Genomic DNA, 49,972 nt, shown 5'->3' on the forward strand with positions numbered 1-49,972 from the left:
GGGGAAAAACAACTGGCCGCCACCGGGGAGAACCCGTGGCCACCAGCGGGGAGAACTACTGGCCGCCTACGGGGAGAACTTCGTGGCCATTGACAGTGAATCGCCCAGAAGGCAAGAAACTCGTAACCGGGGAAGTCGGGCCCGGCCAGAGCCGGTGAAATCAACGCCTGCGTACTCAATACAAGCCCCCAGTAGTAGGTGAGGGCGAACGGCCAATGTCGGTGCGACCACAATGCGTAGATCGCGGACACTGTCGCGAGATCGGTGAGTTGTAAGGGTACGGATCCTCCTAGCGTGGGTGAGGACAGCGAGTAGAGCACCGCCGAGCCGTATATCACCGCCAGTATTCCGCCGAGGGCGCGGCTGAGGTGGCGAGCTTGCGCTTCGGTCTGTCTACGTCCCGCCCAGATCAGAAACACCGAACCCGCGACAAACAGAGCGATGGCTGCCCAATGCGATGGGCCGTACGCCGAGAACTCGGGTTGTGCAGAATACACATCTCTCACTTCCTCAGCGCCGCCGAACGCACTGTTCCATAACAACCTTCGCAGATAGCTGTCCCAGTTCGGAAGTGCCGTTCTCCGGCTTAGTTGACGATGATCGTGTCCGCGGTGCGAGAAAGGGCGTAGCTGTGCAGTGGCTTCTGAGCAGGTCGTTGCACGACCGAGCCATCGACGATGGAGTATCGGCTGCCATGACATGGGCAGTTGATCGTTCCATCGCTGACCTCGGAGACTACGCATCCCTGGTGGGTACATACCGCAGAGAAGGCTTGGAACACGCCTTCCTGCGGCTGGGTGATCACGACTTGCTCGTCCGCCAGAATGACTCCGCCGCCGACAGGAACCGCTGATATCGGAACCTCGGCACTGCCCAGGGTTACGCCGGGTGCATTGCTGTTGTTCTGGGTGCTACATCCGGCAACGGCGAGACAAGTTGTCGCGCAGGCTGTGAGGAGGACCGTTCTGCGCCCGACCTTGATGTCGGATGGATCGATCGTGCTCATGCGGGGACCACCAAACCAGTGAGAAACATCAGGAGTATTCCGACACCGACGCCGACGAGAACCATCGGATCCAGATCCGAGCGGCCTTGTGTGCGCAAGGACGGTGCAATTTGGATGACGACCTGGATGATTGCGCCGACCCCGACTCCGAGCAGCAACGCAGATACTTCACGGTTGTCGACGCCCGCCCCGATAACAGCACCGAGAATTGCCGGCGCACCCGCGATCAATCCCAACCCCAACAAGGTCAACAGGGGGGTACGTCGCCGAGCCAACGGTGCGATGATCGCGAGTCCCTCTGTTGTGTTGTGCAGGGTGAATCCGATAACGAGGAACGCGCCGAGCGCAAGCTCACCTACCGCATACGCGGATCCGATCGCGAGGCCTTCTCCGAGATTGTGCAATCCGATGCCGATGGAAATCATCAGTGCCAGTCTGAGTTCGGATGCACCTGTCGTACCGGCTGGGCGTCTTCCGCGTAGGTAGCGGTCGATGCACGTGAGCGTCAGGAAGGCGATCGCCGCGCCGAGAACGACGAGAGTGCCGCCGCCGAAGGCTCCGCTCGAGGCTGCTGCCAGCTTGAACCCCTCGCTCGTGCCGTCGAAGATCAAAAAGGCGAGCAGACCGACCGTGACGGCCAGCACGAATCTGACTGCCCTGACGCCGGCGCCCCGCATCACAGGTAGCAAGAGCATCCCGAGCAGGACCGGGATGACTCCGACGTATGTGCCCAATAGAGCCATCAAGCCGAAGAACGCCACTCCCGGGACGGGAGTTGCTACGGCAGCGGGAATTTCGTGTTCGATGACCAACCCTGTGGAGGTGAGCATCGAGACGAGGTACGGCTGTCCGGTGATCCACGGGTAGTCGAGGGTGATCGTCTGGGACTCGAGTCTGCCGATGGGATCTGCAGCGCCTACCAAATCGACGAATGTGTCGTTCACGGCAACTTGCGCGACGGTCACCGCGTCGGGGCCGGTGTTGCGTAGCGTCAACGTGATTCGGCCTGGTTCGAGGGCCGTTCGTTCGACGGAGATGTTCTCGATCGGTGGGCCGGTGCGTTCGGGGAGGCTTTGTCCGGCGAGCATTGCCAGCGCAGTCAGGGCGATGACGATGATCGCGAGTACTGCGGCGCCTCGGAGCCAAAGGCCGGTGCGAGATGCGCCTGTTTGATCGGACTCTGTATGCGCGGAACCCGCAGTGTCAAAGGAATTCTCATGAGTGCTCGTAGGAGAGGGAGGATCTGGGGTGCCGGTCATTCGGTCACCTCGAAGAATCCCATCCAGCCCAGATCGGCGAATTCGGTCTTGTGGGCGTGGAACATGTACTTGCCCAGGTAGGGAAAGCGCAGTTCGCATATTCCGCGCTGACCTTGGGCCTGGATGATCGTGTCCGTGAATTCGCTGGACTCGAGCCGAGTCCCGGTCGGGTAGTAGTCGAAGAAGTTCCCGTGCACGTGGAAGCTGTTGATCGGATCGTATTCGAGGACGTTGACCAGGTAGATGCGAACCAGCTCGCCTCGTTTCACCTGTACCGGTTCGTGCATGTGATGGAACGGGATGCCGTTGACCGCGTAGAGCTGGTTTCCTTGCCCGTCGAATGTGGTGTTGTAGCCGTGCATCACCATCACCATTTCGTCAGCCGCCGGGCGCCCCTGAGCTGGATCGACGATGAATGTGCCGTACATGCCGCGGGCAATGTGCTCTGCAAGTGGATTGACGTGGCAGTGATAGAGATGCAATCCGAAAGGGGTTGCATCGAATTCGTAAGTGAATGATTCGCCCGGCTCGATGATGCCCCGACCTACCCCGGGAATTCCGTCCATGTCAGCGGGATGGATTCCGTGAAAGTGCATCGTGTGAGGGTGCGCGGAACCGTTGACGAACCGCACCCGGAGCCGGTCTCCCTCACTGCATCTCAAGGCGGGACCTGGAATGCGGGAGTTGAAGGTCCACGCGGGAAAATAGACTCCGGGTGCTACCTCGATCTCCTCGTCGGCTGCGAAGATCTCCCACTCGCGTAGCGTTCGACCGTCAGGCAATTCGGAAGTCGTCCCGTAGTCGAAGTCACGCAGCATTGCCGTGGGATGAAACCCGTTGGCAGTGTGGTTCACCTGCTGACCGGCCCGAAAGGTCGCACCGCTCGTGCCGCCGTGACGGACTCCGCCGTCTCCGTCAGGTGCGGCGGTACCCGGGTTGGTGTTTCCGGGATGCTCGGTAGGCGATGCGCCCGCAACTCTTCCTGCGTTCATCATGAGTCCGGCTGATCCGGCGAGCGCCCCACCGATCAACAATTGTCGCCGCGACGGTGCGCTCATGGCCACCCGACCGAAGCATCGACATTCCTGGCAGTCAAAAGAGTCACACCTCAAAGTTTGTCATGCCGAACTTTATTTTCATAGCCCCCAAACTATCCGAACGCATTCGACCGAAAACAGGCGGACCGCGGAAATTTTCGACGAGTGGGGCGTCGTGGTTTCGCCACCTCGAACCGCAGAAGTTCGCAGAGATGGACTGCTTCCCTGTCGACAGCGCTCCGGCTCCCTCCTCGCTCGAATCAGGTCACACGGATTGCGGACGCTGAATCTCACGTTCGGACCCGCGCGCGGATTCGAACAGCAGCGACACGGCGACCAGGATGAATCCACAGGTGAGGTAGGTATCGGCAAGATTGAAGGTGGGCCACCAGCCGGTGTGGAAGTAGTCGGTGACCTTCCCGTCGAGGGCTCGGTCGACCACGTTGGAGGCAGCTCCGGCGACAATCAGAGCGAAACCGATCACGGCCACCCCGCGACTTTGCGGGACACTCCGCCAGGCGTATACGGCGATTCCCATGGTGGCGAGGCCGGTAAAGGCGATGATGACGGCACTCGGCAGCTGATTGCCCAGGCTGAAGGCGACACCACTGTTGTAAGCCAGCCTCAAACTGACGACGCCCAGATCCATCTCGTTGGCCCCGGACAGGTGCTTCCGCGCAACGGGCTCAATCGTCAGGGCGACGACGACCGAAACGAGCACCGTCGTAGCGAAGAGAATTCGTTTCTTGCGATGGGGGGATTTGTCGTTCGTGGTCACCTCGTTGGTACTCACCACGGAAGCTCCTGGCAACGCCCGTCACCCGCGGCGGGTTCTACCTGCAGGGTCGCGTGTACGAGATTGAACTGGGTGGCCAATAGATCCTGGGCAGCAGCGAGAACCTTGGTCGGATCGGACTCCTCGTCGATCGTCAAATGCGCCGACGCAACTTCCATGCCCGATGTGAGCGTCCAGATGTGAAGGTCGTGAGCGTCCTTGACTCCGGGGATCCCCTGCAAGGCTTGCGTCACCTCGGTGATGCTCACGCCGGCGGGGGCGTGCTGGAGCAGGATCCGCAGGGCATGGCGGCCGAGATTGTATGCACGCGGTAGGACGAACAAGCCGATCGCAACACCGATCACCGGATCCGCATACCGCCATCCGAAGATCAGTGTGACCAATCCGCTGATCAGGACTCCAACGGACCCGAGCATGTCAGCCATGACCTCGAGATAGGCGCCCCGGACGTTGATGCTTTCCTTCGCCCCGCTGCGAAGCAGCAAGAATGCCGCGATGTTCATCACGAGGCCGACGACAGCGACGATGCTCACCGGGAGTCCAGGGACCTCAGGCGGATCGGAAAGTCGACCGAGAGCTTCGTAGAGAACCCATCCGGCGACACCGAACAGGAGTAGAGCATTGAACAAGGCAGCGAACACCTCCGCCCGGTACATACCGAACGTGCGATCCGGGCGCGATCGCGCTCTTTGCGCAAGCAAGATAGCGGTCAATGCCATGAGGATGCCGAACACATCGGTGAAGACGTGTGCGGAGTCGGAGAGCAGGGCGAGTGATGACGTGGACAACCCCACGATGACTTGCGTGACGAACGTGACCAGACCGAGCCCGACGGCTATCCATAATTTGCGGACATGTTTACCCGATGCACTCGCAGCTTGTTCCGCAACGCCGTGCCCATGGCCGTGACCCATCTCGATATGCCCTTCTCGCCGATGACTGGAGCGTCGTATTCTCATATGCGCATATTTGCCAACGAGAGAGTTTCAGTAAACCCTGGCTGAAGCACCCATGCAACTATCCGTCATAGTATTTTGGTCCGGAGCACCGATCGCGCGGGCGAGATCCACAATGCTGAGAGGTCCACCCGCAAATGATCGAAACCGAACCGTCCGGCGCCGATACCCTCGTCGTCGGACGACCCATACGGAAAGTATTGGGATGGGGTGTCATAGCTGCAATCACTGCGGCGGCATTGGCGCGCGCATCAACTTCCGAGGCGCTGCGATTGCTCGGACTTCCAGATCCGGGGCCCTTGACGATTTACGGACTCCCGGCGGTGATGGCGTTCGGCGAGGTTGCCGCCGTGATGACCGTAGGCAGTCTACTTTTGGCTGCCGTTCTCGTTCCGCCTCAAGCCTCAGGTGTACTCGATGTCGACGGATATCTGGCGCTACGAACCGCAAGCGTCGCCGCCGCTATCTGGGCGGTATGCGCGGCGCTGCTCGTTCCACTCACCCTCTCGGACAGTTCAGGCCAACCTCTCTCCGTCGTGTTCGCCGATCCAGGGCTGTTCGCTCGCGCGATCTCGGACATCGATGTCACAACTGCATGGGCATGGACCGCAGGACTCACACTCGTACTCGCGATTGCGTGTCGTCTGACCCTGCGATATTCGTGGACACCGTTACTTCTCGCATTCGCTTTGTTCAGCCTGCTCCCCAGGGCATTGTCGGGTCACTCCTCCTCGGGCGGATCCCACGACATCGCCACGAACAGTTTGGTTCTGCATATCCTTGCGGCGTCGATCTGGATGGGAGGAATAGCGGCTCTCGTGCTGCATGCCCGCAGAAAGGGGAGCTATCTCGACTTCGCCGCGCGCCGCTTCTCGGCCGTGGCACTCATGGCGTTCGTCGTCATAGCGATCAGCGGTGTGGTCAACGCTGCCGTGCGGGTGCCGCTCACCGCGGTGTGGAGTAGCACCTACGGTGTCTTGATTCTTGCCAAAGTCGCCGCCTTGGTCCTCACCGGACTGGCAGGTTGGCGCCAACGGACAATCGCGATCGCCGAACTGACGAAGGACCCTAGCGACGGTCGCACCTTCATTCGTCTGGCAGGGGTGGAGTCGGTGGTTCTCGCAGTAACCGTCGGTATCGCCGTCGCCCTGGGCCGCACGCCGCCCCCGGCGCCCACGGAACGACAGGATCCGAGCAGAGTCGAGGAGGTACTCGGGTATGCGCTCGATGGCGTACCGACTGCGGGCCGCTTGCTCGTCGACTGGCGATTCGATCTCATTTTCGGAACTCTCGCCGTGGTGTTGGCTGCGTGCTACGTCGTCGGCGTTTTTCGCCTCCGACAGCAGGGCGTGCAGTGGTCGACGTTCCGATCGGTCAGCTGGGCTCTGGGGTGCCTGGTGTTGCTTGTCGCAACATCGTCGGGAGTGGGTAGATATGCACCCGCAGTGATGAGTATGCATATGGCCGCAACGTCCGCCGTGGCGGTCCTTGCTCCACTCTGTCTGGTCCTGGGCGCCCCGTTCACGCTGTTTAGGCTCTCCGTTCGACGATCGTCCGGAGATGCGCCCGGCCTCAGGGAATGGGCGCAGAGCGTGTACAGAGGCTCCTGGTTCCGATTCATGTCCCAGCCCTATGTGATTGCTGTGATTTTCGCCGGAGCCCTGCCTCTCCTTTACCTGGGGGGGATGTACAGCTCTGTCGCCGGCTCGCACGTCCCCCATCTGGTGATCAACGGAACCCTGCTGATCTGCGGTTTCATGTTCTTCTGGGTCATGGTCGGCGTCGATCCCTTGCCGAGGCGGGCGAGCCTCGCGGTCAGGATGGCCCTGCTCCTGGTGGCGTTCTTGGCCTACGGGGGCCTCGCAGCAGCACTGATCACCACTGACACGGTGATTGCTGATCAGTACTTCGCGTCGTTGCAGCGCGGCTGGCTCGACGACCTCTCGCGAGATCAACGGTTCGGTGCCGGACTGATAATCGCGATCGGAGCAATGCCCCTGGCAATCGCGACAGGGTTCCTCACCGCGTGCTGCTCGCCGAGATGCCACCGCGCGGCACATGAGTAGGAGAAGGTGCATTCGCAGGGGACGTTTCGTCGAGATTCTGAACTTTGTCAACGCTCGCCCAAAAACTATGCGAAATAGTAGTACGCTGTCTGGGACCGTCACCATTCTGTGACCTTCCGCGACGCAAGGAATGCGATCTTGGCCCGACACCGCAAGCCCGACACCGACGATCTCGACTGCCCACTTCGGGAAAGTTATCTTTTCGGCACGCCACACAGCGATCGAGACCTGCCAGTCGACACGATGTATATCTCCACCGCATCTGCAGTCGACCGTGAATCCGTCGCTGGAAGCGTTCAGGCGCGACGCGGCGGTGCTCATCGCCGACAGTCCCGCAGTCGTCCTGGTGGACGGGCTTTGGTTCTCTCTGTCGCCACCGGCGCTTTGCTTGCCGCCGGCACATCCGCCTCACATGCATCGGCAGGGAGCGTCAGTGCTCCCGTCGAGCTCGACCAACAACCGCTGGCACCTCTCGACCAGGCACTGGCATCGGCTCCGGAAATTCTCCAGGTTCCCAAACTGGCCGACCTGGGGAGGCTGGCCGAACAGTTGGCTCGAGGCACCGAACGCGACACCGATCGCGCGTCGAGAGAGGCAACCGATCGCGCGTCGAGAGAGGCAGCTGCACGCCAACCGCTGACGATGGCTCCTGTCAGCGGAACATTGACGTCGAACTACGGGCCGCGTTGGGGGTCGACTCATTACGGGTTGGACATTGCCAATGAGATTGGTACACCTATCGTGTCCGTGACCGACGGTACGGTACTCGAGTCCGGACCTGCGTCGGGTTTCGGACTGTGGGTCCGTATCCTGCAGGATGACGGGACAATCGGGGTCTTCGGACACATCAACGAGACTCTGGTAACCGCGGGTCAAAAGGTGCGTGCCGGAGAATTGATTGCGACGGTAGGAAACAGAGGACAATCAACAGGGCCACATCTGCATTACGAGGTGTGGCAGGCAGACGGCCAGAAGGTCGATCCCATGGCATGGTTGGACGCGCGCGGGGTACAGATTCAGCCTCCGGCCATCAGTGACTGACGCAATCGACGATTTTCGAAGGGGGAAGGAAGATGAAGAGGCTCGGCGGGCTCGAATCCGAAGTGATGGATCTCCTGTGGGATGCAGAAGAGCCGCAGTCTGTGCGGGATCTGGTCGACCGCTTCGAGGGCGGCGCCCCGAAGGCATACACCACGATCTTGACCGTCGTGACGCACCTTCACGAAAAAGGTTGGGTGCAGAGGGAAAAACGAAGCCGCGCGTACATCTATTCGCCATCGCGTAGCCGCGATGAAGCGACCTCACTGGCCATGCGCGAATTACTCGACAACAGCAACGACTCTGTTTCAGCGCTTCTGCACTTCGCGCAAAACGTCTCGGATGACGAATACGAGGCACTGCGGCGAGCGCTGGATCACGGCAAGGTTCGGTAGATGACTCTCGCCGCAGTCCTCTTTCTCGGGGCCGTGCTCATCGGAGCGTTCATGCCCAAGGTGTTGCGGCGTTTCGAATCGACCACTCTGGCTCCTGCAGCGATTCTCGCGGCATGGATCGGCAGTATCGTGGGTCTGGGATTCCTTGCCGTATCGGCAGTAGTGATCCTTCTGTGGCCGAGCCATGCACCAGCGGAAGGGCTCTCCGAGGCCCTCGTGCGATGCTTCACTGCCTTCCAGCACGCGATGGCTCCCTGGATCGGGGAAGCGCTCGCTGTCGGCGGAGTTGCGGTTACCGCGCTCATCGCCGCTCGGAGCTTGTTCTTGGCTCATCGACAACATAAGGGCCGAGCGAAGGTCCGCGACTACCACCGTGATGTCGTATCGATCATCGCCCGCGCAGATCCGGCATCGGATGACGTTCTCTGGCTTGATCATCCGATGCCGATGGCCTACAGCGTCGCTGGACGGCCGGGATTCGTCGTAGCGACCAAAGGTCTCTCCGATTGCTTGACTGCATCCGAGCGTGAAGCGGTGATCGCGCACGAGCGGGCACACTTGCGAGGGCAGCATCACCGGATCATCAATGTGTGCGAAGTCTTCGCGAAGGCGCTGCCGGTGATCCCGCTGTTCAAAGCGGCTCCCGCTGCGGTGCGGCGGCTGGTCGAGCTCGCTGCCGACGATCGAGCTGCACAAGCCACCAGCCCCGATGCCGTCCGGTCGGCATTGCGCGTGGTGGCGACGTCGCCGCTACCTCAGCCGGTGTGGACTCTCGGGCTCGGTGACGACGAGATCGCGGTGCGTTTGGTCAGGCTGCAGGCCGATTCCCGGATTCGCGCCACCAAACTGGTCTGTATCTCTGCTGCGATGCTCCCGATGATCGTTCCCGTCATCGCCGCGTTGACCACCATGGTCGTCTTCTCCGCGTCCGCTCATGCCCTCGTGACCTAAGGCGGCACCGGAGGAACACTCGATCGGTACCTCGAACCCAAAAACTATGCAACGTAGTATTTGGGTTATGCTTCTGTCGCACACTCTATTTGCGTCTCGACAGGAAGCGGGCTGACCATGACCGCAATTGCATCACCCCCCATCGCCGCCCGGCCGTACCCCGCGCGACGGGCGCCGAAGGGATCGGTGCTGCGGAACCTTGTGACGACGACCGATCACAAGACGCTCGGCTTGATGTATTTGGTGACTTCGTTCGCGTTCTTCCTCATCGGCGGGCTCATGGCGCTGATCATGCGCAGCGAACTGGCGATTCCGGGCATGCAATTCCTGTCGAACGAGCAGTACAACCAGTTGTTCACCATGCACGGCACGATCATGCTGCTGCTGTACGCGACGCCGGTGGTGTTCGGATTCGCCAATTTCGTTCTCCCCCTGCAGATCGGTGCGCCGGATGTCGCCTTCCCGCGACTGAACGCGTTCAGCTACTGGCTCTACCTTTTCGGTGCGCTCATCGCTACGGGCGGCTTCGTCACTCCCGGCGGTGCCGCAGATTTCGGCTGGACGGCCTACACACCTCTGAGTTCGGCAGTCAGCTCACCTGGGGTCGGTGCGGATCTGTGGATTGTGGGGCTTCTCGTCTCCGGTCTCGGCACCATTCTCGGCGCGGTCAACATGATCACCACCATTGTCTGCTTACGCGCTCCGGGGATGACGATGTTCCGCATGCCGATCTTCACGTGGAACATCTTCATCACCTCGGTCTTGATTCTGTTGGCCTTCCCGCTGTTGACCGCGGCACTCTTCGCACTGCTTTACGACCGTCGCCTCGGTGGCAACATCTTCGACCCCGCGAATGGCGGAGTCCTGCTGTGGCAGCACCTGTTCTGGTTCTTCGGTCATCCCGAGGTCTACATCATCGCGCTGCCGTTCTTCGGTATCGTCTCGGAGATCTTCCCGGTCTTCAGCCGCAAGCCGATCTTCGGCTACAGCGGCCTGGTCTACGCGACGCTCGGTATCGCGGCGCTGTCGATCGCTGTGTGGGCGCACCACATGTACGCGACGGGCGCTGTCCTCCTGCCGTACTTCTCGTTCATGACGTTCCTGATCGCCGTGCCGACGGGCGTGAAGATCTTCAACTGGATCGGAACGATGTGGAAGGGGCACTTGACGTTCGAGTCACCGATGCTGTTCTCTCTCGGATTCTTGATCACCTTCCTCTTCGGTGGCCTGTCCGGTGTGCTGCTGGCGAGCCCTCCGCTGGATTTTCAGGTCACGGATACTTACTTCGTTGTCGCCCATTTCCACTATGTGGTTTTCGGTACGGTCGTGTTCGCGACGTACGCCGGTATCTATTTCTGGTTCCCGAAGATGACCGGTCGCATGATGGACGAACGCCTGGGCAAGTGGCACTTCTGGACCACGTTCGTCGGCTTTCACATGACGTTCCTCGTCCAGCACTGGCTCGGTGCCGAAGGTATGCCCCGTCGTTACGCCGACTACCTACCCGCGGATGGATTCACCACCCTCAATACAGTCTCGACCATCGGATCCTTCATTCTCGGAGCCTCCACTCTCCCGTTCATCTGGAACGTCTTCAAGAGCTACAGATTCGGCGAAGTGGTCACCGTCGACGATCCGTGGGGCTACGGAAACTCGCTGGAGTGGGCGACCACTTGCCCGCCGCCGCGGCACAACTTCACGGAGTTGCCGCGCATTCGTAGCGAGCGTCCGGCCTTCGAGTTGCACTACCCGCACATGGTGGCTCGGATGCGGGCAGAAGCACACGTCGGGGTCGGTCATCGGCCGGAGACGACCTCAGAATCGGAGAAGGTACTTACCGGCATGCCCGACGATGACGAGAAGAAGTAGTTCGGCGACGAAGTCCGATGGGAAAGCCAATGTCAACACGAACAATGCCAGTGGTCATCGTCCCGGCAACAGATGCCGCTGCCGCCCTACTGACGGACTGGTTGATCCGAGACGTACTGCCCACCGCTCTCGACGGCGGAGTGGCGAACCATGCCGCTGACCACTTGCGGACCTTGCCGCCGATATCTCGTCGCCACGTCCGACACCCCCGCAAACTTCGGGTCCACACCCGCCGGGTCGGCGAAGCAATCGCGACAATCGAGAACCATCTCCACACCGTCGCGGTTTCCGTCGACGCAGAACGGACCTTCACGCCTTCGATCACGGTCCTTCCCGACCCCGTGCTGAACGCCGCAGCCAGTATCAGTGGTGCCGTGATGGATATCGGGAGTTCCGCGGCGGCATTGGCCAATCGTGCACTCCTTCTGGCTCCGACGACAATCGAGTCGCCGGAAGCGGCGCTCACGACCCAATCGAGGGTAACCGAATCCTATTACGCACTCCTTGCGCGGCTGTGGCACAGCGATTTTCACGCGAGCATCGTCATCCCTCCACCGACCGAACCCTGAGCGCTCCTCGCTTCGGTGTGCTTTTACGAGGGGGGGCACACCGAAGCGAGATTATTCGACACTCATCCTCAGTCGTACGCCTTGGATTCGACGACAATCAGGCGGCACGACAAAGGGGGTGACTACTTCTTCGGAGGGATCGCTCTCTTCGCGGCAAAGGCGGCCCTCTGAATCTGGCTGGTCAGTTTTCCACCGGTTTTGGTTTCGGCCGCAGCGGCGGTTTTGTCGATTGCATTTTCGATCTTGTCCGCGTTCTTCGAGGCGGCCTCCATGCCTTTGTCGACCAGCGCTTTCGCTGCACCCGTGAGTTTCATGTTCGTCTCCTTCTCCTGGCCTCAATTGCCGATGTGCCCGTGGATTGCCGAGCTAAAAACTAAGATCCATAGTAGTTGCGTTGAGCGTGGCTGATCGTGCACCTGCCGAGTTCGGCGGCGGTGGCCCTTTTGCGTCAGACCCTCAGATCAACGTCGACCAATAAGTCCAGAATGCGCTGAGAATCATGCTCGCGACGGACAAGATCCAGATGGTAGGCACGAGAGTGTGATTCTGGGCGCCGACCGTCACGATTCTCGTCACGGGTCGAGAGGAGGCTGAGGCGCTGCGGGTGCAAAGGTGCAAAGAGGCATACCAGAGTGCTGTGATCGTCACCACCCACACGACCATGCAGTACGGGCACAGCGCCTGGATTCTGTACAAGCTTTGGAATATCAGCCAGTGGACCAGTACCGCGCCGGCGAACAATCCGATGACGAGAGACCGCCAATACCATTGAGGAAGTCCGCTTTTCGCGGAAAGCGTTACGATTCCCGTGGTCAGCAAGACGGTGAATGCCACCACGCCGAGGATCGAGTTCGGAAAACCGAAGACCGACGCCTGGGGAGAACTCATCACCGATCCGCAGCTGAGGACGGGGTTGATGCTGCAGGACGGACGATACGAGGGATCGGAGAGAAGTCGAAACTTCTCGATCGTCAGTATCAGAGACGCGATCAATCCGAGCACGCCAGCACCTGAGAGGATCCAACCGATCGCGTAGGAAGAACACGCTGCAGGGAAGGAACCAGCAGTGCGAGCCCCCCTGGTATCGGTCCGGGTGCCACCCGTTGACGTCATCGGGCCAGCGCTGCGTCGATGCGCCCGGTGAGCTCCTCGTATGTGGGCATGGCTGGCAACTGGACGCCGTCGAGGAAAAGTGTCGGCGTGCCCTGCACCCCCAAGTCGATCCCTTCGTTGAAGTCTCGTTCAACCCGCTCGGCAACAGTGGGATCCTTCAGATCCGCTTCGAAGGTAGCCATGTCGAGCCCCAGATCCTGTGCGAACGTACGAAAGAGGGGTTCTTGAGATTCGGACGATTCACCCCACTCGGTCTGTGTGTCGTACATGCGCTGATACATCTCGACGAACTTCCCTTGCCGAGAAGCTGCCTCGACCACTCGCGCTGCGAGTCCGCTGTTCGTGTGGCTGGGGATAGGGAAGTACCGCACGCCAAAGGTAATGCGGTCCGCGTACTCGGTACGTATCCGTTCCATCGTGGGATACATAGCCAGGCATGCCTCGCACTCGAAGTCGAGGAATTCGACCAGAACGACATCGTTGTCGGGGGCAGTGGAAAGCAGATGGGTGTCGGCTCGGAGCACCGTCGCGTCCGAAGCGCCGGCGCTGGTGGTCCCTGTCCCGCTGCGGTTACCGAGCAACAGTGCACCGAGGACGACAGCGAAGACAGCTACCAGGGCTATCGAAAATTTCGCGTTGGTGGTCAACTTCATGGATCCGCCTACCGGGTCGATGTTCGTTCGTGCGCGCAGCCTTCCGGCGACCACACACCCTGACTACTATGCAACATAGTAGTCGGAGGTAGTCTCTCAGCGAGATGCCGGTGTGCATCGATCGCCGGACTCCGCACCGTGATGGTGTGAGCCGAGTAGGAGGAACAGATTTTGAGGCGTGCAATGGTTGTGCTGCTGGTGGCTGCAGGGTGTGCGCTCATCGGCGCAGGCACCGCGCAAGCCCACAGTGCGCTGGTCGGATCGACTCCATCCGCGGATGCAGCTCTCGATGCTGCACCTGTTTCCGTGGAATTGGTGTTCAACCAAGAGATTCAGACGAGTTTTGCGAACGTGACCGTCAGTACGGCCGACGGAACGCAGGTCGGGGCCGGGGATCCGTCAGTGCAGGGAGAGCGCGTCTCTCTCTCCACGACCCCGCAGATGCCTTCGGGCACCTACACCGTGGGGTATCGCGTGATTTCCGAGGACGGCCATCCGATCACAGGGTCCTATACCTTCACGTTGAACGTGGCACCGAACGCGGCGGCACCGTCTCCTGCAGGTGCTCTTCCCTCTGTCACAGTCGCCCCGTCGGCAGCCACCGGTGAAACCGGCGCCGCCGACGGATCCCCACTGCTGCTGCCGATTCTCGGTGGCGCCGTGGCGTTGCTGTTCGTGGTCGGAATGGTGATCGTCCTGCGCGGAGAGAAGCGCTCGAAGCGCTGAACCTGCAGCACAGTCGAGCGAGGACGGAAAGGCCAGGTCAGGTGATGGACTGGATACGACTTCCCGAGGCCGCACCCTCGTTCGGTGAGATGGTCGGCTGGGCTCCGCAGCCATTGCCGATGCTGCCGGTCATCGGAATCTTGATGGCGGCGTGGTACTGCTGGGGCGTCCATCGGGTGAAAGCGTCCGGAAGAGCATGGCCGTGGACGAGGACGGCCAGTTTCGTCTTCGGCTGCGTGCTACTGATTCTCGTCACGGGCCTGGCGGTCGAGGGGTACGGATACGAACTTTTCAGTATCTGGATGTTCCAGCATCTGACCCTCTCCATGGCCATTCCGCCACTTCTGGTTCTGGGCAGTCCTGGACTTCTTTTGCTGCGCTCCACGCCTCATTCAGGTTGGGGAATTCCGATTCTCACAGTTTCCCTGACGGCGCTTCGAAGCCGGACCGCGAAGATCCTGCTGCACCCCGGCGTCACAATTCCACTGTTCCTGTTCAGCTACTACGGCATTTACCTCTCGCCGGTCTTCGACCTGGTAGCGCGGTCCTGGATCGGTCACACAGGTCTCGAGCTCTTCTTCCTGGCCACCGGAGTACTGTTCATCGTCCCGGTGCTCTCCTCGGGGCCGTTGCCCGTCAAACAAAGCAACCTGGGTCGATGTTTCGACCTGTTCGTCGAAATGCCTCTCCACGTTTTCATCGGCGTGATCCTGATGATGGCAACTTCGCCACTCCTGAGTACCTTCACCAATCCGCCAGCCTCCTGGAATGTGGACCTGATGGCGGATCAACAAATGGCCGGCGCACTGGCTTGGTCCTACGGAGAACCGATCGCCTTGATCATCATGGTGGTTTTCGCGATGCGGTGGAAACGCGACGAATCCTTCACCAACGCCGCAGTCGACAAGAAGGTCGCACGCGAAGGCGATGTCGACCTCGATGCCTACAACGAGTTCCTGAGAACTCTTCCGCGCCGGTAAAGGTTTTCGACACGCCACGGTTCCGAGTGGTCCGCGGACGCCTATGGGGTTCAGTTCATCGGGATTGGTTGAGCATCCCTGTCCGCGAGGAGATTTTGCAGAGCTGTCGATTCCGCCTGCTGCGTGACAGCGATTTGTCGCGCGAGATTCGTCACGGCCGGGAGAGCGGCATTGTCGGCGGCGTACTGGGCCATGGGGATACCGCCCTGATGGTGGCGCAACAACAACTGTAGGTAGCGAATCTCGAAGGCAGGGCCGGTTAACGCACGTAGTTCGGCGAGCTCGGCAGAAGTTGCCATACCTGGCATCGATACAGCAGTCGCTTCGGCATCACTTTGCGCGGTGCTCATCCCTGGCATCGAATGATCCATCGATACCGAAGGCATCGGCATCCACTCCATGTACCCACCTGAACTACGGGCGGGGCGGTCCCACAGCGTCAGCCACCCCTGCATCATTCCTATCTGGCTTTGCTGAGTGGTGACGACGTCGAAGGCGAGAGTTCGAATGGCCGGGTCGGTGGCGTTGACCAGGGCAAGAGAGGACATCTCGACTGCTTGCCCGTGATGAACGGACATGTCCTGCGCGAAGCCGATATCCACGGACTCGGCGGATGACGTCCCGGATGAGGTGTCGGCGATCTTCCCTTGTACCCACAGTCCAATGACGATGCCGAGCAGCAAGGCGATGACGATACCGACGACCAACACCGCAGGCGGCGTGTGTCGGCGATCTGCGGGAGAGGCAGCCACTGGCTGGCGTTCGATCTGGTCCGTATCGCGTTGTTCAGCCATTGCCGCGATCTCCGGCTGTGGGCATCGGGGCGGGCGAAGCGGGGGCGACGCCGGCGGCTGGCGGATCCGCCGCGGGGATGGCGTCGGGACCCGGAGGGGATGGATCGAACGGGAAGGGTTCCTTCGGGTCGAATCCGCCCGGAACCGTCGCACAACTGGCACCGGGTTCCGGATGGGTGTTCGGATTCTGTCGGAGTGCGGTGATGAATTGCGCGATACGGGGGTCGTCGGCGCTCTCGACCTTGAGTTGGTGCCCCCATGACTGAAGAGAGATGGGTGCGCCGATGCCGGGGAAGGGGGACATCAGCGAATACGGTTCCCCGTCGACCCGGGAGGCGAGAGTGTCGATGTCGGACGAGTTCAACGCTTCGGGGTCGTACGACACCCAGATCGCGCCGTGTTCGAGGGAGTGCACCACGTTCTCGGTGCGTATCGGCTCCGGATAGACGACTCCGGTACACGTTGCCCAGTACTGATCGTGAGCACCTCCCGATGGCGGATTTTGATCGTATGCAACGCGCTGCGGCGCTTGAATATGACTGCCGGCTGCGTATTCGATCTCGCTCACGCCGTCGATCGACGTCGACGGGTCGGGATTGTCGGCACTCGGAGCGTACTTTTGGGCCTCGTTCTTATCGATTGCGCGAGGCACCACGTTGTACGCGATGACCGAGACCAAACCGACGATGACCAGGACTGCCAGCGATATCGCCCACGGAAATCCTCGGCCACCAGGCACCACGCCGCCTCGCGGCCGTGTGGGGGACTTTTTGCGGCTCTGGGTCATTGGTGAACTCGTTTCGCTTGTGCACTGGCACCGACACTGAATTACTATCATGCATAGTAATTCATGTTCTCGTTCTTTCACCCCGCCGAACCCGGTACATGCCTCTGAAGAGTGCCGAAGTGGCGAGAGAAAGCACGATCGCAGACAACGCGAGTTCCGGAATCGAACCCACACGTGTTGCCAACGTGAGATCGGAGCGAACGGCGATCTCGTCGGTCAATGCTTGTGCTGTGAAGATCTCGCTCTGTTGACGCACCACACCCGTTGGCGTGATGATTGCGCTGACACCGCTGGTTGCTGCGATCAGCACACTGCGGCCGTGTTCGACCGCCCGCACCCGCGACATGGCCAGCTGCTGAAAGGTCATCTCGGTCCGGCCGAAGGTCGCGTTGTTGGTGGGAACCGCGATGACGGTGGCTCCTGCCTTGACGGACTCGGTCACCAGATCGTCGAAGGCCACCTCGTAGCAGGTGGCAACAGCTATGTGGACGCCGTTGAGGTCGACGACGCCGTTCCCGTTCCCGGCAATGAAATTGCCTGCTGCATCGGCATACGACGACACTGCACGAACGATCGATCGGAGCGGCAGGTACTCCCCGAAGGGCACAAGCTGCCGTTTGATGTGTTGCTGCCCAGGGCCGTCCGTCGGATCCCAGACCATGGCACTGTTGATCGATGTTCCTGGCTCGCCCTGCAGGACCGTACCGACCAGGATCGGGGCGCCGATAGAACGGGCTGCTCGGTCCAGTCGATCCGCCGCATCCCGATTCGTCAAAGGATCTATATCCGAAGCGTTTTCGGGCCAGATGACAAGTCGTGGCCGGGCTGCTCGGCCCGCTGTGACCTCAGCTGCGAGTTGTTCGGTGCGGGCAACATGATTGTCGAGCACCGCTCGGCGTTGGGCGTTGAAATCCAGGCCCAGGCGCGGCACATTACCTTGAACGACGGTCGCCGTGACGACTTCGTCCGGGGTTACTTCAGGAGAACTCACCACGAAGGCACTCACGAACACGAGGACGATGGCCGTTCCACCCTTCATCAATGCCTGCCATCGAACACGGGAGGTTCCGGCCAGGGACCAGGCAAGGAGAGTTCCGGTCAGCGCGGTCACAAAGGACAACCCTGGTGCCCCGGCTATCGCCGTCAACGGTAGCAACGGACTGTCTGCTTGCCCGAAAGCTAAACGCCCCCAAGGGAAACCGCCGAACGGAACTCGACTACGAAGCGCTTCTGTGGTTACCCATGCGCCCGCAATCCACACCGGGTAGAGCGGAGCGCGACCGACCGCCACTGCCAGGACGCCGAACACTCCGAATGCGACCGCTTCTATCGACGCCAACGCCAACCACGGGATCGGACCCACGTACGCCCCGACCCACGGAAGCAAGGGCATGAAGAAGCCCAGCCCCGCCGCATAGCCGAATCCGAAACCTGCCCGGAGACTTCGCCCCCGGAGAACAACCGTCAGCAGGGCGATGGCGACAGGTGCGAGAAACCACAGCGTGCGCGGCGGGAAGCTGAGAAACAGCAGCCATCCAGCGCCCACCGAAAACGCGAAACGCAGAGCAATTCCGCCGCTGCGCCGCGCGGGCCGGACATCTTTGGGGCCTGAATCAGTGTGACCGTCGCTGACAAGTGCACATTCGAGGGAAGGGACCTTCACATGCTCACTCTCATCGGCGGAGAACTTCGCTGATCTGCCACCAACTTCTCGCGAAGGTCGTCGAATTCGCCGCCCCACCCGGCATGATCGGTCCTCGCCAATCCGCCGAGTTCGAGATCAACCTGCTCTGGTCCCGCCCCCGGGCGTAGACGGACCCACATCCGTCGCCTCCTGATCACGAGCGAGATCAGAAGTCCGAGCATCATCGTGACCGCAAAAACGAGAACCCACTGTTGCACAGGGTCGTACGACACCTGCAAATTGGCGAATTCCTTTGCGCCGTCGAACCGAACCTGTGTTCCATCGGTGAGAGTCCGCGTCTCTCCAGGGCGGAGGTTCACACGATCTTGTTTGACCAGCCTTCCTTGGTTGATCATTTCCTTGTTCAACGAGAAGATCGATTGCGGGATGCCGGTGTCCAGACCCGTATCGCCCTTGTAGATGTCGATCGCGACCGCAGGGTCACGCGCATCGGGAAACGACGAAGTCAGAAGCGTCCCGCTGAAGGAAGCGGTCGGCGCGAAGAGTCCCTCGATGGCGATCTGATTCTTCCGGCGCTCGTCCGGATTCGGAAACGATCCACCTGGCGGATCGAACCGCAACGCCCCACTGCTCAGGAACGTGACCGCATCGTCCGGTTGAAACTGCATCGTCTCGGTACGGGACTGTCCGTCGGGAAAAGTGACGGTGAACTGCGGCGCGTACCCATGGCCGGTCAGATAAACACGGGCACCGTCGGTACGCAGCGGTTCGTTGACCCGAAGACGATAGTCTTTCCAGGTATTGGTCGCGATATCCTGCCCGCTCTGATACGAAATGTTGGAGGTGAACATTTCGGCCTGACCAGTATCGAGATAATCTGCGGAAAAGTCGTTGACCTTGATGCAAAAGGGCGCGAGACCCGTGCCGTCAGTAGCACTTCCCGCGCGGAACGAGTCGTACACGGCAGGTGACGTATTACAGAAACCGGGGCCGCCGTCGGCAATGACGATCACCGAACCCTCGTACCCCACCAACTTGCCGATCGCGACGGTGACGAGCAACCCGATCAGCGAGAAGTGGAACACCAGATTCCCGGCCTCACGCAGATACCCCTTTTCCGCGGAAACCGATACCTCGGAATCCTTTTCGGACCTGACGGCTACCCGCCAGCCCTTGAGCGACTGCCGCACTCTGGTGAGGGCCTCGTCATGCGAGATGTCAACTACGCCGTGGAAATGGTGCGGCAACCTGGACAGATTCCGAGGTGCTCGTACAGGTTGGCTCCGAAGCGCGCCGAGATGCGCCTGCAGGCGTGGAACAAGACAGCCGATGAGAGAGAGAAACAGCAGGACGTAGATCGCAGTGAACCAGAAGCTGGAAAAGACGTCGAACAACTCCAGCTTGTCGAATAGCGGGCCGAGGGTTGGCTGCGCCGCGATGTACTGGGAAACTTTCTGTACGTTGAGATTTCGCTGAGGCAACATAGCACCGGGAAGTGCTGCGAGTGCCAAGAGGAACAGGAGCACGAGCGCGGTGCTCATCGACGTCAACCGGCGCCAATTGTGGCGCAGTAGTCGAACGCTTTCTCGGATAATCAGTCTCGGTAGGCGGCGGATGCGACCTCCCGCGGTGGCGTTATCTGTCATATCGGCAGCACGACCGAACTGACGAATTCGTTGCGTAACCAGCCGACGAACATGCCCCACACGCCGGTGACCAGTGCGAGCCCGACAGCGACGAGCATTATTCCGCCGACGATCTGAATCGTCCGTGAATGGCGTTTGAGCCACCCGACGCCGCGGAGAGCTTTCGCCGACCCGAACGCAAGCACGATGAACGGCAGTCCCAATCCCAGACAGTAGGCGACAATCAGTATCACGCCCCGCGCTGCTGTCGTGCCTTCAGTTCCGGCCGCCACCGAAATAACTCCGGCGAGGGTGGGGCCGAGACATGGTGTCCAACCCAACGCGAACACGCCCCCCAACAAGGGCGCGCCGGCAAGGGAGGAGATACGCCGCGGGGCGAACCGTGTGTCTTTCTGCAAGGCAGGAATCAAGCCGATGAAGGTCAACCCCATCACGATGGTGATCACACCACCCACCCGTTGGAGCAGGTCTTCGTTGATGCGCAGGGTTCCGATCACCCCGAACACCGACGCGGTGGCGAGAACGAACACCACGGTGAATCCGGCAACGAACATCGTTGCCGCGCCGGTAACCCGCCATCTGCCTGCAGGTTCCGAGGTCTCGTCGCCACGGGTCACCGCTGGAGAATCAGCTCCGGAAATGCCGGCCAGATACGACAGATATCCGGGAACGAGCGGCACCACACACGGCGATGCGAACGACACCAGACCGGCCAGAATGCACGCTGCTACGGCGAGCAGTAACGGGCCGCTCGCGGCGGCGGTCTGGAAGCTGGAGCCGACACCTTGGGCGAGTTCGTTCACCGCTCGGCCGCCACGCGCTCGATGACCGGTTGCAGATCCTCGGTGAGAAGTGCGCGAAGAAACACAGCGGCGACGCGCTGTCTGCGATCCAACACCAAGGTGGAGGGAATCACGCTTGTCGGATAGTTTCCGCCGAGCGCTGTCAAAGTTCTCATCGACGGGTCGTAGATCGAGGGGTAGCTGACGTTGTTGTCGACGACGAAGTCCTGGGCCTTGTCTCGTTGAGGATCTCGAACGTTGATCCCGAGAAACTGAACACCGAGACTTTCGGTTGCTTCGTACGCGCGCTCGAGATCGTCGGCCTCGGACCGGCACGGGGCGCACCATTGCCCCCACAGATTGATCACGACGACCTGACCGGCGTAATCAGTGAGTGAAATATCGCTACCGTCGGCCATGAGGTCAGGTCCGGCCAATACACCGATCATGTTTCGCGATTCGGGCGGGTCGTACAAAATATCGGTTTGTCCTCCCGGTGACACGAAATCGAAATTCGCACCCGAAGCGACTGCATCGGTGCCGGTTGCACATCCACTCGCGGCGACGACGATCGCAGTGAGAATAGCGACCAGTGGGAGGATGCGGGTCGGTTTTCCGAGTACGCGTTGTCTCGATTTGCGAGGGAGTGCGGGGGCATTCATTTCATCAACTCACTTACAGCGGAGCGTATTTGGTCAGTGTTTTCGAAAACCATGGGGGTTGTAATCTGTTCGACGGACCCGTCTTGTTGGACGAGAAAGCTCAGCGGCAGAACTGGCGGCGCCGATAGCGCAATTCCGATGTCGTCGACCGCAGCGAACGAGGGATAGTGCACGCCTGCAGCGGTGAGAAGCGCTAGTGCTGTGGACATGTCGTCCTGGACGTTGATCCCGACTACTCGGATGGAGCCCGGAGTACCTGCATAGTCATTCAGGACCGGGATTTCCGATCGGCACGGCCCGCACCACGAGGCCCAGAGGTTGATCAGGGTCGGCTCCCCGGACAGCGCTGCACCGAGGTCGACCACAGTATTCTCGCCAAGACACGTCGCTTTGATTCCCAGGAGTTCTCCTCCAGCGGGCGGTACTGCCGGGGCCACAGGACAGGGAACCGCTGCTGCCGCGGACTTCGAGGAAAACCCCGAGTCGACGCGATCTTCATCTGCCTGGGCGGCCGGAGGCACTTGAGGCCGGGTCGAGGAATGGGTCTCGGTTGACGTTGATCGAGGCCAGATCGCCACGACGAGAAGACCGATCACAACCAGGAAGAGCAGGAACCACCGAGACTGTGCCTGCATGCACTTCCTCCAAGCGTGGTGCGGTGAACCGGGACAACACTGAACTACTATTGTGCATAGTAGACATATGGTTCGTTCTGTCGCCCCCGCCAACCAGAGGCGGGATCCGAACCCGAGAATCGAGCATCGTGAAACGCCAGTCCGCTCCGAAGGGCCGTATCAATCCACCAGTCAGCCCAGAAATTGCGGCACTGGGTGCCCATCAAGCACCGCAGACGCGCGTGGCGCGGATCAACCGTGTAGCACGGTCAAAGCTCGTGCGTCTGGTGATGTACTACACCGCGGTTCGACTCGCCCTGATCGCCGGCCTCGCAGTGATCATCATGGGAATCAACGCCATACTCGAACTCGAAATCCCCGGTGTGTTAGCACTGTTCGGGGCGGTGCTGCTCGGATTCGCCATCTCTGCGATCGCGTTCCGGTCATTGCGCCGCCGGATCAATGAAGAAGTGATGGTCGTAGATGAAAAACGGCGTGCAATGCGCACCCGGTGAAGGGTTCCCTCCGGTTAGGTGCGCGTGAAAGCTCCAGTAACGAAAATGCCCAGCATCGGTGCCACAACCTGTCTTTTTTGGACGTATGACCGCTCAAAGCTGCCTTCCTGGGTGATGCCGAGGGCGCGCGATCATGCATTGATTGGCATTGGGATGAAGATGTCAGGTGACGGGATCAGGTGCGGAGTCGGCGGTATCCGTGGTGGTCTCGAGTTTCGGAATCGGTACAAGCTGCGGGATCAGGCGGACGAGACTCGAGCAGGCGCAGTACGGAGGACCGTTGAGTCAGCTCGCCCTTGTGAGGAACCCCGGGGCTGCTGCTGGAGACGACCCTGTTGGGACCACCGGTGGGTGGCCGATACTTTCACTCATCGCCCTCTACATCAGCTGTGGGCGCAGCCATACCGAACGCACCCCTCAGTGCAGCAACGGTAGGAGCGCCACCGACCTCGCCCGTGGAATCTCGATAGAGCCTGCATGACACGTTGGGGACCTGGTCCGGTTCGGCAAACGGATCGCGGCCGTCGACGAGCAACGTCGGCGATCCGGTCATGCCCGCAAGCCTTGCGGATCGAGGATCGTCGACGATTACGTGGCGCAGTTCCCAATCGATGGACTCCTCCGCGAGAACGTGCTCGATCCGTTGTTCGAGGAGCTGCACGTTCGGGCAGTCCGGGACTTGCAAAATTTCAAGGTGCATCATGGTGTTCCTCCGTCGGCGTGTGGTTTCGAGTATGCGGCAGTGCAGGACAGCTCGCGGTAAACGAAACCCAGGACTGGTAGGTCTGCATTTTCTCGGCAAGATCGTCAGGTATCGGCATCGGTGTCATAAGACCGGCACGAGTTCGTTCGGTGTTGCCCTCCGGATAGCGGCCCAGTGCGGATCCCGGGGCGGCGACGACGATGATGCGAAGAACCTGCCCGACGGCTTCGCGGCAGTCACGCTGATGTAAGGCCAGGGGAGCATGGCGAGGTGGTTTGTGTGGCCATGGACAGGGCTGGGAGAGGACATGTGTGCGTTCGAGGTGATGCCAACGCTGGGTGTCATCGCTGGTGCGGCCGGCTGCGGTCCTCTTTGCGGGCCGAAACGCGACGGCGCTGTGTCGGTCGTGCAAGCGATGCGCTTCGTGTAGACACTGCGCAATTGTGCGAGCATTCGGTTCATCGGATGCAGAGCCGGCGGCAGGTGCTGCAGGTCTTCGCCCATCAGAGCAACATCGGCGGTCTCGATGGCCACGTCGGAACCCATCGCGCCCATGGCAATGCCCAAGTCGGCGGTGGCCAGGGCGGGGGCGTCGTTGACACCGTCCCCGACCATTGCCGTCGGGCGGTTCGCACGCAAGGTTTCCACGATCCGTGCCTTGTCCTCCGGGCGCAGGTCGGCGTGCACGTCGTCGATCCCGACGTCGGCGGCCAGCGCCTGGGCGGTGCGTTCGTTGTCGCCGGTGAGCATCGCGACGGTGTACCCGCCGCGTCGTAGCCCGGCGATCACCTCATGTGCTTCCGGTCGGAGCTCGTCTCGTACGGCGACTGCCCCGATGACGGTTCCGGCGCGCTCGATCCACGCCACGAGTTCCCGAGACCTCTCACCGATGGCGTGGCCGCCGCACCCGGACTGAGTCGTCTCGACGGATGCGCCGACGTGTGCGTCGGCTACCCAGAAAGCGGTACCTCGCCTGGGCACTCGACGACCCGGACGGCCCACCCCCTCGGGTGGGCGCCCGAGAGGAGCGAACGGCCTACCCGAGCGTATACCCCCAGGGGTACTTGCATACCCCCCTGGGTATATGCAACAGTGGGTAGACGCTCGTCAGAAAGGACTGTCTATGTGTTACCCCGTCCCGTGCCCGATATGCGACAAGATCGCGTGGGCAGGTTGCGATCGACATGTCGACGACGTCACGAAGGATGTTTCACGGCCTCGGCAGTGCACCTGCTCTGCTGAGACCGTTGGTCCTATCGATCGGCGCCAGCGCCTCGCGATCGCTGTTTCGCCGCCAATCCCGGTCGCGAGTGCAAGGGCCTAACCTTCCAATTGGGTCAGGTTTACCGAGGTCTAGCTCGCTCATTTGAATACCCCAGCCCGTATTTTAGGAGAAGTTATGTCTGTGCCCGACACCGTGACGGCCACCGGTCGTGACGATCGTGATCGCGTATCTACACCCGGCATACTCGGACGCCTGGGAAGCGCGATGGTCGCACGCCGCCGATGGGTGTTCGGTGTCTGGCTGATCGCGCTTGTCGCGCTCGGATCTGCAGCGCCGTCGGTTTTTTCGTCACTGGCGGGTGCTGGGTGGCAAGCCAACGGATCCGAATCGGTCCAGGTCCGTGAACTCGCGCAACAGCATTTCGGCGGGAACTCCTCGGCCGCGGTTCAGGTGGTGGTCCATTCGGACACCGCGTCGATCGACGATCCCACCGTGCAGCAGAGACTCATCGACGTCACAGCTGTGTTCGACGGTGACACCCGGTTCGGTGCCGTCATCGCCCCACAGCCTGGTATGACCATCAGCCCCGACGGCCACACCGGCATCCTCATCGCCGGCGCCAACGCAAACGCGGACGACATGGTCAAAGCCGTCGACGATGTCAAAGACGAGCTGACCGCACTCTCCGGCGACGGTATCGAGGTCTATCCCACCGGATCCTCCGCGTTGTGGTCCGACTTCAACAAAGCCAACCACGATGCGATGATTCAGGCTGAACTATTCTCTTGGCCAGTCACTTTGGCGATCATGGTGCTCGCATTCGGCTCCCTCGTCGCTGCCGGGCTGCCGCTGTTGCTCACAGTGGCCGGACTCGTCGCCTCCGCCGGCGGTTTGGTGCTGCTCAACGAGGTCACACCGATCTCGGTATGGGCGATGAATTTCGCGATGATGTTCGCCCTCGCTCTCGGCATCGACTACGCCTTGTTCATCGTCGCCCGCTTCCGCGACGCCCTCCGTACGGCCGATCCACGAGCAGCCGTTGCCGAAACCATGGACACCGCAGGCAAAGCGGTGCTCCTGTCCGGACTTACCGTCCTGGTCAGCCTCTCGGCAGTGCTGCTCGTTCCCGCACCGGCCGTGCGCACCATGGCCGTAGGCATCATGCTGGCCGTCACGTTCGTTCTGATCGCCACCATGACACTTCTTCCGGCCACGCTGGGCGCACTCGGCCCCAAGGTCAACGCAGCATCCCTGCCTTACGCGAAACGCCAACAGCACCGATCCCCGAAGTTCGCTGCGTGGGGCGAATTGCTTCACAAGTACCCATGGCCGTTCGCGCTGGTCTCCGTCGGCATCCTCGTCGCCCTGGCCTTACCTGTCCTGGGACTGAAGGTGGCAATGCCGTCCATCGCTGTCGTTCCCGACGATGCGCCCGTTCGGCAAGGTTACGAGTTGGTTCAGGCCCAGTTCGGTGACGGGGCACCCGGCGCGCTGCAGATAGTTGTCCCGTCTTCCGATGCGGCTGCTACCGCCGCGGCAGCGAGCAGCGTCGACGGGATCTCGATGGTCACCCCGCCCACACCATCAACAGACGATTCGAACTACACACTGCTGCAAGCGTTTCCTGCCGTGGACCCTTCCGCAGAGGCCATGGGCACGATCCTCGGTGACCTACGCGCACAACTACCGGAGTCCGCGCTCGTCGGCGGCGCGCCAGCGGAGAACCTCGACCTGCAGCAAGCCCTGAACGACTACCTACCGTTGGTTATCGGGATCATCCTCGCCCTCGGCTTCATCCTGCTGCTCGTCGCTCTGCAGGTACCACTGATCGCGATCCTCGGCACCGCCGTCAGTTTGCTGTCGACCGCCGCAGCGTTCGGGGTTGCGAAGCTGATCTTCCAAGACGGACACGGATCGTCGCTGCTCGGCTTCACCCCTCAAGGTTTCCTCGACGGCTGGGGGCCGGTGTTCTTCTTCGCGATGATCTTTGCCATCGCCATGGACTACACCGTGTTCCTGCTCGCCACCGCGAAAGAACACTACGAGAAGACCGGGGACCCGAAGGCTGCTCAGGTCGACGGCCTCGCGCACTCCGGACGCGTCATCTTCGCCGCTGCGGCGGTCATGGTCGCCGTGTTCTTCACCTTCGCGCTCTCCGATCCGCTCCCACCCAAGGAAATGGGCATCATCCTCGGCGTCGCGGTGTTGCTCGACGCCTTCCTGATCAGGCTGATCCTGCTCCCGGTCCTGCTCCGGCTGAGCGGTCACGCTGCATGGTGGGCACCGGGCTGGCTGCGCAGAATGTTGCCGTCGATCCGCTTCTCGCACTGACCATTACAACACCTCACGGAGGAATCATGACCGATCCGAACATCACGCATTCGAGCACGTCTGCCGGGTGGCCGATCGAACGTATCGTCCCCGCACTGGCCGCCGGCGTCACCGCGACGGGCCTGACCCTCGGCGAACTCCACGCACCACGGTGGAGGCTGCTCAGCGCCTTCGCCGCCGCGAACCTCGCCCTCTACGCCGCGGTCGGCTGGTGCCCGGCAAGTGCGCTTCTCACCAGAGCGGGCGTACCAAGTCTTCGCCACCCCCGAAGCGGATAGGCACACAATTGCCGCAGTTCGACGAACGGAAGGAATTCTCCACCATGACCATCGCACTCTCGACCACCTTGACCGACACCGACTTCGAGACGGCGGTCACCGCCACCAAAGCAGCACTGTCCGAGCAAGGCTTCGGTGTGCTGACCGAAATTGACATGCAGGCCACCCTGAAAGCCAAACTTGGCACAGACATGGAGAAGTATCTGATCCTAGGCGCGTGCAATCCCACGCTTGCACACCGCGCCGTAGGAATCGTGCGTGAGATCGGCCTGCTACTGCCCTGCAACGTCGTCGTCCGTGCCGACACCACCGCCGGATCGGTCATCGTCGAGGCGATGAACCCGGACCTCATGGTCCAAGTGACGGGCGAACCAGCACTGTCAGATGTCGCGGCCGAGGCCACCACCAAACTCCAAGCCGCCCTGGACACGCTCGGCAGTCGGGATGCAGTGCGCAGTTGATGACGTTGACCCTGGCGCTGGCGCTCGGCCTCACCGTCGGAATCCTGCTCGGTCTCCTCGGAGGCGGTGGATCGATCCTCGCTGTCCCGATCCTCGTGTACGCTCTCGGGTTCCCCCTGCCGGAGGCGATACCGACTTCGCTGTTGGTGATCGGTGTCGCCTCCGCGGTCGGGGTCATCTCCAAGGTGCGGGCGCGGCTCATCGAATGGCGACTCGCGGCAATCTTCGCCGCCACCGGAGTCCTCGGCACCCTGGCCGGCACTGCCCTTGGCAAGCATCTACCTGAAACTGCCGTGATGATCGGCTTTGCGATCGTCATGATCCTCGCGGGGGCACGCATGCTGCGCAGCCCCGACAATCCCGGAACCGCCTGCAGGACGAGCAATTCCGGGATCAACTGGCGCCGATGCGCACCTCGGTCCATACCGACCGGATTCGGCGTCGGTGTCCTTACCGGACTGTTCGGCGTCGGCGGGGGCTTCTTGATCATCCCCGCATTGGTTCTGCTGCTGGGAATCGAGATGAGTGTCGCCGTCGGAACCTCTTTGGTGGTCATCGTCGCCAACTCCGCCGCCGGACTCATCGCTCAGGCCGACGGCCTAGGTGGAAACTGGCCCTTGACGGCAGCGTTCGCAGGTTCAGCCATTGCGGGTTCGTTGGTGGCCGGACGATTCGGTACACGCATCGCCACGGACTCACTTCGGCAGTGGTTCGCCTACCTGGTGTTTGTCGTGGCAGGTTACGTCCTCATCGACACTCTCGTTCTCGGATGATCTACCGTGCACCCCGTTGGATGCCCCCGGGGGTAATCTGGCAATTTCTGGCATCATCATGCATCTGAAGGAGACCCCATGATCGGCGACGAAGACAGCATCGCATTGGTCCTCAACCGCCTCCGCCGCGCACACGGCCAACTCTCGGGAGTGATCGGCATGATCGAGAACGGACGCGATTGCAAAGACGTTGTCACCCAGCTCGCCGCTGTTTCCAGGGCCCTCGACAAAGCTGGCTTCAAGATCGTCGCTACCGGTCTCCGAGAGTGCATGACAGGCGAAGCGGCAGACAACAAAGAACCCATGACCGAAGCAGAACTGGAAAAGCTCTTCCTGGCGCTGGCCTGAACGCCCGCTTCACATCAGGAACGAGGCCGACCGACAACATGTAGGAGCTCCCCATGAGCACGACCGACCCGGACATCGCCATCATTGAAACTTCCAGCCTCGGCGACCGCAGCTATCTGATCAGCCACGACGGTATCGCCGTGGTGATCGATCCACAACGCGACATCGACCGCGTCCGGGCGCTGGCAGCAGAAAAGAACGCTGTCATCACCCACGTGCTGGAAACTCACATCCACAACGACTACGTCACTGGCGGCCTGGAACTTGCGCGCGCCACGGGTGCCGAATACGTCGTCCCGGACGGCGATCCGGTCGAATACGAGCGCCGAGCAGTCGTCGACGGCGATGTCGTCGACGCGGGATCGACGACGTTCGAGGTCATGCACACCCCAGGGCATACTCATCACCACGTCAGTTACGTTCTGCACCGGCGCGGCGAGCCGATCGCAATCTTCACCGGCGGCTCCATGCTCTACGGGTCCACCGGGCGCACTGACCTGCTCGGCTCCGAGCACACTGATGAACTGACCCACGCGCAGTACCATTCGGTCCGCCGTATCGCGGCCGAACTGGCCGCTGAGGTGGAGGTCTACCCCACACATGGGTTCGGTAGCTTCTGTGCCGCAACTCCGACCAGCGGGGACTCATCCACCATCGGTGAACAGCAGCAGTCCAACCCCGCACTGACTCAGGACGAACACACCTATGTCGACGAGCTGATCGCGGGCCTGTCTGCATATCCCGCGTACTACGCCCATATGGGCGTCATCAACACCAAAGGGCCGGCCCCGATCGACCTGTCCATGCCCGAGCCCGTCGATCCAGACGAACTACGTCGCCGCATCGACGCCGGGCAATGGGTCGTTGACCTACGAGCACGCACCGCTTTCGCCGCCGGCCACGTCGATGGCTCTCTCGGGTTCGAACTGTCGACCAGCTTCGTCACCTATCTCGGATGGCTTTATCAGTGGGGCGTGCCGTTGACGCTGATCGGTGAAACAACCGACCAGATCGCCGAGGCGACCCGCGAGCTGGCTCGGATCGGCATCGACAGTCCCTCCGGATCCGCCGTCGGTGAGATTCACTCGCTCGTCGGCGACGGAAAGGTCCGCTCCTACGATGTATCCGACTTCGCCGGACTCGCGGCGGCCACCGGCGAACGTGAGATAAGCGTCCTCGATGCGCGTCAACAGTCCGAGTACGCGGACAGCCACCTTCCTGGTGCCGTGAACATCCCCCTCCACGAGCTACCACACCGACTCGAGGAAGTTTCCGCGGCCGAAGTGTGGGTGCACTGCGCATCCGGTTACCGCGCATCGATCGCCGCTTCACTTCTCGACCGCGAACACCGCACAGTGGTCCTCATCGACGATGACTACGAGCATGCCGTGCAGCTCGGCCTCCACACATCGCCCGCCTGACGAATGCGCCGCCGCTGCGCAAGCCGCACGATGCGAGTGGTTCACGGGGCTGATCTCCCCGATTTCAGCAAACGGCCATCGGATAATTCCGACAGAGGGCAGGAAGCCCAACCCCTGCCCGTGCCGACGTCCGAGAAGGCGGCCACCGCTGGTCCAACGATCATTCGGGCGCCGTCCGAGTTTGTCGTTCTGCCAATTCGCACTGGATCTTCCGCTCGCCTTTGCTTCGGTGGCCGGACCGTTGTGACGCGCCATGCACGGTTCCGGCCGGGATGCGGTGCGCGGAGTCGCAGACATCCGCGTGCCCCGGCGACCGCGAGGAGCCGGGACGGATCAAGGTGCCACCGTGCCAGCAGTGTCGGTCATGCCGCGGCGGCGATCAGGCGGCCGATCACACCGGATTCGAGCAGGATGATGACGCCCAGCCCGATGAAGACTGTGGGCACGAGCCAGTGCTCGACGCGCTCGAGGGTGTCGATGACCTTCTTGTGGGTGCCGAGCATTCTGCCGGCGGCGCACCAGAGTCCGACACAGATCAGGAACACGGCGATGGTAACGATGGTCTGGGGCGCACCGAGAGTGCGGAAGACCGGGGTGTAGACGGCGATGTTGTCGGCGCCGTTGGCGATGGTGATGGCGGCGACGCTGATCGTCCCGGCCGCGACCACTACGGGTTCACCGTCTCCGTCGCTGCGTAAGCCCTGGATCAGTCCCCAGATTCCTAGCGACAGGGGAAGTAATCCGAGTAGTCCAACCCAGTCCTCGGGCACGATCACCAACCCGAGGGCGGCGACCACACTGATCGCGACGAGGGTGATCAGGCCGAGGTACTGGCCGGCAACGATCTGCCATGCCCGCGGCCGTCCTTGACTGGCGGAGGCGACGAACAGGACGGTCAGTACGACGATGTCGTCGATGTTGGTGCCGGCGAACATCGCTACCGCCGCGGCGATGGTGCCGATCATCCTCGCATCCGGCGGCTGCCGCGGCGCGGCCTGATCTCGGGTATTGCTGTCATTTCGAACTCTCCTGTGCGGGCGGGGGATCGGCCGGGTCGTGGGTGGACTCAAAGATCAGTGATGCGACGAGCAGCACGACGCCGCAGGTGATGTAGGTGTCGGCGAGGTTGAAGGTGGGCCACCAGCCGGTGTGGAAATAGTCGGTGACCTTTCCGTCGACGGCACGATCGATCACGTTGGCGGCAGCTCCGGCGAGGATCGCCGACCAACCCACCGTCCCCACCAGTGAAGCGGTGGGGACGGTGCGCCAGGCGTAAATTCCGACGCCGAGAGTGATGGCGGCGGTGACCGCGAGGATGATCCAGGCCGGAAGCTGTTGGCCGATGCTGAACGCGACACCGCTGTTGTACGCCAACTTCAGTTGCAGCAATCCCATATCGACGGTGCGTGCACCGGAAAGGGTACGGCGCGCAACGGGTTCGGCCGACAGTGCGATCGCGATGAGAGCGAGACCGACGACCACGAGAATCACCCGCCGCGTGCTACCTGTGCGGATTGATCGAGCCGCTAATTCGCTCACGTGCGGGCCTCGACCTTCCCCGCCGGTGCGGGTACCGATCCGGTGGGGAAGGCTTGCGCGCGGCCGGCCCGGACACCGTTGGCGATGACCACGATCTCAGCGACCTCGTGCACCAGGACCACGGCGGCCAGGCCGAGGACCCCGAACAAGGCCAACGGCATCAGGACGGTGATGATCGCCAGCGACAGTCCGACGTTCTGCAGCATGATGGTCCGGGAGCGGCGCGCGTGCGCCAACGCCTGCGGCAGGTGCCGCAGGTCTTCGCCCATCAGAGCAACATCGGCGGTCTCGATGGCCACGTCGGATCCCATCGCGCCCATGGCAATGCCCAAGTCGGCGGTGGCCAGGGCGGGGGCGTCGTTGACACCGTCCCCGACCATTGCCGTCGGGCGGCGCGCACGCAAGGTTTCCACGATCCGTGCCTTGTCCTCCGGGCGCAGGTCGGCGTGCACGTCGTCGATGCCGACGTCGGCGGCCAGCGCTTGGGCGGTGCGTTCGTTGTCGCCGGTGAGCATCGCGACGGTGTACCCGCCGCGTCGTAGCCCGGCAACCACCTCACGTGCTTCCGGTCGGAGCTCGTCACGGACGGCGACCGCCCCGATGACCGTTCCGGCGCGCTCGATCAGCACCGCAGTGGCGCCGGCATGCTGCATCCGCTCGATATCCCCTGCCAGCGGACCCGGGTCGATCCAGCCCGGTCGACCGAGGCGCACAGGTATGCCGTCGATGTAGCCGGTCAAGCCCGCCCCTGTGACCGCGTCCACGTCGTCGGCAGGCACATAGTCCTCGACGGCGGCGAGAATCGCGCGAGCGAGAGGGTGCTCGCTACGCGCTTCCAACGCTGCGGCCACCGCGAGAACGTCCCCGCGGTCGGCGCCGTTCGCGGTCGCGACGTCGATCACGGCGGGTTGGTTGCGGGTAAGGGTGCCGGTCTTGTCCAACGCGACGGTGCGGATCCGGCCGAGCGCTTCGAGGGCAGCGCCGCCCTTGACCAGGACGCCGAGCTTGGATGCTGCGCCGATTGCGGCGACAACGGTGACGGGGATCGCGATGGCCAGCGCGCACGGCGACGCGGCGACCAGTACCACCAGGGCTCGTTCGATCCACACCAGCGGATCACCGAGCATGCTACCGACCGCGGCGATAGCCGCGGCGACGATCATCACGCCCGGAACCAGCGGCTTGGCGATCTTGTCGGCGAGGCGTTGCGCCTCGCCCTTGCGGGACTGCTCGGCCTCGACGATCCGCACGATCTTGGCCAGCGAATTGTCCTGCGCATCTGCGGTGACCTCGACTTCGAGGACGCCGGTGCCGTTGATCGACCCGGCGAACACCTCGTCGCCGGGACCGGCTTCGACGGGCATCGACTCTCCGGTGATCGCGGAGGTATCCAGGGCGGTGCGCCCGCTGCGAATGATGCCGTCGGTGGCGATCCGTTCCCCGGGCTTGACGATCATGACCTCACCGAGCTCGAGCTCCGAGGGCGGGACGGTTTCCTCCCGGCCGCCGCGGAGCACTGTCGCGGTGTCCGGGACCAGGGACAGCAGGGCGCGCAGGCCACGGCGAGTGCGGGTGACGGCATACTCTTCGAGTCCCTCGCTGATCGCGAACAAGAATGCGAGCATGGCTGCTTCGCCGACCTCGCCGAGCAGTACCGCGCCGACGGCCGCGATCGTCATCAGGGTGCCGACGCCGATCTTGCCCTTGGCCAGGCGTGTGAGAGTGGACGGGACGAAGGTGTAGCCGGCAATGATCAGCGCGCCCGCTTCGAAGCCGATCCCGAGAGCATCAGGCCCGCCGGCCAGCCGGACTGTCAGGGCCGCGATCAGCAGCACGCCCGCTGCTGCGGCCGCCCGGATCTCGGTAACCTGCCACCACTTTTCGATCTCGTGTTCTTCCTCGCCCTCGGCGCGGGGTTCGTCGTGGCCGCAGCCGCACGCGTCACTCACGGCTATCTCCGGTGTCGGTGCCGTAATTCGGGCACAGGGCAACCGCGTTCCCTGTCGCGGCAAGCAGCGTCTCCGCCGAGGCGAGTAGGTCCATCAACTCCGGTCGGGCCAGCGAGTAGAACACCTGCCGACCTTCTGGTCTGCCGTCGACCAGACCGCAATCACGTAGGCATGCGACATGTGCGGACACCGTCGACTGGGCGAGGCCGAGTTCACCGATCAAATCCGCAACCCGCGCTTCTCCTTCGGCGAGACGGCGCACGATCGACAACCGGGTGCCATCCGAGAGACTGTGGAACAGTGCCACTGCCGCATCCAGACTGGACCCGCTGCCGGTTGCAGCGAGGCATCCCGACTCGTTATTCATCGTCATAAAACGATGATAGCAATGTAGGGCGATTCGAGGAAGGGTGATGCACCGGACTTGGAAGTGAATGCGGTACGCCAGCCGAACGGTGGCCGGCCGACGTACCTCACCAGGAACGGCGAAGTGACATCGGTAGATTCCGAGTTGCTCGCCACGGCATCACATGGGGGGACAGCAAGGACCCATCGCTCGACACAGCCAGTCGCACAACATCTCCAGTGGGTTCATTTCACACCTCCTTCTGAGCGTTCGCCGTCAGCGCGACGACGAGCGGTCCGAGTCACCTGCGGTTCCCGAACGTCATCCATAATGGACATTCCAGTGCGATGGAAGGTCAAGGATCTCGTGAAAATTGGTGAACTGGCCGCTCGGAGTGGCGTTGCCCCGAAGACGCTGCGTTTCTACGAGGACAGTGGGGTGATTCCCGTCCCGGTCCGAAAGTCCAACGGCTACCGGGATTTCGGTCCGGAATCTCTTTCGCGTTTGCGGTTCGTCCGCAGCGCCCAGTCTGCAGGTCTCACCTTGCGAGAGATCCGCCAGATCCTCACCACCCATGACCGCGGGGCGGCTCCTTGTGAGCAGGTCGTGGAGATGCTCTCGGAGCATCTCTCCCAGGTTCGTGGCAAGATCCGCGAACTTGCCACCCTCGAAACAAACCTTGTTGCGCTGCTGGGTCGAGCGGAAAGTGGGATTCCGCCGGAAACCGACGATGTCGGTGTGTGCTGGATCCTGGAATCTGAGCCTCAGGACGGTGTTGCTGAATCGTGAAATCGATTGCGGGTGCACCCCCCTGTTTCAGCAGGTTCGGCGCTCAGCAATGTGATGAGGTGAGCGAAGCGGTTGTAGCGGTGTTGCCGGTGTGTTGATCAGTCCGGTGCAGAAGTAGTGGTGTCGGGATCTGTCGGGAACATCGATTCGGCGGATTCTCCGGGTGCGGGAATTGACAGGCGCCGCCACTCGGGGGCCGAGGTCACCATTGAGCGTTTCCGGAACTTTCGTTCCCAGGGAGCCATGTGCACTTCGCCTTGCCTTGGAAAGCAGGAATCCTCTGCGAAACCTGCATCGCTGTGATCCAAGGTTGCTGGCGAGCATGAGTGGGGTTGTCTTGCGACGGTTCACTTGCCGGGTTTACTCGTGCTGTTTGTCGTCGATCCAGCGCCAACCTGGAAGTTGTTCGAGTCGTGCGGAGCGGGCGTCGGACAGAATTCCTCGGTGGTGGTGTTTTCGTTGGGTGCTGACCCATTCGCCGAGGGGATAAGTTCCGGTGACCGCGCTCTTGGATGGTCGAGCATGACCGGAGTTCGCGACGAACTGAGTCAATACGGAAAACCCTCTCTCCCATTGTGTTTGGAAAGGATCCCAGTCCCAGCCGGGCAGCGCTTCGAGGGCGGCGATTTTCTCGATCGCCAGGGTGCCGGTTTTGTAGTCGCGGCGCCGGTGGTGGACCCACTGTCCGAGGGAGAACCCGTCGAGGATCTCTGATTGTCGGGGGGAGGCTGTTCCGTGGATGGCGGTGTAGGCCTTAAGGGCCGAGATCCCCTGTATCCACGCGTCGCTCTCGCGGCCCCATCGCCACCCTGGGAGCTTGTTCAGTTCGGCGATACGATCCGGGGGCAGGGTGCCGGCGCGATGCTCTTCTCGGCAGCGGAACACCCATTTGCCCACGTCGAAGCTGTTGGCGCGCGCTGAGCGAGGGACATCGGCACCATCGTGCTCTCGGAGGTACATCTCGAGTGCAGAGCGCCCGGTTTCCCAACGAACGGTGTCGTTGTCCCACATCCAGGCGGGTAGGGCTTCGAGCATGAGAATCTGGGTGTCGGTGAGCTCGCCATTCTGGTGGGCTGTGCGCTGGGCGTTCGCCCATGCGACCAGATCGATACCATCGATCACGAGAGTCGACGACAGGTCCGTGTCGGGGCGCGCGGCGAGCTCGTCCGATAATGCGGACAGTGCTGCTCGCCAACTTTTGCGTCGCGGTTTCCCCCAGGTCCAGCCGGGTAGGTTTTCGAGGAGGTCGGCTTCACCGGCGGAGAGTGTGCCGTCCCAGTATGCGATCCGTCGACGTGCCACCCAGCCGCCGAGATCGATTCCGAACGCATGGACTCGACCTGCCGGGCCGGCATGACCTTTGAGTTCGACGAACTTCGTCAGTGCTCGGAATCCTGATTCCCAGTCGTCGGTGGGTGCGCCCATCACACGACCTGGGAGTTCTTCCGGGTTCTGCTACCGCAGGGAGCTGATGGGTTCATGCACACAAGGAAGGAGCGAGGCGGTAGCCGGCGCCGCGGATGGTGCGAATGAACTGTCCGTGCTGGGTGTCCGAGCCGAGTTTTTCACGTAGCCGCTTCACGTGCACCGCGACGGTGTTCGTTTCGGCGCTGTGACCCCAGACTGCGAGGCTGATCTCGCTTTGGCTGGCGACGTGGCCGCGGCGTTTGATCAAGTAGACGAGCAGTTCGAACTCCCGCTGCGTCAACTGCACTTCGCGGTTTCCGACGCGGGTCTCGTAGCCACTGGGGTTGACCCGGATCGGTCCGGCGGTGACGACACTGTCTTCGGCGAGGGAGAGCGCGGTGATGCCGGCGAACGGAGCAATGGTGGTGATGTCGTACGGGCGGGCAACGACCGCCGACGCGCCCGCGGCGAGGACTTCGCGCACGATGCGCTCGTCGCCCGACTTGGCTGCACCGACCAGGATCGGAACATCGGACCGGCTTCGAATCGTGGCCACCACTCGGGCGGCGTCGACGTTGTCGGTGTGAGCAGCCAAGATCAGGACGGTCGGCACCTCTGCACCCACCGCCAGTAGAGTCTCGGCACCGTCACGGCACCAGTCGGTGCGAATCCCCATGTGGTCGGCGGCCGCCATGAACTGCGCAGCGGTGGCTGGGTCCGGCTCCGCCAGAAGCAGACGCGTATGCGAATCGGCCAAGGAGTAGCCGTAATGCGCTCCCGCAGCGACCTCCCGGTCCGGCTGACGCAATTCGATAGTCAACTGTCGACCCCCTATTTCAGAACGTACCCATTGTCTCACCTGAAGTAGCCGGTGAGGAGGAGGTCGACTGCCCGCACAGCCACAGTGTCGCTCAGCCGAAGCGACCGGAGATGTAGTCCTCGGTGGCTTTTTGTGTCGGGTTCGAGAAGATCTTCTCGGTGTCGTCGATCTCGACGAGTCGACCGGGCTTGCCGGTTGCCTCGAGGTTGAAGAAAGCCGTCTGGTCACTCACACGCGCAGCCTGCTGCATGTTGTGCGTGACGATGACGATGGTGAAGTCCTTCTTCAGCTCGGTCATCAGGTCCTCGATCGCGAGAGTCGAGATCGGGTCGAGCGCGGAGCACGGCTCGTCCATGAGCAGGACGTCGGGCGAGACGGCGATGGCACGCGCGATGCACAGACGCTGCTGCTGACCGCCTGAGAGGCCACCACCGGGCTTGTCGAGGCGATCCTTGACCTCGTTCCACAGGTTGGCGCCGCGCAGCGAACGCTCGGCCACCTCGTCGAGCTTTTTCCTGTTGCGTTCACCGCTCAGTTTCAGGCCGGCGACGACGTTGTCCTTGATGGACATGGTCGGGAAGGGGTTGGGTCGCTGGAAGACCATGCCGATGGTCTTGCGAACGCCTACCGAATCGACGCTGGAATCGTAGATGTCCTCGCCGTCGAGCAGGACCGAACCCTCGACGCGCGCACCGGGAATTACTTCGTGCATGCGGTTGAGAGTGCGCAGGACCGTCGACTTTCCGCAGCCGGACGGACCGATGAACGCGGTCACGCTCCGGGGCGGGACGGACAGGCCCACATCGGCGACAGCGTGAAACTTGCCGTAGTAGATGTTGAGATCTTTGATGTCGAGGCGCTTGGCCATGTCTGGTGTTCCTGTCCGTTTCTAGCGCTTGTTGGTGAGGAAGCGGGTCGCGAGCGCCGCAAGAAGGTTGAGGAGTGCCATGACGATGATCAGCGTCAGGGCTGCGCCCCACACTCGGAGCTGGCCTGCAGGCTGCGGGTTGATCAGCTCGGTGTAGATCAGCAGCGGGAGCGAGGCCATGTTGCCTTCGAAGACGTCGAAATTGATCGAGCGGGAGTAGCCGACGAGCACGAGGACCGGAGCTGTTTCACCCATGACTCGGGCGATGGAGAGCAAGACTCCGCTGATGATGCCCGGCATCGCGGTCGGGATGACGATGCGCATGATCGTCTTCCACTTCGGGACGCCCAGTGCGTAGGAGGCTTCCCGAAGCTCGTCCGGGACGAGCTTGAGCATTTCCTCGGTGTTGCGTACGACGACCGGCAGCATCAGCAGCACCAGCGCCAGCGAGACGGCAAAAGCGCTCTGTTCGAATCCGAGGGTGGCGATCCACAGGCTGAAAACGAACAACGCCGCAACGATCGAGGGCACACCTGCGAGAACGTCGACCATGAAGGTCACTGTGCGAGCGAAGGCTCCGCGCCCGTATTCGACCAGGTAGATCGCGGCCATGATGCCGAGCGGGACGGAGATGAGCGCTGCGATCGCTGCTTGGATCAAGGTGCCGTACAGCGCGTGGTAGATGCCGCCGGCGAACTGTTCCGGAAGCACACCCTGCAGAGAATTCGTCCACCAACCGGAGGAGGTGATGGCGCGCCATCCCTTTTCGATGACGGTGAACAGCACCCACACCAGAGGAATCAGCGCGATACCGAAGGCAGCGTAGAACAGTACGGTGGCGATACCGTTCTTGGCTTTGCGGCTGGTGCTGATGCTTTGGAACGTCGGCGCCTTGGCCGGCGCATCGAGGAGATCGGCGCTCATCCGTTGACCTTGCCTTTCGCGACCATGCGAGCGAGTGCGTTGACGACGAAGGTCAATGCGAAGAGGACGAAACCAGCGGCGATGTACGCGCCGGTCGGAAGGGGAGCACTGAACTCTGCCGCTGCAGAGGCGATCTTCGAGGCGAAGGTGTAACCGCCGTCGAAGAGCGACCAGGTCGAGGCATTGGCAGCCGAACGCAAGATGATCAGCACGGCCACGGTTTCACCGAGAGCGCGACCCAGACCGAGCATCGACGCGGCGATGATGCCGCTGCGCCCGAAAGGCAGCACGGTCATACGCACGACTTCCCATTTGGTGGCGCCGAGGGCCTGTGCCGCTTCGATCTGCGAGCGCGGTGTCTGGCGGAAGACCTCACGGGTGACGGAGGTGATGATCGGCAAGATCATCACCGCGAGAACAATTCCTGCGGTGAAGATGGTTCCGCCGCCGGTCAAGGAGACGTTGCCTTCGCTGAAGAGGAAGAACCAGCCGAGGTTGTCGTTGAGGAACTCCGCGACCGGGCTGAGCTTGGGGGCGAGGATGAAAATTCCCCAGAGACCGAACACGATCGAGGGCACTGCGGCGAGGAGATCGACGATCGAGCCGAAAGCGTGGGAGAGACGCGCTGGCGCGTACTGCGTCAAGAACACAGCGATACCCAGTGCGATCGGCACCGCAATCGCCAGAGCGAACACCGAACTGAGCACGGTGACCGTCAGTAGGTCACGGATACCGAAACGCAGATTCGATGCATCGCTGGTGACGAATTCGGTGCTGGTGAAGAAGTTCGCGTTGTTCGCCTGCAGCGACGGGATGGCGCGAATGAGCAGGAAGATGGCGATCAGGCCGATGGAGACGACGATCGTGGCACCGGCACCGGTGGCCAGCCACCGGAATAACTTGTCACCGAACTGGTGTTTTCCGGTCGAAAGAGACGAGGGAATGGTCGGGGAAGTCTTGCCGCTGTGATCAGGCATGCCGGGTATCTTTCCGCCCGCCCCCGGAGCCGCCGCAGTGGGCGTCTCCGGGGAGCGGGTTACGTCGTCGGGGTGCAGAGCCATCGCTGATCAGGCAATCAGGAGATCGCGTTGACTGCGGTGGTCAGCTTCTGCTGGAACGCGCTCGGGAGCGGGATGTACCCGTTTTCCTCGAGACCGTTCTGGCCGGCGCCGATCGTGGACTGCAGGAACGCGCGGACAGCGGTGCCGACCTCGGCGTCGGGGTACTTCGAGCACACGATCTCGTAGGTAGCCAGCACGATCGGGTACGCGCCGGTCTCGGCGGGCTTGTAGAAGGTGGACGTGTCGAGCACGAGGTCGTTGCCCTCACCCTTGATGGTGGCGCCGGCGATGGTCTTGCCGACGGTCTCGGTGGTGATCTCGACCGGTTCGGGACCGGCGGAGGTCACGATCTTGGCGGTCTGCAGGTCCTGAGCCTTGGCGAAGGACCACTCGTTGTAGGTGATCGCGCCTTCGGTGCTCTTGATGGCGGCGGAGGTGCCCTCGTTGCCCTTGGCGCCCTCACCGACGCCACCGACGAACGACTTACCCGCGCCCTTGCCCCAGGCGCCGTCCGAGGCTGCGTCGAGGTACTTCTGGAAGTTGTCGGTGGTGCCCGACTCGTCGTTGCGGTAGATCACGTTGATCTTCTCCGACGGCAGCGAAGCGCCCTCGTTGAGAGCCTTGATCGCCGGATCGTCCCAGGTGGTGATCGCACCGTTGAAGATCTTGGCAGCGGTGGGGCCGTCGAGGACGAGATCGTCGACACCCTTGACGTTGTAGGTCACCGCGAGCGGACCGAACACGACGGGAAGGTTCCAGGCGTCGCTGGCGCAGCGTTCCTTCGCACGGTCGTACTCGCCCTTGTCCTTGCTGAGCGGCGAATCGGAACCACCGATGTCGGTCTGGTTTCCGATGAACTCACTCACACCGGCGCCGGAGCCGTTGGACGTGTAGTTGAGAGTCTGCCCGCTGCACGCCTGCTCGAACGCATTCACGAAACGCGTCATGGCGTTGGCCTGGGCGGTAGAACCACTGCCCTTGAGTGCCGACTTGCCGCCGCACTCGACATTCGAGGTCGAGCCCGCGCCCGTAGATCCGGTCGAACCCGTCGCGCCGGTGTTGTTGTCGCTGCCGCACGCTGAAAGCAGGAGGGTGCTGGCCGCCAGCACACTGAGGGCGGCGCCAGATCGCTTGAGCTTCACGTAGTTCCTTCGAAGTATCGGGGTTGCTCGCGCGGCGCGCGGCCACCGAGATCGAGTGACACTGAGCAGCGCTGATTGCCGCTCGGGTGATGAACCTAGAGGCCGGGGATGAACGGATATCGCTGCGAAAATGAACGGAACATGAATCCATGGGCGAAAGTTGAATGAACAGCCCGGCTACCGGCAGGTATTGCTTGACAATCCCAAATTAACTCAGTGAGTATTGACTCAATGACTATTGAGCAAAAGTTCTCGCTCGAACAACGCGCCGCTCTCTATGGCGCCCTGGCCGATCCGGCACGGTTGTCGATCGTCGACATGCTCGTCCTCGGCGACGCATCGCCCTCGGAACTGCAACGCCGACTCTCCATCTCCTCGAACCTGCTCGCCCACCACCTCGGGGTCCTCGAACGCGCTGGTCTCGTGCACCGATCGAGATCCGAAGGTGACAAGCGCCGTACCTACCTACGACTCCAGCCCACCGCGCTGGAGGTGCTCGTTCCTACCTCGTCGCCCTTGACCGCGACGCGGATCGTGTTCGTGTGCACCCACAATTCCGCGCGCTCGCAACTGGCCGCGGCGTTGTGGAACAAGCAATCCCACATCCCGGCAGCATCGGCCGGCACCCACCCCGCTCCCCGAATTCACAGCGGCGCCCTCGCCGCCGCCCGCCGCCACGACCTACCTCTCGACGCCACGCGCCCGGCCGATGTCGCCGATGTCCTCGCACCCGGGGACATGGTCATCGCCGTGTGCGACAACGCCCACGAAGAAATGCGCGAAAACCCGAACTCTCTTCACTGGTCGATTCCGGACCCTGCCCGCACCGGCAGTGCCGCAGCGTTCGACCGAGCCTTCGACGACATCGACCACCGAGTCGCTCGACTCGCCCCCCATTGCCTCCCGAACGGAGAACTCTCATGACCGACAACCTCAGCACCACAACACATCACCGCGACGACCTGACCATCGATCAACGGTTAGCCCTCAAAAGCGCCGCCGCACACCTGGCCACGGAATTCACCGACGTCTTCAACACCGAAACCATCGAGCGGTTCCTGCATTCGTCCTACGACCAGTTCGCCGGCCGCGCCTCCGTCGTCAACTACCTCCCTCTCCTGGCCGAACGCTTCGCCCGGCAGCGACTACGCGCCCTGGCCAAGGTCGAAGGACTCTCCAACGACGGCAAACCCACCGTGTTGTTCTTGTGCACGCACAACGCCGGACGCTCCCAGATGGCCATGGGATTCTTCGAAAAACTCGCCGGGGAACGTGCCGTCGCATGGTCCGGCGGATCCGAACCCGGCACCAGCGTCAACGAAGCAGCCATCGAAGCAATGGCCGAACGTGGCATCGACATCAGCGGTGAATACCCCAAGCCATGGACTGACGAAGTGGTCCGCGCAGCCGACGTCGTCATCACGATGGGCTGCGGAGATGCATGCCCGATCTTCCCCGGACGCCGCTACGAAGAATGGGTCCTTCCCGACCCCGCAGGTCTCGGAGTCGACGCGATCCGCCCGATCCGTGACGAGATCGAACGGCGAGTACTCACATTGCTCGACGAGATCGACATCGCCGCCCAGCACTGATGCTCGTCGATGAATTCCTTGCGAAGAAGGTCTCTCATGTTCATTCCGGCAGTGGTCACCGCTTTTGTGCACTGGCTTCGCAGCGGCTACCCGCAGGACGCACCGAGATACGGTCACAGCCCGCTACTGGCTCTGATGGATCAACGGCTCTCACCTGCGCAGATCAGTGAGATCGTGATCGCGCTCGACGGGGAGCCGGCCACCGAGGCCATCGACATCCAAGTGGCCATCACGGCTGTCGCACGGCGGATGCCCTCACCCGCCGATCTGAGTGCCGTATGCGCGGCCATCGAGAAATCCGCGTCCAGGGAAGGGGCCTTCCCGTGCTGCAGAACCAGAGGCGTGCCCCATGTTGCGAACTGATTTGATCGATGTCAATATTGATGTATGTCGAATCAAGATGTGGCGGAGACCGGCGCCTGTTGTTCGCCACTCAACCGTGAACCGTTGACCGAAGACTGGGCTGGTGATCTGGCCCGGATGTTCAAAGCGCTCGGCGATCCCGTCCGGCTGCGACTGCTGAGCCTGGTGGCCAGCCACGAGGGCGGTGAAGCCTGCGTCTGCGACATCTCCGACACCTTCGACTTGTCCCAGCCGACGATTTCGCATCACCTCAAGGTGTTGCGCCAGGCCGGACTCCTCGACTGCGAACGTCGCGGGACCTGGGTGTACTACTGGGTGATACCCGCAGCCCTGCAACAACTTTCCGCCGTTCTGCTCGTGGAAGCATCATCCACTGCCGCCGACGTCCCACAGGAGACCGCCGTATGAGCGCCCCGTCCAGTACCGAACACCCCGAAGTCGTCGGAAAACTCTCCACCCTCGACCGCTATCTGGCGGTCTGGATCGGCGTGGCCATGGTCGTCGGCCTGCTGGTTGGACGCTGGATCCCCGGCGTGAACACTGCCCTGGACAAGGTGCAGATCGACGGCATCTCGTTACCGATCGCCCTCGGCCTGCTGATCATGATGTACCCGGTGTTGGCGAAAGTTCGCTACGACCGCCTCGACACTGTCACCGGGGACAAGAAACTCCTCGCCGGCTCCCTGTTCCTGAACTGGGTTCTCGGCCCGGCGCTGATGTTCGCCCTCGCCTGGCTGTTTCTGCCTGACCTGCCGGAATACCGAACCGGTTTGATCATCGTCGGCATCGCTCGCTGCATCGCGATGGTGATCATCTGGAACGACCTGGCCTGCGGAGACCGCGAAGCCGCCGCGGTGCTGGTCGCCATCAACTCGGTGTTCCAGGTGATCATGTTCGCCGTGCTCGGTTGGTTCTACCTCTCGGTCCTGCCCGGGTGGCTCGGCCTCGAACAGACCACCATCGACACCTCGCCCTGGCAGATCGCGAAATCGGTCCTGATCTTCCTCGGTATCCCGCTGCTGGCAGGTTTTCTGTCCCGCTTCTTCGGTGAACGCGCCAAAGACCGCGACTGGTACGACAACAAGTTCATCCCCAAGATCAGCCCCTGGGCGCTCTACGGTCTGCTGTTCACCATCGTCGTGCTCTTCTCGATGCAGGGCGAACAGATCACCTCCCAGCCCTGGGACGTCGTCCGGATCGCGCTGCCCTTGCTCGCGTACTTCGCGCTCATGTGGGGCGGAGGCTACGTCCTCGGCGCCGCAATCGGATTGGGCTATGAACGCACGACGACCCTCGCGTTCACCGCCGCGGGCAACAACTTCGAACTCGCGATCGCCGTAGCCATCGCCACCTACGGCGCCACCTCGGGGCAAGCTCTTGCCGGCGTAGTCGGCCCGCTGATCGAGGTACCGGTGCTCGTCGGGCTGGTCTATGTCTCCCTTGCTCTACGCAAACGCTTCACACCCACTGACGGAAAGGTTTCAGCCCCATGACCGACAAGCCCAGCGTCCTGTTCGTCTGCGTCCACAACGCCGGCCGATCGCAGATGGCCGCGGGATTCCTGAGCCACCTCGCCGGCGATGCCATCGAGGTCCGCTCCGCCGGATCTGCCCCCGCGGAGACCATCAACTCCGCCGCGGTCGAGGCGATGGCCGAGCTCGGAATCGACATCTCTGCCCAGACCCCGAAGATCCTCACCACCGACGCCGTGCAGGATTCGGATGTCGTGATCACGATGGGATGCGGCGACACCTGCCCGATCTTCCCCGGCAAGAGCTACCGCGACTGGGTCCTCGACGATCCCGCCGGCCAAGGCATCGACGCGGTTCGCCCGATCCGCGACGAGATCAAAACCCGCGTCCAAGCCTTGATCAGCGAACTCACCGCCCCGTCGGTATCGCGCTGACCGCTCGTACTGCCCGTATTCGATCCCGTGAAAGAGACACTATGACCATCCCGTCCGCGGTCCATGACGTCATCATTGTCGGTTCCGGACCGGCCGGCTACACCGCTGGTGTCTACACCGCGCGCGCTGAGCTCGCGCCCCTGCTCTTCGAGGGAACCCAGTTCGGTGGCGCCCTCATGACCACCACCGAGGTCGAGAACTTCCCCGGATTCCGCGAAGGAATCATGGGCCCCGATCTGATGGAACAGATGCGCGAGCAGGCACTGCGCTTCGACACCGACATCCGCACCGAGGACGTCGAGGAGATCGATCTCAGCGGCCCGATCAAGACGGTCGTCGCGAACGGCGAAACCTACGCCGCGCACGCGATCATCCTCGCCATGGGCGCAGCAGCCCGCTACCTGGGCATTCCCGGTGAAGAACGCCTCCTCGGCCGCGGCGTCAGCGCCTGCGCCACCTGCGACGGCTTCTTCTTCCGTGACCAGGACATCGTCGTGGTCGGCGGCGGCGATTCCGCGATGGAAGAAGCAACCTTCCTCACCCGCTTCGCTCGCTCGGTCACCCTGGTGCACCGCCGCGAGGAGTTCCGCGCCTCACGGATCATGCTCGAGCGCGCCAAGGCCAACGAGAAGATCCGCTTCCTGACCAACGCAGAGCCCGTCGAGGTGCTCGGTGAGAACAGCGTCACCGGCCTCGTCGTGCGCGACACCGTCACCGGTGAAACTTCCACACTCGAGATCACCGGCATGTTCGTCGCCATCGGCCACGACCCGCGCAGTGAGCTCGTCAAGGACCAGGTCGATCTCGACGACGCCGGATACGTGCGCGTCGCTCCCGGTTCCACCGCGACCTCCGTCGACGGCGTCTTCGCTGCCGGTGACCTGGTCGATCACACGTACCGTCAGGCGATCACCGCTGCCGGCACCGGATGCTCCGCAGCAATCGACGCCGAACGCTGGCTGGCCGACCGCGGCGACATCACCGCCAACACGCTCGACGCAGCCGGCCACACCGTAGACGCCGTCTGACTCCCACACCCAGCGAAAGGAACTTCGATGAGCAAGCCTTCAGTGCTGTTCGTGTGCGTCAAGAACGGCGGCAAATCCCAGATGGCCGCCGGCCTCATGCGCAAAGCCGCCGGCGACCAGGTGGACGTGTACTCGGCCGGCACCAAACCCGGCGACGCGGTCAACGCCCTGTCCGCCGAAACGCTCCTCGAGGTCGGGGTGGACATCTCCGGTGAGACCCCGACGTTGATCGATCCGCAACTGGTGCGCAATGTCGACCTCGTCGTCACCCTGGGCAGCGAAGCGAAGGTCGATCCCGTCGCCGGTACCGACTTCGAGAACTGGGACACCGACGAGCCGTCCGAACGCGGCATCGACGGAATCGAACGAATGCGGCTGGTCCGCGACGACATCGCTGCCCGCGTCGACGCCCTGGCCGGGCGTCTGACCACGTAATCGACGTATCACCCCGGCTGTCAGCAGAAGATCTGGATAAGGAAAGGACACTCGTGCACTCGCAAGGGACACCGATCACGGTCGACGTTGTCGTGATCGGTGGTGGTCAAGCCGGAATGGCCGCCGGGTACTACCTGCGCCGCTCCGGCCGCGACTTCGTCATCCTCGACGCCGAAACAGCGCCCGGTGGATCCTGGCAGCACTACTGGGACTCACTGCACCTGTTCTCACCAGCCGAATACTCCTCGCTGCCCGGCTGGCCGATGCCGGGCTGGAGTCCCGGTTTCCCGCCCGCCTCACACGTCGTGGATTACCTCACCGCCTACGAGACCCGATACGACCTACCGGTCCGCCGCCCGGTCCGCGTCACGTCCGTGACCCGCTCCGGTGACGGGTATCTCGTCGAATCCGATCACGGCAGCTGGTCCGCGCGGGCCGTCGTCAACACCACCGGGACGTGGCGGCAACCATTCTGGCCGATCTACCCCGGTATCCGCGAGTTCACCGGCACCCAAATCCATACCACCAGCTACCGTTCGCCGACCCCGTTCGCCGGTAGCAAGGTCGCCGTGGTCGGCGGCGGAAACTCTGCCGCGCAGATCGTCGCCGAAGTCTCCACCGTCGCCGAGACACTCTGGCTGACGAGCCGGGAACCGCGGTTCCTGCCCGACGACGTCGACGGCCGGATCCTTTTCGACGTCGCCCGTGAACATGCCCGTGAAATCGCTTCAGGTGAAACCGATTCCGGTGGCATCGCCGGCCTCGGCGACATCGTGATGGTGCCCCCGGTCCAAGCCGCCCGCGAGCGCGGCGTGATGGTGGCGCACCCGATGTTCGACCGCCTCACCGCCACCGGATTGGGATTCGGCGATCACGTCGAACAGGTGGACGCCATTATCTGGTGCACCGGATTCCGCCCCGCGCTACGGCACCTTCAGCCCCTTGGACTCCGAGACGGCGACACCGGACGCATCGAACTCGACGGAGCGCACGTCGCCGGTGAACCCGGATTGATTTTCCTCGGATACGGCGACTGGACCGGTCCCGCATCGGCCACCCTGATCGGAGTCGGCCGCACCGCCCGCGACGCCATCACCGCACTCGACGACGACCTCTTCACAGTCCCGGCCATCTGAGCAACATCCGAAACAAAACAGAGGACACATCATGAGCACCATCGAAGTATTCGAACCCGCCCTGTGCTGCAACACCGGCGTCTGCGGCGACGACGTCGACCAAGCGCTGATCACCTTCACCGCCGACCTCGACTGGGTCGCGAGCAACGGCGGCACCATCACCCGTCACAACCTCGCCAACGACCCCCTTGCCTTCGCCGGAAACGACACCGTCGCAGCATTCCTCAAAATCTCAGGCTCCGAAGGACTCCCGCTGGCGATCGTCGACGGAGTCACCGCCCTGACCGGTACTTATCCCACCCGCAACCAGCTCGCGAAATGGGCCGGCATCACCGAAGCCGGAGCCGCGGACGCGCCGGCCGGGATCGCCATGCTCGGACTCGCCGACGGCTCAGCATGCTGCTCCACCGACGACGCCGACTCCACCACCTGCTGCTGAAAGCACCCACAACGCAATGAAGTTCCTGAACGATGCACCCCGATTCCTGTTCTTCACCGGCAAAGGCGGTGTCGGAAAGACCTCCATCGCCTGCGCGAGCGCGATCACCCTCGCCCGCGCCGGGAAGAAAGTGCTGCTCGTGAGCACCGATCCCGCCTCCAACGTCGGGCAGGTCTTCGGCGTGAGCATCGGCAACACCATCACCGACATTCCCGCCGCTCCCGGATTGTCGGCGCTCGAGATCAACCCGGAACAAGCCGCCGCCGCCTATCGCGAGCGGATCATCGGCCCCGTCCGCGGACTGCTCCCCGAGAAGGAGATCGCGGCGATCGCCGAACAGCTCTCTGGGTCCTGCACCACCGAAATAGCGTCGTTCAACGAGTTCACCGGACTGCTCTCCTGCCAAGGCGACATCACCGCCGACTTCGACCATGTCCTCTTCGACACCGCTCCGACGGGGCACACCATCCGGCTGCTGCAGCTTCCCGGATCGTGGACCGAGTTCCTCGACGACGGTAGGGGCGACGCATCGTGCCTGGGGCCGCTGTCCGGGCTCGAGAAGCAGCGAGCCATCTACGCTGACGCTGTTGCCGCGCTCGCAGATCCGCAGCGGACCCGCCTCGTCCTGGTCTCGCGCGCCCAGCGTTCGACGCTCGCCGAAATTACCCGCACCCACCGCGAACTCGCCGACATCGGACTGACCCATCAGCATGTCGTGATCAACGGTGTCCTCCCGGCACCGGGCGACGACACCGATCCACTCGCGACCGCGATCTACCGGCGTGAACAAGCCGCGATAGCCGGCCTGCCCGACGAATTGGCGCAGCTGCCCACCGATCAGGTCCCGCTCAAAGCGACCAATATCGTCGGCATCGACGCACTCGAAAGCCTCTTCACCCCCGACCTCAGCCCGGTATCCGCCGCCTCAGCGGACCCGGCCCTGCAGCTACCCAGTGCTCCGCTCTCATCCCTGATCGACGAACTCGACACCGACGATCACGGCCTGATCATGTGCATGGGCAAAGGCGGAGTCGGCAAGACCACCATCGCAGCCGCCATCGCTGTCGCCCTCGCCGAACGCGGCCACCAGGTGCACCTGACCACCACCGACCCGGCCGCACATCTGACAGAAACCTTGAACGGGGAACTCGACAACCTCCAGGTCTCCCGAATCGACCCCGCCGAAGCCACCGAGCAGTACCGCACCCGGGTTCTGACCACCAAAGGCAAGAACCTCGACGAACGCGGACGCGCGAACCTCGCCGAAGACCTCCGATCACCCTGCACCGAGGAAGTGGCGGTCTTTCAGGCGTTTTCGCGGGTGATTCACGAATCGAGCCGCAAATTCGTCGTCGTCGACACCGCCCCGACCGGGCACACTTTGTTGTTGCTCGACGCCACCGGCTCCTACCACCGGGAAATCGCCCGCCAAATGGGTGAGAACACGAACTTCACCACCCCGCTCATGCGGCTCCAGGACCCGAACGCCACGAAAGTCCTACTCGTGACCCTCGCTGAAACCACACCTGTCCTCGAGGCCGCCGGTCTGCAAGCCGACCTGCAACGCGCAGGCATTCACCCTTGGGCGTGGGTGGTCAACAACTCCCTCGCGGCAGCCGAACCGACCTCGACGCTCCTGCAGCAACGCGCAGCCGGAGAGATCACCGAAATCGACAGCATCACAAACAAATACAGCCAGCGAACCGCCATCGTCCCGATGCTCGCCGAAGAACCGGGACTATCTCGTTAACGGTGTTTCGGCCGTTTTCATCAGTAGGTTTCTGATCCGGGCCAACGATCCGCGAACGTGATCGCGAAGGCATTGAGAG

At 62.4% G+C, this 49,972-nt stretch carries 56 protein-coding genes and 1 pseudogene; 28 read left to right on the plus strand and 29 right to left on the minus strand.

Annotation, left to right across the window (positions count from 1 at the left end):
- The 6 genes from ABTX60_RS39785 to ABTX60_RS39810 all read right to left on the minus strand — a co-directional run.
- Positions 1-701: TMEM164-related integral membrane acyltransferase (locus ABTX60_RS39785; protein ID WP_352101722.1), on the minus strand; the 701-nt coding region annotated here is incomplete at its 3' end.
- Positions 587-1,006: a QcrA and Rieske domain-containing protein gene (locus ABTX60_RS39790; RefSeq protein ID WP_011331647.1), complete on the minus strand. Its 420-nt coding sequence runs from the start codon at positions 1,004-1,006 to the stop codon at positions 587-589. The genes ABTX60_RS39790 and ABTX60_RS39785, both read right to left, overlap by 115 nt.
- Positions 1,003-2,265 (minus strand): ZIP family metal transporter, encoded by a 1,263-nt coding sequence (locus tag ABTX60_RS39795; protein ID WP_011331646.1) that lies wholly within the window; start codon positions 2,263-2,265, stop codon positions 1,003-1,005. The genes ABTX60_RS39790 and ABTX60_RS39795 overlap by 4 nt, the downstream gene beginning before the upstream one ends.
- Positions 2,262-3,323, minus strand: a complete 1,062-nt coding sequence (locus ABTX60_RS39800) for a multicopper oxidase domain-containing protein (RefSeq protein ID WP_011331645.1) — start codon at positions 3,321-3,323, stop codon at positions 2,262-2,264. Before ABTX60_RS39800 ends, ABTX60_RS39795 begins: the two co-directional genes overlap by 4 nt.
- A 244-nt stretch (positions 3,324-3,567) precedes the next feature.
- Positions 3,568-4,095 carry a signal peptidase II gene (gene lspA / locus ABTX60_RS39805; RefSeq protein WP_011331644.1) on the minus strand — a complete coding sequence of 176 codons (528 nt, stop codon included), beginning with the start codon at positions 4,093-4,095 and terminating at the stop codon, positions 3,568-3,570.
- Entirely contained in the window at positions 4,092-5,012 is a 921-nt protein-coding gene (locus ABTX60_RS39810) for a cation diffusion facilitator family transporter (RefSeq protein ID WP_003944635.1), read from the minus strand. Before ABTX60_RS39810 ends, lspA (ABTX60_RS39805) begins: the two co-directional genes overlap by 4 nt.
- 179 nt (positions 5,013-5,191) lie before the next feature.
- Here ABTX60_RS39810 and ABTX60_RS39815 point away from each other — a divergent pair, with 179 nt between their 5' ends.
- The 6 genes from ABTX60_RS39815 (at position 5,192) to ABTX60_RS39840 (ending at position 11,942) form a co-directional block, all read left to right on the plus strand.
- Positions 5,192-7,120, plus strand: a complete 1,929-nt coding sequence (locus ABTX60_RS39815) for a bifunctional copper resistance protein CopD/cytochrome c oxidase assembly protein (RefSeq protein WP_011331643.1) — start codon at positions 5,192-5,194, stop codon at positions 7,118-7,120.
- 138 nt (positions 7,121-7,258) lie between these two features.
- Positions 7,259-8,161 carry a M23 family metallopeptidase gene (locus ABTX60_RS39820; protein WP_229757321.1) on the plus strand — a complete coding sequence of 301 codons (903 nt, stop codon included), beginning with the start codon at positions 7,259-7,261 and terminating at the stop codon, positions 8,159-8,161.
- 32 nt (positions 8,162-8,193) lie between these two features.
- Positions 8,194-8,553, plus strand: a complete 360-nt coding sequence (locus ABTX60_RS39825; protein WP_003944627.1) for a BlaI/MecI/CopY family transcriptional regulator — start codon at positions 8,194-8,196, stop codon at positions 8,551-8,553.
- Positions 8,554-9,504, plus strand: coding sequence for a M56 family metallopeptidase (locus ABTX60_RS39830; protein WP_003944663.1), 951 nt, complete (start codon positions 8,554-8,556; stop codon positions 9,502-9,504).
- A gap of 117 nt (positions 9,505-9,621) precedes the next feature.
- Positions 9,622-11,373, plus strand: a complete 1,752-nt coding sequence (gene ctaD / locus ABTX60_RS39835) for an aa3-type cytochrome oxidase subunit I (RefSeq protein WP_011331640.1) — start codon at positions 9,622-9,624, stop codon at positions 11,371-11,373.
- Positions 11,374-11,417: 44 nt separating this feature from the next.
- Positions 11,418-11,942, plus strand: coding sequence for a hypothetical protein (locus ABTX60_RS39840; RefSeq protein WP_011331639.1), 525 nt, complete (start codon positions 11,418-11,420; stop codon positions 11,940-11,942).
- 122 nt (positions 11,943-12,064) lie between these two features.
- Here the strand turns inward: ABTX60_RS39840 and ABTX60_RS39845 are convergent, their stop codons facing one another.
- The 3 genes from ABTX60_RS39845 to ABTX60_RS39855 all read right to left on the minus strand — a co-directional run bounded on the left by ABTX60_RS39845 (position 12,065) and on the right by ABTX60_RS39855 (position 13,708).
- Complete coding sequence (locus ABTX60_RS39845; protein ID WP_003944616.1) at positions 12,065-12,256, minus strand: antitoxin; 192 nt, start codon at positions 12,254-12,256, stop codon at positions 12,065-12,067.
- A gap of 142 nt (positions 12,257-12,398) precedes the next feature.
- Positions 12,399-12,971, minus strand: a complete 573-nt coding sequence (locus tag ABTX60_RS39850; protein WP_352101723.1) for a vitamin K epoxide reductase family protein — start codon at positions 12,969-12,971, stop codon at positions 12,399-12,401.
- Positions 12,972-13,051: 80 nt separating this feature from the next.
- The gene (locus ABTX60_RS39855) at positions 13,052-13,708 is read right to left on the minus strand and encodes a DsbA family protein (protein ID WP_003944626.1); all 657 of its coding nucleotides are present in this window, start codon (positions 13,706-13,708) and stop codon (positions 13,052-13,054) included.
- Between the two features lie 183 nt (positions 13,709-13,891).
- Here ABTX60_RS39855 and ABTX60_RS39860 point away from each other — a divergent pair, with 183 nt between their 5' ends.
- Both ABTX60_RS39860 and ABTX60_RS39865 read left to right on the plus strand, forming a co-directional pair.
- Complete coding sequence (locus tag ABTX60_RS39860; protein WP_229757319.1) at positions 13,892-14,434, plus strand: copper resistance CopC family protein; 543 nt, start codon at positions 13,892-13,894, stop codon at positions 14,432-14,434.
- A 44-nt stretch (positions 14,435-14,478) separates the two neighbouring features.
- Complete coding sequence (locus ABTX60_RS39865; RefSeq protein WP_037131609.1) at positions 14,479-15,414, plus strand: cytochrome c oxidase assembly protein; 936 nt, start codon at positions 14,479-14,481, stop codon at positions 15,412-15,414.
- A gap of 50 nt (positions 15,415-15,464) precedes the next feature.
- Here the strand turns inward: ABTX60_RS39865 and ABTX60_RS39870 are convergent, their stop codons facing one another.
- The 7 genes from ABTX60_RS39870 to ABTX60_RS39900 all read right to left on the minus strand — a co-directional run bounded on the left by ABTX60_RS39870 (position 15,465) and on the right by ABTX60_RS39900 (position 22,365).
- Positions 15,465-16,208, minus strand: coding sequence for a DUF305 domain-containing protein (locus ABTX60_RS39870; protein WP_003944664.1), 744 nt, complete (start codon positions 16,206-16,208; stop codon positions 15,465-15,467).
- A complete protein-coding gene (locus ABTX60_RS39875) occupies positions 16,201-16,995 on the minus strand; it encodes a thioredoxin-like domain-containing protein (RefSeq protein ID WP_041814189.1) in 795 nt (264 codons plus the stop codon). The genes ABTX60_RS39870 and ABTX60_RS39875 overlap by 8 nt, the downstream gene beginning before the upstream one ends.
- A gap of 61 nt (positions 16,996-17,056) precedes the next feature.
- Positions 17,057-18,658: an apolipoprotein N-acyltransferase gene (gene lnt, locus ABTX60_RS39880; RefSeq protein ID WP_003944595.1), complete on the minus strand. Its 1,602-nt coding sequence runs from the start codon at positions 18,656-18,658 to the stop codon at positions 17,057-17,059.
- Positions 18,655-20,181 (minus strand): cytochrome c biogenesis protein ResB, encoded by a 1,527-nt coding sequence (resB, locus tag ABTX60_RS39885; RefSeq protein WP_229757318.1) that lies wholly within the window; start codon positions 20,179-20,181, stop codon positions 18,655-18,657. The genes lnt and resB overlap by 4 nt, the downstream gene beginning before the upstream one ends.
- A gap of 101 nt (positions 20,182-20,282) precedes the next feature.
- The gene (locus tag ABTX60_RS39890; protein WP_003944619.1) at positions 20,283-21,089 is read right to left on the minus strand and encodes a cytochrome c biogenesis CcdA family protein; all 807 of its coding nucleotides are present in this window, start codon (positions 21,087-21,089) and stop codon (positions 20,283-20,285) included.
- Complete coding sequence (locus ABTX60_RS39895; RefSeq protein ID WP_003944594.1) at positions 21,086-21,730, minus strand: TlpA disulfide reductase family protein; 645 nt, start codon at positions 21,728-21,730, stop codon at positions 21,086-21,088. Before ABTX60_RS39895 ends, ABTX60_RS39890 begins: the two co-directional genes overlap by 4 nt.
- Positions 21,727-22,365, minus strand: a complete 639-nt coding sequence (locus tag ABTX60_RS39900; protein WP_003944602.1) for a TlpA family protein disulfide reductase — start codon at positions 22,363-22,365, stop codon at positions 21,727-21,729. The genes ABTX60_RS39895 and ABTX60_RS39900 overlap by 4 nt, the downstream gene beginning before the upstream one ends.
- A gap of 128 nt (positions 22,366-22,493) precedes the next feature.
- Here ABTX60_RS39900 and ABTX60_RS39905 point away from each other — a divergent pair, with 128 nt between their 5' ends.
- A complete protein-coding gene (locus ABTX60_RS39905) occupies positions 22,494-22,859 on the plus strand; it encodes a DUF4229 domain-containing protein (RefSeq protein WP_019747393.1) in 366 nt (121 codons plus the stop codon).
- A 364-nt stretch (positions 22,860-23,223) separates the two neighbouring features.
- On the opposite strand, the gene ABTX60_RS39910 is transcribed toward ABTX60_RS39905, so the two are convergent.
- From ABTX60_RS39910 to ABTX60_RS39920, 3 genes and pseudogenes are all read right to left on the minus strand, one after another.
- Positions 23,224-23,562: a hypothetical protein gene (locus tag ABTX60_RS39910; RefSeq protein WP_003944633.1), complete on the minus strand. Its 339-nt coding sequence runs from the start codon at positions 23,560-23,562 to the stop codon at positions 23,224-23,226.
- The gene (locus ABTX60_RS39915) at positions 23,549-23,974 is read right to left on the minus strand and encodes a DUF3703 domain-containing protein (RefSeq protein ID WP_087503898.1); all 426 of its coding nucleotides are present in this window, start codon (positions 23,972-23,974) and stop codon (positions 23,549-23,551) included. The genes ABTX60_RS39910 and ABTX60_RS39915 overlap by 14 nt, the downstream gene beginning before the upstream one ends.
- 95 nt (positions 23,975-24,069) lie before the next feature.
- Positions 24,070-24,564, minus strand: a pseudogene (locus ABTX60_RS39920) (HAD-IC family P-type ATPase); the annotation flags it as partial.
- Positions 24,565-24,685: 121 nt separating this feature from the next.
- Here ABTX60_RS39920 and ABTX60_RS43365 point away from each other — a divergent pair.
- The 7 genes from ABTX60_RS43365 to ABTX60_RS39950 all read left to right on the plus strand — a co-directional run bounded on the left by ABTX60_RS43365 (position 24,686) and on the right by ABTX60_RS39950 (position 30,399).
- Complete coding sequence (locus tag ABTX60_RS43365; RefSeq protein WP_080552817.1) at positions 24,686-24,886, plus strand: DUF8730 family Cys-rich protein; 201 nt, start codon at positions 24,686-24,688, stop codon at positions 24,884-24,886.
- Positions 24,887-24,961: 75 nt separating this feature from the next.
- Positions 24,962-27,118: an MMPL family transporter gene (locus ABTX60_RS39925; protein WP_037131615.1), complete on the plus strand. Its 2,157-nt coding sequence runs from the start codon at positions 24,962-24,964 to the stop codon at positions 27,116-27,118.
- Positions 27,119-27,144: 26 nt separating this feature from the next.
- Positions 27,145-27,396 carry a YgaP-like transmembrane domain gene (locus ABTX60_RS39930; RefSeq protein ID WP_003944652.1) on the plus strand — a complete coding sequence of 84 codons (252 nt, stop codon included), beginning with the start codon at positions 27,145-27,147 and terminating at the stop codon, positions 27,394-27,396.
- 44 nt (positions 27,397-27,440) lie between these two features.
- Positions 27,441-27,857 carry a DUF302 domain-containing protein gene (locus ABTX60_RS39935; protein WP_011133463.1) on the plus strand — a complete coding sequence of 139 codons (417 nt, stop codon included), beginning with the start codon at positions 27,441-27,443 and terminating at the stop codon, positions 27,855-27,857.
- The gene (locus tag ABTX60_RS39940) at positions 27,857-28,630 is read left to right on the plus strand and encodes a sulfite exporter TauE/SafE family protein (RefSeq protein ID WP_003944622.1); all 774 of its coding nucleotides are present in this window, start codon (positions 27,857-27,859) and stop codon (positions 28,628-28,630) included. Before ABTX60_RS39935 ends, ABTX60_RS39940 begins: the two co-directional genes overlap by 1 nt.
- A 78-nt stretch (positions 28,631-28,708) precedes the next feature.
- Positions 28,709-28,978, plus strand: coding sequence for a metal-sensitive transcriptional regulator (locus ABTX60_RS39945; RefSeq protein WP_003944639.1), 270 nt, complete (start codon positions 28,709-28,711; stop codon positions 28,976-28,978).
- Positions 28,979-29,031: 53 nt separating this feature from the next.
- The gene (locus tag ABTX60_RS39950) at positions 29,032-30,399 is read left to right on the plus strand and encodes an MBL fold metallo-hydrolase (RefSeq protein WP_003944677.1); all 1,368 of its coding nucleotides are present in this window, start codon (positions 29,032-29,034) and stop codon (positions 30,397-30,399) included.
- 362 nt (positions 30,400-30,761) lie between these two features.
- Here the strand turns inward: ABTX60_RS39950 and ABTX60_RS39955 are convergent, their stop codons facing one another.
- The 4 genes from ABTX60_RS39955 to ABTX60_RS39970 are packed head-to-tail and all read right to left on the minus strand — an operon-like array spanning position 30,762 to position 34,260.
- A complete protein-coding gene (locus tag ABTX60_RS39955; RefSeq protein WP_003944587.1) occupies positions 30,762-31,364 on the minus strand; it encodes a cadmium resistance transporter in 603 nt (200 codons plus the stop codon).
- Between the two features lie 49 nt (positions 31,365-31,413).
- Positions 31,414-31,890 (minus strand): signal peptidase II, encoded by a 477-nt coding sequence (lspA, locus tag ABTX60_RS39960; RefSeq protein ID WP_003944608.1) that lies wholly within the window; start codon positions 31,888-31,890, stop codon positions 31,414-31,416.
- Positions 31,891-31,934: 44 nt separating this feature from the next.
- On the minus strand, positions 31,935-33,887 hold the full coding sequence (locus tag ABTX60_RS39965; RefSeq protein WP_003944623.1) for a heavy metal translocating P-type ATPase: 1,953 nt from the start codon (positions 33,885-33,887) through the stop codon (positions 31,935-31,937).
- Positions 33,880-34,260: an ArsR/SmtB family transcription factor gene (locus ABTX60_RS39970; protein WP_003944657.1), complete on the minus strand. Its 381-nt coding sequence runs from the start codon at positions 34,258-34,260 to the stop codon at positions 33,880-33,882. Before ABTX60_RS39970 ends, ABTX60_RS39965 begins: the two co-directional genes overlap by 8 nt.
- A gap of 303 nt (positions 34,261-34,563) precedes the next feature.
- Here ABTX60_RS39970 and ABTX60_RS39975 point away from each other — a divergent pair, with 303 nt between their 5' ends.
- Positions 34,564-35,022: a heavy metal-responsive transcriptional regulator gene (locus ABTX60_RS39975; protein WP_003944650.1), complete on the plus strand. Its 459-nt coding sequence runs from the start codon at positions 34,564-34,566 to the stop codon at positions 35,020-35,022.
- Between the two features lie 360 nt (positions 35,023-35,382).
- On the opposite strand, the gene ABTX60_RS39980 is transcribed toward ABTX60_RS39975, so the two are convergent.
- The 6 genes from ABTX60_RS39980 to pstS all read right to left on the minus strand — a co-directional run bounded on the left by ABTX60_RS39980 (position 35,383) and on the right by pstS (position 41,244).
- Positions 35,383-36,447: a helicase associated domain-containing protein gene (locus ABTX60_RS39980; RefSeq protein ID WP_011331631.1), complete on the minus strand. Its 1,065-nt coding sequence runs from the start codon at positions 36,445-36,447 to the stop codon at positions 35,383-35,385.
- 52 nt (positions 36,448-36,499) lie between these two features.
- Positions 36,500-37,249: a winged helix-turn-helix transcriptional regulator gene (locus ABTX60_RS39985; protein WP_003944618.1), complete on the minus strand. Its 750-nt coding sequence runs from the start codon at positions 37,247-37,249 to the stop codon at positions 36,500-36,502.
- A gap of 91 nt (positions 37,250-37,340) precedes the next feature.
- Entirely contained in the window at positions 37,341-38,117 is a 777-nt protein-coding gene (pstB, locus tag ABTX60_RS39990; protein WP_003944636.1) for a phosphate ABC transporter ATP-binding protein PstB, read from the minus strand.
- Between the two features lie 21 nt (positions 38,118-38,138).
- Positions 38,139-39,041 carry a phosphate ABC transporter permease PstA gene (gene pstA, locus ABTX60_RS39995; protein ID WP_003944617.1) on the minus strand — a complete coding sequence of 301 codons (903 nt, stop codon included), beginning with the start codon at positions 39,039-39,041 and terminating at the stop codon, positions 38,139-38,141.
- A complete protein-coding gene (gene pstC, locus ABTX60_RS40000; RefSeq protein WP_298782896.1) occupies positions 39,038-40,018 on the minus strand; it encodes a phosphate ABC transporter permease subunit PstC in 981 nt (326 codons plus the stop codon). The genes pstA and pstC overlap by 4 nt, the downstream gene beginning before the upstream one ends.
- Before the next feature lie 98 nt (positions 40,019-40,116).
- Complete coding sequence (gene pstS, locus ABTX60_RS40005; RefSeq protein ID WP_003944624.1) at positions 40,117-41,244, minus strand: phosphate ABC transporter substrate-binding protein PstS; 1,128 nt, start codon at positions 41,242-41,244, stop codon at positions 40,117-40,119.
- Positions 41,245-41,475: 231 nt separating this feature from the next.
- Here pstS and ABTX60_RS40010 point away from each other — a divergent pair, with 231 nt between their 5' ends.
- The 11 genes from ABTX60_RS40010 to arsA are packed head-to-tail and all read left to right on the plus strand — an operon-like array spanning position 41,476 to position 49,893.
- Entirely contained in the window at positions 41,476-42,168 is a 693-nt protein-coding gene (locus ABTX60_RS40010) for an arsenate reductase/protein-tyrosine-phosphatase family protein (RefSeq protein WP_003944613.1), read from the plus strand.
- Positions 42,165-42,836, plus strand: a complete 672-nt coding sequence (locus ABTX60_RS40015) for an arsenate reductase ArsC (RefSeq protein WP_011331629.1) — start codon at positions 42,165-42,167, stop codon at positions 42,834-42,836. The genes ABTX60_RS40010 and ABTX60_RS40015 overlap by 4 nt, the downstream gene beginning before the upstream one ends.
- 36 nt (positions 42,837-42,872) lie before the next feature.
- A complete protein-coding gene (locus ABTX60_RS40020) occupies positions 42,873-43,199 on the plus strand; it encodes a DUF3349 domain-containing protein (protein WP_003944646.1) in 327 nt (108 codons plus the stop codon).
- A 24-nt stretch (positions 43,200-43,223) separates the two neighbouring features.
- Entirely contained in the window at positions 43,224-43,607 is a 384-nt protein-coding gene (locus tag ABTX60_RS40025) for an ArsR/SmtB family transcription factor (protein ID WP_037131620.1), read from the plus strand.
- Positions 43,604-44,692 (plus strand): ACR3 family arsenite efflux transporter, encoded by a 1,089-nt coding sequence (arsB, locus tag ABTX60_RS40030; protein WP_003944591.1) that lies wholly within the window; start codon positions 43,604-43,606, stop codon positions 44,690-44,692. The genes ABTX60_RS40025 and arsB overlap by 4 nt, the downstream gene beginning before the upstream one ends.
- Complete coding sequence (locus ABTX60_RS40035; protein ID WP_003944644.1) at positions 44,689-45,105, plus strand: arsenate reductase ArsC; 417 nt, start codon at positions 44,689-44,691, stop codon at positions 45,103-45,105. The genes arsB and ABTX60_RS40035 overlap by 4 nt, the downstream gene beginning before the upstream one ends.
- A gap of 41 nt (positions 45,106-45,146) precedes the next feature.
- A complete protein-coding gene (trxB, locus tag ABTX60_RS40040) occupies positions 45,147-46,133 on the plus strand; it encodes a thioredoxin-disulfide reductase (RefSeq protein WP_003944628.1) in 987 nt (328 codons plus the stop codon).
- A gap of 27 nt (positions 46,134-46,160) precedes the next feature.
- Positions 46,161-46,568 (plus strand): arsenate-mycothiol transferase ArsC, encoded by a 408-nt coding sequence (locus ABTX60_RS40045; RefSeq protein WP_003944607.1) that lies wholly within the window; start codon positions 46,161-46,163, stop codon positions 46,566-46,568.
- 53 nt (positions 46,569-46,621) lie between these two features.
- Positions 46,622-47,704: an ArsO family NAD(P)H-dependent flavin-containing monooxygenase gene (locus ABTX60_RS40050; protein WP_003944597.1), complete on the plus strand. Its 1,083-nt coding sequence runs from the start codon at positions 46,622-46,624 to the stop codon at positions 47,702-47,704.
- Positions 47,705-47,735: 31 nt separating this feature from the next.
- Complete coding sequence (gene arsD, locus ABTX60_RS40055) at positions 47,736-48,143, plus strand: arsenite efflux transporter metallochaperone ArsD (RefSeq protein ID WP_003944649.1); 408 nt, start codon at positions 47,736-47,738, stop codon at positions 48,141-48,143.
- 16 nt (positions 48,144-48,159) lie between these two features.
- Complete coding sequence (gene arsA / locus ABTX60_RS40060; RefSeq protein ID WP_298782917.1) at positions 48,160-49,893, plus strand: arsenical pump-driving ATPase; 1,734 nt, start codon at positions 48,160-48,162, stop codon at positions 49,891-49,893.
- Positions 49,894-49,972 lie beyond the last annotated feature (79 nt).

The sequence above is a fragment of the Streptomyces sp. NPDC126510 genome, assembly GCF_040302345.1.
Taxonomy (GTDB): Bacteria; Actinomycetota; Actinomycetes; order Streptomycetales; family Streptomycetaceae; genus Streptomyces.

Bases quoted from the DNA above. Each gene is read 5' to 3' on its own strand.
- ABTX60_RS39790 (WP_011331647.1), bottom strand. From the start codon at position 1,006: ATGAGCACGATCGATCCATCCGACATCAAGGTCGGGCGCAGAACGGTC.
- ABTX60_RS39795 (WP_011331646.1), bottom strand. From the start codon at position 2,265: ATGACCGGCACCCCAGATCCTCCCTCTCCTACGAGCACTCATGAGAAT.
- ABTX60_RS39800 (WP_011331645.1), bottom strand. From the start codon at position 3,323: ATGAGCGCACCGTCGCGGCGACAATTGTTGATCGGTGGGGCGCTCGCC.
- ABTX60_RS39810 (WP_003944635.1), bottom strand. From the start codon at position 5,012: ATGGGTCACGGCCATGGGCACGGCGTTGCGGAACAAGCTGCGAGTGCA.
- ABTX60_RS39815 (WP_011331643.1), top strand. From the start codon at position 5,192: ATGATCGAAACCGAACCGTCCGGCGCCGATACCCTCGTCGTCGGACGA.
- ABTX60_RS39825 (WP_003944627.1), top strand. From the start codon at position 8,194: ATGAAGAGGCTCGGCGGGCTCGAATCCGAAGTGATGGATCTCCTGTGG.
- ABTX60_RS39830 (WP_003944663.1), top strand. From the start codon at position 8,554: ATGACTCTCGCCGCAGTCCTCTTTCTCGGGGCCGTGCTCATCGGAGCG.
- ctaD (WP_011331640.1), top strand. From the start codon at position 9,622: ATGACCGCAATTGCATCACCCCCCATCGCCGCCCGGCCGTACCCCGCG.
- ABTX60_RS39840 (WP_011331639.1), top strand. From the start codon at position 11,418: ATGCCAGTGGTCATCGTCCCGGCAACAGATGCCGCTGCCGCCCTACTG.
- ABTX60_RS39845 (WP_003944616.1), bottom strand. From the start codon at position 12,256: ATGAAACTCACGGGTGCAGCGAAAGCGCTGGTCGACAAAGGCATGGAG.
- ABTX60_RS39855 (WP_003944626.1), bottom strand. From the start codon at position 13,708: ATGAAGTTGACCACCAACGCGAAATTTTCGATAGCCCTGGTAGCTGTC.
- ABTX60_RS39860 (WP_229757319.1), top strand. From the start codon at position 13,892: ATGGTTGTGCTGCTGGTGGCTGCAGGGTGTGCGCTCATCGGCGCAGGC.
- ABTX60_RS39865 (WP_037131609.1), top strand. From the start codon at position 14,479: ATGGACTGGATACGACTTCCCGAGGCCGCACCCTCGTTCGGTGAGATG.
- ABTX60_RS39870 (WP_003944664.1), bottom strand. From the start codon at position 16,208: ATGGCTGAACAACGCGATACGGACCAGATCGAACGCCAGCCAGTGGCT.
- ABTX60_RS39875 (WP_041814189.1), bottom strand. From the start codon at position 16,995: ATGACCCAGAGCCGCAAAAAGTCCCCCACACGGCCGCGAGGCGGCGTG.
- resB (WP_229757318.1), bottom strand. From the start codon at position 20,181: ATGAGCACCGCGCTCGTGCTCCTGTTCCTCTTGGCACTCGCAGCACTT.
- ABTX60_RS39895 (WP_003944594.1), bottom strand. From the start codon at position 21,730: ATGAATGCCCCCGCACTCCCTCGCAAATCGAGACAACGCGTACTCGGA.
- ABTX60_RS39900 (WP_003944602.1), bottom strand. From the start codon at position 22,365: ATGCAGGCACAGTCTCGGTGGTTCCTGCTCTTCCTGGTTGTGATCGGT.
- ABTX60_RS39910 (WP_003944633.1), bottom strand. From the start codon at position 23,562: ATGATGCACCTTGAAATTTTGCAAGTCCCGGACTGCCCGAACGTGCAG.
- ABTX60_RS43365 (WP_080552817.1), top strand. From the start codon at position 24,686: ATGTGTTACCCCGTCCCGTGCCCGATATGCGACAAGATCGCGTGGGCA.
- ABTX60_RS39925 (WP_037131615.1), top strand. From the start codon at position 24,962: ATGTCTGTGCCCGACACCGTGACGGCCACCGGTCGTGACGATCGTGAT.
- ABTX60_RS39930 (WP_003944652.1), top strand. From the start codon at position 27,145: ATGACCGATCCGAACATCACGCATTCGAGCACGTCTGCCGGGTGGCCG.
- ABTX60_RS39935 (WP_011133463.1), top strand. From the start codon at position 27,441: ATGACCATCGCACTCTCGACCACCTTGACCGACACCGACTTCGAGACG.
- ABTX60_RS39940 (WP_003944622.1), top strand. From the start codon at position 27,857: ATGACGTTGACCCTGGCGCTGGCGCTCGGCCTCACCGTCGGAATCCTG.
- ABTX60_RS39945 (WP_003944639.1), top strand. From the start codon at position 28,709: ATGATCGGCGACGAAGACAGCATCGCATTGGTCCTCAACCGCCTCCGC.
- ABTX60_RS39950 (WP_003944677.1), top strand. From the start codon at position 29,032: ATGAGCACGACCGACCCGGACATCGCCATCATTGAAACTTCCAGCCTC.
- ABTX60_RS39955 (WP_003944587.1), bottom strand. From the start codon at position 31,364: ATGATCGGCACCATCGCCGCGGCGGTAGCGATGTTCGCCGGCACCAAC.
- ABTX60_RS39970 (WP_003944657.1), bottom strand. From the start codon at position 34,260: ATGACGATGAATAACGAGTCGGGATGCCTCGCTGCAACCGGCAGCGGG.
- ABTX60_RS39975 (WP_003944650.1), top strand. From the start codon at position 34,564: ATGGACATTCCAGTGCGATGGAAGGTCAAGGATCTCGTGAAAATTGGT.
- ABTX60_RS39980 (WP_011331631.1), bottom strand. From the start codon at position 36,447: ATGGGCGCACCCACCGACGACTGGGAATCAGGATTCCGAGCACTGACG.
- pstB (WP_003944636.1), bottom strand. From the start codon at position 38,117: ATGGCCAAGCGCCTCGACATCAAAGATCTCAACATCTACTACGGCAAG.
- pstA (WP_003944617.1), bottom strand. From the start codon at position 39,041: ATGAGCGCCGATCTCCTCGATGCGCCGGCCAAGGCGCCGACGTTCCAA.
- pstC (WP_298782896.1), bottom strand. From the start codon at position 40,018: ATGCCTGATCACAGCGGCAAGACTTCCCCGACCATTCCCTCGTCTCTT.
- ABTX60_RS40010 (WP_003944613.1), top strand. From the start codon at position 41,476: ATGACTATTGAGCAAAAGTTCTCGCTCGAACAACGCGCCGCTCTCTAT.
- ABTX60_RS40015 (WP_011331629.1), top strand. From the start codon at position 42,165: ATGACCGACAACCTCAGCACCACAACACATCACCGCGACGACCTGACC.
- ABTX60_RS40020 (WP_003944646.1), top strand. From the start codon at position 42,873: ATGTTCATTCCGGCAGTGGTCACCGCTTTTGTGCACTGGCTTCGCAGC.
- ABTX60_RS40025 (WP_037131620.1), top strand. From the start codon at position 43,224: ATGTCGAATCAAGATGTGGCGGAGACCGGCGCCTGTTGTTCGCCACTC.
- arsB (WP_003944591.1), top strand. From the start codon at position 43,604: ATGAGCGCCCCGTCCAGTACCGAACACCCCGAAGTCGTCGGAAAACTC.
- ABTX60_RS40035 (WP_003944644.1), top strand. From the start codon at position 44,689: ATGACCGACAAGCCCAGCGTCCTGTTCGTCTGCGTCCACAACGCCGGC.
- trxB (WP_003944628.1), top strand. From the start codon at position 45,147: ATGACCATCCCGTCCGCGGTCCATGACGTCATCATTGTCGGTTCCGGA.
- ABTX60_RS40045 (WP_003944607.1), top strand. From the start codon at position 46,161: ATGAGCAAGCCTTCAGTGCTGTTCGTGTGCGTCAAGAACGGCGGCAAA.
- arsD (WP_003944649.1), top strand. From the start codon at position 47,736: ATGAGCACCATCGAAGTATTCGAACCCGCCCTGTGCTGCAACACCGGC.
- arsA (WP_298782917.1), top strand. From the start codon at position 48,160: ATGAAGTTCCTGAACGATGCACCCCGATTCCTGTTCTTCACCGGCAAA.